Annotated in this window: 48 protein-coding genes (1 of these 48 only partly in view); 23 read left to right on the plus strand and 25 right to left on the minus strand. The window is 71.0% G+C overall.

What is annotated here, in order from left to right; all coding sequences use genetic code 11:
* Positions 1–103 precede the first annotated feature (103 nt).
* Together ACWCQM_RS24065 and ACWCQM_RS24070 are read right to left on the minus strand one after the other, a co-directional pair.
* Positions 104–781 carry a potassium channel family protein gene (locus ACWCQM_RS24065; protein ID WP_073748168.1) on the minus strand — a complete coding sequence of 226 codons (678 nt, stop codon included), beginning with the start codon at positions 779–781 and terminating at the stop codon, positions 104–106.
* The gene (locus ACWCQM_RS24070) at positions 781–1,449 is read right to left on the minus strand and encodes a potassium channel family protein (RefSeq protein WP_073748169.1); all 669 of its coding nucleotides are present in this window, start codon (positions 1,447–1,449) and stop codon (positions 781–783) included. Before ACWCQM_RS24070 ends, ACWCQM_RS24065 begins: the two co-directional genes overlap by 1 nt.
* A 368-nt stretch (positions 1,450–1,817) precedes the next feature.
* Here ACWCQM_RS24070 and ACWCQM_RS24075 point away from each other — a divergent pair, with 368 nt between their 5' ends.
* Both ACWCQM_RS24075 and ACWCQM_RS24080 read left to right on the plus strand, forming a co-directional pair.
* Positions 1,818–3,875 carry an APC family permease gene (locus ACWCQM_RS24075; protein WP_450917215.1) on the plus strand — a complete coding sequence of 686 codons (2,058 nt, stop codon included), beginning with the start codon at positions 1,818–1,820 and terminating at the stop codon, positions 3,873–3,875.
* Positions 3,876–3,981: 106 nt separating this feature from the next.
* Positions 3,982–5,355, plus strand: coding sequence for a class I SAM-dependent RNA methyltransferase (locus tag ACWCQM_RS24080; RefSeq protein WP_450917216.1), 1,374 nt, complete (start codon positions 3,982–3,984; stop codon positions 5,353–5,355).
* A gap of 284 nt (positions 5,356–5,639) precedes the next feature.
* Here ACWCQM_RS24080 and ACWCQM_RS24085 read toward each other — a convergent pair whose 3' ends face one another.
* Entirely contained in the window at positions 5,640–5,810 is a 171-nt protein-coding gene (locus tag ACWCQM_RS24085; protein ID WP_450917217.1) for a hypothetical protein, read from the minus strand.
* Positions 5,811–5,836: 26 nt separating this feature from the next.
* Positions 5,837–6,061 carry a hypothetical protein gene (locus tag ACWCQM_RS24090; protein ID WP_450917218.1) on the minus strand — a complete coding sequence of 75 codons (225 nt, stop codon included), beginning with the start codon at positions 6,059–6,061 and terminating at the stop codon, positions 5,837–5,839.
* A gap of 369 nt (positions 6,062–6,430) precedes the next feature.
* On the opposite strand from ACWCQM_RS24090, the gene ACWCQM_RS24095 reads away from it, so the two are divergent.
* Positions 6,431–6,877, plus strand: coding sequence for an Lrp/AsnC family transcriptional regulator (locus ACWCQM_RS24095; protein ID WP_401750485.1), 447 nt, complete (start codon positions 6,431–6,433; stop codon positions 6,875–6,877).
* Between the two features lie 128 nt (positions 6,878–7,005).
* Here the strand turns inward: ACWCQM_RS24095 and ACWCQM_RS24100 are convergent, their stop codons facing one another.
* Entirely contained in the window at positions 7,006–9,729 is a 2,724-nt protein-coding gene (locus tag ACWCQM_RS24100) for a LuxR C-terminal-related transcriptional regulator (protein WP_450917219.1), read from the minus strand.
* A 178-nt stretch (positions 9,730–9,907) separates the two neighbouring features.
* Between ACWCQM_RS24100 and ACWCQM_RS24105 the strand changes: the two genes are divergently transcribed.
* The gene (locus ACWCQM_RS24105) at positions 9,908–12,055 is read left to right on the plus strand and encodes a M4 family metallopeptidase (RefSeq protein ID WP_450917220.1); all 2,148 of its coding nucleotides are present in this window, start codon (positions 9,908–9,910) and stop codon (positions 12,053–12,055) included.
* Between the two features lie 513 nt (positions 12,056–12,568).
* Here the strand turns inward: ACWCQM_RS24105 and ACWCQM_RS24110 are convergent.
* From ACWCQM_RS24110 to ACWCQM_RS24125, 4 genes are all read right to left on the minus strand, one after another.
* Positions 12,569–14,977 carry a PA14 domain-containing protein gene (locus ACWCQM_RS24110; RefSeq protein ID WP_450917221.1) on the minus strand — a complete coding sequence of 803 codons (2,409 nt, stop codon included), beginning with the start codon at positions 14,975–14,977 and terminating at the stop codon, positions 12,569–12,571.
* Between the two features lie 230 nt (positions 14,978–15,207).
* A complete protein-coding gene (locus tag ACWCQM_RS24115) occupies positions 15,208–15,621 on the minus strand; it encodes a restriction system modified-DNA reader domain-containing protein (RefSeq protein WP_450917222.1) in 414 nt (137 codons plus the stop codon).
* A gap of 81 nt (positions 15,622–15,702) precedes the next feature.
* The gene (locus tag ACWCQM_RS24120) at positions 15,703–15,981 is read right to left on the minus strand and encodes a DUF4357 domain-containing protein (protein WP_450917223.1); all 279 of its coding nucleotides are present in this window, start codon (positions 15,979–15,981) and stop codon (positions 15,703–15,705) included.
* Between the two features lie 58 nt (positions 15,982–16,039).
* Positions 16,040–16,513 carry an ATP-binding protein gene (locus ACWCQM_RS24125; protein WP_450917224.1) on the minus strand — a complete coding sequence of 158 codons (474 nt, stop codon included), beginning with the start codon at positions 16,511–16,513 and terminating at the stop codon, positions 16,040–16,042.
* A 147-nt stretch (positions 16,514–16,660) separates the two neighbouring features.
* On the opposite strand from ACWCQM_RS24125, the gene ACWCQM_RS24130 reads away from it, so the two are divergent.
* The gene (locus ACWCQM_RS24130) at positions 16,661–17,500 is read left to right on the plus strand and encodes a helix-turn-helix domain-containing protein (RefSeq protein ID WP_450917225.1); all 840 of its coding nucleotides are present in this window, start codon (positions 16,661–16,663) and stop codon (positions 17,498–17,500) included.
* Positions 17,497–17,700 carry a DUF397 domain-containing protein gene (locus tag ACWCQM_RS24135; protein WP_450917226.1) on the plus strand — a complete coding sequence of 68 codons (204 nt, stop codon included), beginning with the start codon at positions 17,497–17,499 and terminating at the stop codon, positions 17,698–17,700. Before ACWCQM_RS24130 ends, ACWCQM_RS24135 begins: the two co-directional genes overlap by 4 nt.
* Before the next feature lie 101 nt (positions 17,701–17,801).
* On the opposite strand, the gene ACWCQM_RS24140 is transcribed toward ACWCQM_RS24135, so the two are convergent.
* The gene (locus ACWCQM_RS24140) at positions 17,802–20,558 is read right to left on the minus strand and encodes an AAA family ATPase (protein ID WP_450917227.1); all 2,757 of its coding nucleotides are present in this window, start codon (positions 20,556–20,558) and stop codon (positions 17,802–17,804) included.
* Positions 20,559–21,185: 627 nt separating this feature from the next.
* Positions 21,186–21,494: a hypothetical protein gene (locus ACWCQM_RS24145; RefSeq protein WP_450917228.1), complete on the minus strand. Its 309-nt coding sequence runs from the start codon at positions 21,492–21,494 to the stop codon at positions 21,186–21,188.
* A gap of 491 nt (positions 21,495–21,985) precedes the next feature.
* Between ACWCQM_RS24145 and ACWCQM_RS24150 the strand changes: the two genes are divergently transcribed.
* The 3 genes from ACWCQM_RS24150 to ACWCQM_RS24160 are packed head-to-tail and all read left to right on the plus strand — an operon-like array spanning position 21,986 to position 24,845.
* On the plus strand, positions 21,986–22,900 hold the full coding sequence (locus ACWCQM_RS24150; RefSeq protein ID WP_450917229.1) for an MBL fold metallo-hydrolase: 915 nt from the start codon (positions 21,986–21,988) through the stop codon (positions 22,898–22,900).
* A gap of 21 nt (positions 22,901–22,921) precedes the next feature.
* Complete coding sequence (locus ACWCQM_RS24155; protein WP_450917230.1) at positions 22,922–24,415, plus strand: carboxylesterase/lipase family protein; 1,494 nt, start codon at positions 22,922–22,924, stop codon at positions 24,413–24,415.
* Positions 24,416–24,461: 46 nt separating this feature from the next.
* Positions 24,462–24,845 carry a RidA family protein gene (locus ACWCQM_RS24160; RefSeq protein ID WP_450917231.1) on the plus strand — a complete coding sequence of 128 codons (384 nt, stop codon included), beginning with the start codon at positions 24,462–24,464 and terminating at the stop codon, positions 24,843–24,845.
* 257 nt (positions 24,846–25,102) lie between these two features.
* Here the strand turns inward: ACWCQM_RS24160 and ACWCQM_RS24165 are convergent, their stop codons facing one another.
* The 3 genes from ACWCQM_RS24165 to ACWCQM_RS24175 all read right to left on the minus strand — a co-directional run bounded on the left by ACWCQM_RS24165 (position 25,103) and on the right by ACWCQM_RS24175 (position 29,297).
* Positions 25,103–26,032 (minus strand): NmrA/HSCARG family protein, encoded by a 930-nt coding sequence (locus ACWCQM_RS24165; protein ID WP_450917232.1) that lies wholly within the window; start codon positions 26,030–26,032, stop codon positions 25,103–25,105.
* Between the two features lie 241 nt (positions 26,033–26,273).
* The gene (locus ACWCQM_RS24170; RefSeq protein ID WP_450917233.1) at positions 26,274–27,671 is read right to left on the minus strand and encodes a lipase family protein; all 1,398 of its coding nucleotides are present in this window, start codon (positions 27,669–27,671) and stop codon (positions 26,274–26,276) included.
* A gap of 21 nt (positions 27,672–27,692) precedes the next feature.
* A complete protein-coding gene (locus tag ACWCQM_RS24175; protein ID WP_450917234.1) occupies positions 27,693–29,297 on the minus strand; it encodes a GMC oxidoreductase in 1,605 nt (534 codons plus the stop codon).
* A 279-nt stretch (positions 29,298–29,576) separates the two neighbouring features.
* Here ACWCQM_RS24175 and ACWCQM_RS24180 point away from each other — a divergent pair, with 279 nt between their 5' ends.
* Positions 29,577–30,224, plus strand: coding sequence for a TetR/AcrR family transcriptional regulator (locus ACWCQM_RS24180; RefSeq protein ID WP_450917235.1), 648 nt, complete (start codon positions 29,577–29,579; stop codon positions 30,222–30,224).
* A 21-nt stretch (positions 30,225–30,245) separates the two neighbouring features.
* Here the strand turns inward: ACWCQM_RS24180 and ACWCQM_RS24185 are convergent, their stop codons facing one another.
* Both ACWCQM_RS24185 and ACWCQM_RS24190 read right to left on the minus strand, forming a co-directional pair.
* The gene (locus tag ACWCQM_RS24185) at positions 30,246–30,644 is read right to left on the minus strand and encodes a hypothetical protein (protein ID WP_450917236.1); all 399 of its coding nucleotides are present in this window, start codon (positions 30,642–30,644) and stop codon (positions 30,246–30,248) included.
* A gap of 122 nt (positions 30,645–30,766) precedes the next feature.
* Positions 30,767–31,345: a TetR/AcrR family transcriptional regulator gene (locus ACWCQM_RS24190; protein ID WP_450917237.1), complete on the minus strand. Its 579-nt coding sequence runs from the start codon at positions 31,343–31,345 to the stop codon at positions 30,767–30,769.
* 91 nt (positions 31,346–31,436) lie between these two features.
* Between ACWCQM_RS24190 and ACWCQM_RS24195 the strand changes: the two genes are divergently transcribed.
* A complete protein-coding gene (locus ACWCQM_RS24195; protein ID WP_450917238.1) occupies positions 31,437–31,883 on the plus strand; it encodes an anthrone oxygenase family protein in 447 nt (148 codons plus the stop codon).
* Positions 31,884–31,934: 51 nt separating this feature from the next.
* On the opposite strand, the gene ACWCQM_RS24200 is transcribed toward ACWCQM_RS24195, so the two are convergent.
* Entirely contained in the window at positions 31,935–32,459 is a 525-nt protein-coding gene (locus ACWCQM_RS24200; RefSeq protein ID WP_450917239.1) for a hypothetical protein, read from the minus strand.
* Between the two features lie 452 nt (positions 32,460–32,911).
* Between ACWCQM_RS24200 and ACWCQM_RS24205 the strand changes: the two genes are divergently transcribed.
* The 6 genes from ACWCQM_RS24205 (at position 32,912) to ACWCQM_RS24230 (ending at position 37,925) form a co-directional block, all read left to right on the plus strand.
* The gene (locus ACWCQM_RS24205) at positions 32,912–33,451 is read left to right on the plus strand and encodes a hypothetical protein (RefSeq protein ID WP_450917240.1); all 540 of its coding nucleotides are present in this window, start codon (positions 32,912–32,914) and stop codon (positions 33,449–33,451) included.
* An 81-nt stretch (positions 33,452–33,532) separates the two neighbouring features.
* A complete protein-coding gene (locus ACWCQM_RS24210) occupies positions 33,533–34,378 on the plus strand; it encodes a DUF4097 family beta strand repeat-containing protein (RefSeq protein WP_450917241.1) in 846 nt (281 codons plus the stop codon).
* Between the two features lie 81 nt (positions 34,379–34,459).
* Positions 34,460–35,455, plus strand: a complete 996-nt coding sequence (locus ACWCQM_RS24215; protein WP_450917242.1) for an ATP-binding cassette domain-containing protein — start codon at positions 34,460–34,462, stop codon at positions 35,453–35,455.
* Positions 35,452–36,243 (plus strand): ABC transporter permease, encoded by a 792-nt coding sequence (locus ACWCQM_RS24220; protein WP_450917243.1) that lies wholly within the window; start codon positions 35,452–35,454, stop codon positions 36,241–36,243. The genes ACWCQM_RS24215 and ACWCQM_RS24220 overlap by 4 nt, the downstream gene beginning before the upstream one ends.
* A 50-nt stretch (positions 36,244–36,293) precedes the next feature.
* Positions 36,294–36,677 (plus strand): hypothetical protein, encoded by a 384-nt coding sequence (locus tag ACWCQM_RS24225; RefSeq protein WP_450917244.1) that lies wholly within the window; start codon positions 36,294–36,296, stop codon positions 36,675–36,677.
* 189 nt (positions 36,678–36,866) lie between these two features.
* Positions 36,867–37,925, plus strand: a complete 1,059-nt coding sequence (locus tag ACWCQM_RS24230; RefSeq protein WP_450917245.1) for a phosphotransferase family protein — start codon at positions 36,867–36,869, stop codon at positions 37,923–37,925.
* A 23-nt stretch (positions 37,926–37,948) separates the two neighbouring features.
* Here ACWCQM_RS24230 and ACWCQM_RS24235 read toward each other — a convergent pair whose 3' ends face one another.
* Both ACWCQM_RS24235 and ACWCQM_RS24240 read right to left on the minus strand, forming a co-directional pair.
* On the minus strand, positions 37,949–39,133 hold the full coding sequence (locus tag ACWCQM_RS24235) for a 4-hydroxybenzoate 3-monooxygenase (protein WP_450917246.1): 1,185 nt from the start codon (positions 39,131–39,133) through the stop codon (positions 37,949–37,951).
* A gap of 156 nt (positions 39,134–39,289) precedes the next feature.
* Complete coding sequence (locus ACWCQM_RS24240) at positions 39,290–40,045, minus strand: IclR family transcriptional regulator (protein WP_450917247.1); 756 nt, start codon at positions 40,043–40,045, stop codon at positions 39,290–39,292.
* Between the two features lie 162 nt (positions 40,046–40,207).
* On the opposite strand from ACWCQM_RS24240, the gene ACWCQM_RS24245 reads away from it, so the two are divergent.
* On the plus strand, positions 40,208–40,750 hold the full coding sequence (locus ACWCQM_RS24245) for a class I SAM-dependent DNA methyltransferase (RefSeq protein ID WP_450917248.1): 543 nt from the start codon (positions 40,208–40,210) through the stop codon (positions 40,748–40,750).
* Positions 40,751–40,811: 61 nt separating this feature from the next.
* Here the strand turns inward: ACWCQM_RS24245 and ACWCQM_RS24250 are convergent, their stop codons facing one another.
* Positions 40,812–43,214, minus strand: coding sequence for a glycoside hydrolase family 9 protein (locus tag ACWCQM_RS24250; RefSeq protein WP_450917249.1), 2,403 nt, complete (start codon positions 43,212–43,214; stop codon positions 40,812–40,814).
* A 645-nt stretch (positions 43,215–43,859) separates the two neighbouring features.
* On the opposite strand from ACWCQM_RS24250, the gene ACWCQM_RS24255 reads away from it, so the two are divergent.
* Both ACWCQM_RS24255 and helR read left to right on the plus strand, forming a co-directional pair.
* On the plus strand, positions 43,860–45,107 hold the full coding sequence (locus ACWCQM_RS24255; RefSeq protein ID WP_450917250.1) for a glycosyltransferase: 1,248 nt from the start codon (positions 43,860–43,862) through the stop codon (positions 45,105–45,107).
* A gap of 74 nt (positions 45,108–45,181) precedes the next feature.
* Complete coding sequence (gene helR / locus ACWCQM_RS24260; RefSeq protein WP_450917251.1) at positions 45,182–47,329, plus strand: RNA polymerase recycling motor ATPase HelR; 2,148 nt, start codon at positions 45,182–45,184, stop codon at positions 47,327–47,329.
* On the opposite strand, the gene ACWCQM_RS24265 is transcribed toward helR, so the two are convergent.
* From ACWCQM_RS24265 to ACWCQM_RS24280, 4 genes are all read right to left on the minus strand, one after another.
* Complete coding sequence (locus tag ACWCQM_RS24265) at positions 47,316–48,122, minus strand: HpcH/HpaI aldolase/citrate lyase family protein (protein WP_450917252.1); 807 nt, start codon at positions 48,120–48,122, stop codon at positions 47,316–47,318. The genes helR and ACWCQM_RS24265 overlap by 14 nt on opposite strands.
* The gene (locus ACWCQM_RS24270; RefSeq protein WP_450917253.1) at positions 48,119–48,991 is read right to left on the minus strand and encodes a hypothetical protein; all 873 of its coding nucleotides are present in this window, start codon (positions 48,989–48,991) and stop codon (positions 48,119–48,121) included. The genes ACWCQM_RS24265 and ACWCQM_RS24270 overlap by 4 nt, the downstream gene beginning before the upstream one ends.
* A gap of 20 nt (positions 48,992–49,011) precedes the next feature.
* Entirely contained in the window at positions 49,012–50,385 is a 1,374-nt protein-coding gene (locus ACWCQM_RS24275; RefSeq protein ID WP_450917254.1) for an MFS transporter, read from the minus strand.
* A gap of 349 nt (positions 50,386–50,734) precedes the next feature.
* Positions 50,735–51,688, minus strand: a complete 954-nt coding sequence (locus tag ACWCQM_RS24280; protein ID WP_450917255.1) for a LysR family transcriptional regulator — start codon at positions 51,686–51,688, stop codon at positions 50,735–50,737.
* A gap of 128 nt (positions 51,689–51,816) precedes the next feature.
* Here ACWCQM_RS24280 and ACWCQM_RS24285 point away from each other — a divergent pair, with 128 nt between their 5' ends.
* The 3 genes from ACWCQM_RS24285 (at position 51,817) to ACWCQM_RS24295 (ending at position 56,282) form a co-directional block, all read left to right on the plus strand.
* Positions 51,817–53,025, plus strand: coding sequence for a CaiB/BaiF CoA transferase family protein (locus tag ACWCQM_RS24285; RefSeq protein ID WP_450917256.1), 1,209 nt, complete (start codon positions 51,817–51,819; stop codon positions 53,023–53,025).
* 45 nt (positions 53,026–53,070) lie between these two features.
* The gene (locus ACWCQM_RS24290) at positions 53,071–54,237 is read left to right on the plus strand and encodes an acyl-CoA dehydrogenase family protein (RefSeq protein WP_450917257.1); all 1,167 of its coding nucleotides are present in this window, start codon (positions 53,071–53,073) and stop codon (positions 54,235–54,237) included.
* A 479-nt stretch (positions 54,238–54,716) separates the two neighbouring features.
* Positions 54,717–56,282, plus strand: coding sequence for a pectate lyase family protein (locus tag ACWCQM_RS24295; RefSeq protein ID WP_450917258.1), 1,566 nt, complete (start codon positions 54,717–54,719; stop codon positions 56,280–56,282).
* Positions 56,283–56,434: 152 nt separating this feature from the next.
* Here the strand turns inward: ACWCQM_RS24295 and ACWCQM_RS24300 are convergent, their stop codons facing one another.
* On the minus strand, positions 56,435–56,988 hold the 3' end of the coding sequence (locus tag ACWCQM_RS24300) for a helix-turn-helix domain-containing protein (RefSeq protein ID WP_450917259.1). It continues 970 nt past the right edge of the window; only the last 554 of its 1,524 coding nucleotides appear in the window; its start codon lies off the right edge, out of view — the gene reads right to left on this strand; the stop codon is at positions 56,435–56,437.

Below are 56,988 nucleotides of genomic sequence, written 5' to 3' on the forward strand. Positions count from 1 at the left end.
GGGTGACCACGCCCGGCTCGACCGGCTCCAGGCCGTCGAGGAACGTCGCGATCCTCTCAGGACTCCGCAGGTGGTACCCGGGGCCCCTCTCTCATGCGCCCGCTCAGTCCTCGGCCGGCTCCCGGCGGACCGACAGCAGGTCCTCCAGCTGCTCCTCGCGCGCCTGGGCGGCCACGAACAGCAGCTCGTCACCGGCCTCCAGGGTCTCCTCGGGGCTCGGGGTCAGCACCCGCGTACCGCGGATGATCGTGACGAGTGAGGTGTCCTCGGGCCAGGCGACATCGCTCACCCGGATGCCGGCCATCGCCGACTCCGGGGGCAGCGTCAGCTCGACCAGGTTGGCGTCGCCGTGGCTGAACCGCAGCAGCCGCACGAGATCGCCGACGCTCACGGCCTCCTCGACCAGGGCGGACATCAGACGCGGCGTGGAGACCGCGACGTCGACGCCCCAGGATTCGTTGAACAGCCACTCGTTCTTCGGGTTGTTCACCCGCGCCACGACCCTCGGCACGCCGTACTCGGTCTTCGCGAGCAACGAGACGACCAGGTTGACCTTGTCGTCGCCCGTCGAGGCGATCACGACGTTGCACCGCTGGAGCGCGGCCTCGTCGAGGGACGTGATCTCACAGGCGTCCGCGAGAAGCCACTCGGCCATCGGGACCCGCTCCACCGAGATGGCGGTCGGTGCCTTGTCGATCAGCAGCACCTCGTGCCCGTTCTCCAGGAGCTCGGCCGCGATGGAACGGCCCACCGCGCCGGCCCCGGCAATCGCCACGCGCATCAGTGACCGCCCTCCTCGGGACCTTCGGCAAAGGCCTCCTCGACCTTCGCGATCTCGTCCGTACGCATCATCACGTGGACCAGGTCGCCCTCCTGCAGAACCGTCTGCGACGTGGGCAGTATGGCCTCACCCAGGCGGGTGAGGAAGGCGACCCGTACGCCCGTCTCCTCCTGCAGTGTGCTGATCTTGTGGCCGATCCAGGACGGCGTCGTGTGCACCTCGGCGAGCTGCACACCACCGCTCGGGTCACGCCACAGCGGCTCGGCGCCCGACGGCAGGAGCCGCCGCAGCATCTGGTCCGCCGTCCAGCGGACCGTGGCCACCGTGGGGATGCCCAGACGCTGGTAGACCTCGGCACGCCGGGGGTCGTAGATGCGCGCCGCGACGTTCTCGATGCCGAACATCTCGCGCGCCACCCGGGCGGCGATGATGTTGGAGTTGTCGCCGCTGCTGACGGCGGCGAAGGCCCCGGCCTCCTCGATACCCGCCTCGCGCAGGGTGTCCTGGTCGAAACCGACCCCGCTGACCCGCCGTCCGCCGAACCCCGCACCGAGGCGGCGGAACGCCGTGGGGTCCTGGTCGATCACGGCGACCGTGTGCCCCTGCTGCTCCAGGGTCTGCGCGAGAGCGGCTCCGACACGCCCGCAGCCCATGATGACGATGTGCACCTTGCGCCTACCTCGCCGTCCTGGTCATCCGGATGACCTGCGAAAACACCCTGCTCACACTTCTCTCTCAGCTTGCGGGGCAAACAACGGGGCAAGCGCCGTCGGCGTTGCCCGGGGATGAGCTTATGCGGCGGCATCCGCACCGCCTCATCCGAGTGTGCGTATCCGAGGGCCCCATGAGCAAAAGGGGGACCCGCCCGAGGAGGCGGGAGAAGGCGATCCGGGGGTGTCCACCCACCCGGACCGCAAGGATTTCGTTAAGGATTCCATGGACTTTTCCGGTGAGGGCGGGTAATTATGAAGGTTTTCCGGGCGCGGAGGGGGTGGTGCCTCGGCGGCGTGTCCCGCGAGCGCTTACGATCCTCCCCGTGTCCAAACTGACCGACGTGCCCAAACGGATCCTGATCGGCCGGGCGCTGCGCAGCGACAAGCTGGGGGAAACGCTCCTCCCCAAGCGCATCGCGCTCCCCGTCTTCGCGTCCGACCCACTGTCCTCCGTTGCGTACGCCCCGGGAGAAGTGCTCCTGGTGCTCTCCATCGCGGGCGTGTCGGCGTACCACTTCAGCCCGTGGATCGCGGTCGCCGTCGTGGTCCTGATGTTCACGGTCGTCGCCTCGTACCGGCAGAACGTGCGTGCCTACCCGAGCGGCGGCGGCGACTACGAGGTCGCCAACACCAACCTCGGGCCCAAGGCCGGCCTGACCGTCGCCAGCGCCCTCCTCGTCGACTACGTGCTCACCGTCGCCGTGTCGATCTCCTCCGGTGTGGAGAACCTCGGCTCCGCCATCCCCTTCGTCGTCGAGCACAAGACGTTCTGCGCCATCGGCGCCATCGTGCTGCTGACCCTGATGAACCTCCGGGGCGTCAAGGAGTCCGGCAAGCTCTTCGCGATCCCGACGTACCTCTTCGTGGTCGGCGTCTTCGCCATGATCCTCTGGGGTGCGTTCCGTGGGCTGGTCCTCGGCGACACCATGCACGCCCCGACCTCCGACTACGAGATCAAGCCGGAGCACCAGGGCCTTGCCGGCTTCGCACTCGTGTTCCTGCTGCTGCGCGCCTTCTCCTCCGGCTGTGCAGCGCTCACCGGCGTCGAGGCGATCAGCAACGGCGTCCCCGCCTTCCGCAAGCCGAAGAGCAAGAACGCCGCGACCACCCTCGCGGCGATGGGGCTCCTGGCCGTCACCATGTTCTGCGGCATCATCGGCCTCGCCATGGCCACCGACGTGAAGATGGCGGAGAACCCGGCGAAGGACCTCATCCACAACGGCGCCGCCGTCGGCGCGAGCTTCGTCCAGGACCCCGTGATCTCGCAGGTCGCCGCGGCCGTCTTCGGCGACGGGACCTTCCTCTTCGTCTTCCTGGCGGCGGCCACCGCACTCGTGCTCTTCCTCGCCGCCAACACCGCGTACAACGGCTTCCCGCTCCTCGGCTCGATCCTCGCCCAGGACCGCTACCTGCCCCGCCAGCTGCACACCCGCGGCGACCGGCTGGCCTTCTCCAACGGCATCGTGCTGCTGGCCGGAGCCGCGATCCTGCTCGTATGGATCTACGGGGCCGACTCGACCCGGCTCATCCAGCTGTACATCGTCGGCGTCTTCGTCTCCTTCACGCTGAGCCAGACCGGCATGGTGCGGCACTGGAACCGCCATCTGCGCACCGAGAAGGACCCGGCCGCACGGCGCCACATGATCCGCTCCCGCGCGATCAACACCTTCGGCGCGTTCTTCACCGGCCTGGTGCTGGTCGTGGTCCTGGCCACCAAGTTCACCCACGGTGCCTGGGTCGCGCTGCTCGGCATGGTGATCTTCTTCGGCACGATGACCGCGATCCGCAAGCACTACGACCGGGTCGCCGAGGAGATCGCCGCGGCCGACACCCCGTCCGACGACACGGCCAGGCCCTCCCGGGTCCACTCGATCGTCCTGGTCTCCCGCATCCACCGCCCCACGCTGCGCGCGCTCGCGTACGCGAAGCTGGTGCGCTCGGACCAGCTTGAGGCGCTGTCCATCAGCGTCGACCCGGACGAGACCAAGGCGCTCCGGGAGGACTGGGAGCGGCGCGGCATCGACATCCCGCTCAAGATCCTCGACTCGCCGTACCGCGAGGTCACCCGGCCGGTCATCGAGTACGTGAAGAGCCTCCGCAAGGACCGGCCCCGCGATGTGATCAGCGTCTACATCCCGGAGTACGTGGTCGGCCACTGGTACGAGCACCTGCTGCACAACCAGAGTGCGCTGCGGCTCAAGGGCCGGCTCCTGTTCACTCCGGGCGTGATGGTGACCTCGGTGCCGTACCAGCTGGAGTCCTCCGAGGCCGCGAAGGTGCGCGCCAGGCGCCGCGCGGACTGGAACGCGCCGGGCTCGGTGCGCCGCGGGCCCGTCGAGCGGCGGCACAACAAGGAGTCCGGCACCAAGAGCCAGAGCTGACGCGCTCCACCGCTCGTGGTAAGCGGTCGGCCGGCACCCACGTAGACTCGTAGGTTGTTGTCCGGCCGCTTTCCCGTTTCCCCTTGATCTCTGGAGCCACCCCCTCATGCAGAACGAATCCACCTCGTCGCAGACCGGGGAGCCGCAGACCGGGGAGCCGCAGGGCGGGGAGTCGCTCGTCGGCCGGGAGTACGAGGTCGAGGTCGGCCCCGTCGCCCACGGCGGCCACTGCATCGCCCGCACCTCCGAGGGCCAGGTCCTCTTCGTGCGCCACACCCTGCCCGGCGAGAAGGTCGTCGCCCGGGTCACCGAGGGCGAGGCCAGCTCGCGCTTCCTGCGCGCCGACGCGGTCACGGTGATCGACGCGTCCAAGGACCGTGTCGAGGCCCCCTGTCCCTACGCGGGCCCCGGCAAGTGCGGCGGCTGCGACTGGCAGCACGCCAAGCCCGGCGCGCAGCGCCGCCTCAAGGGTGAGGTGATCGCCGAGCAGCTCCAGCGCCTCGCGGGCCTCACGCCCGAGGAGGCCGGCTGGGACGGCACGGTCATGCCCGCCGAGGGCGACAAGCTCCCGCCCGGCGAGGTGCCCGCCTGGCGCACCCGCGTCCAGTACGCCGTCGACGCGGACGGCCTGGTCGGACTGCGCAAGCACCGCTCGCACGAGGTCCAGCCGGTCGACCACTGCATGATCGCCGCCCCGGGCGTCTCCGAGCTCGGCATCGAGAAGCAGGACTGGCCGCAGATGGCCACGGTGGAGGCCATCTCCGCCACCGGCTCCCACGACCGCCAGGTCATCCTGACCCCGCGCGAGGGCGGCCGGCTCCCGCTGGTCGAGCTGGACAAGCCGGTCTCCGTGATGCGCGTCGACGAGAAGGACGGCGGCGTGCACCGCGTCCACGGCCGCGCCTTCGTGCGCGAGCGCGCCGACGACCGTACGTACCGCGTCGGCTCGGGCGGCTTCTGGCAGGTCCACCCGCAGGCGGCCAACACCCTGGTCCGCGCGGTCATGCAGGGGCTGCTGCCCCGCAAGAACGACACCGCCCTCGACCTCTACTGCGGCGTCGGCCTGTTCGCCGGTGCCATCGGCCAGCGGATCGGCGAGAAGGGCGCGGTGCTGGGCATCGAGTCGGGCAAGCGCGCGGTCGAGGACGCCCGGCACAACCTGAAGGACCTGGACCGGGTCCGCATCGAACACGGCAAGGTCGACCAGGTCCTGCCGCGCACGGGCATCACGGAGTGCGACCTGATCGTCCTGGACCCGCCCCGTGCGGGCGCGGGCAAGGCCACGGTCAAGCAGTTGGTCGCCCTGGGCGCCCGCCGCATCGCGTACGTGGCCTGCGACCCTGCCGCGCTGGCGCGGGACATCGCTTACTTCCGGGACGGGGGGTACCGGGTGCGGACGCTGCGGGCTTTCGATCTGTTTCCGATGACGCACCACGTGGAGTGCGTCGCGATCCTAGAACCCATCGCAAAGGGTGCCTGACCTGCGGGTTTGGGTGATGTGCGTTATGTGCACTGTGGGCGTTACGGGCGATATCTTGACGCATATTCGACGCACGTGACGCACGTTTGACGCACGGATGGCTCGGTTTCTGATGGGCCGTCATATGTGCTTGACGGCCGCCAGGTGGAGTCCTCAGCTGTGCGGTCGGAGACACCTTGAGGTGGCCGGGGCACTGGCTGCCGCGCGATTGGCTGCCCTTGCCCCATCCACATTTCGGTAGTGACGTTCCGTGAGGCTAGGTGAGGTGGCCGTTCCGTGTTGCGTCAGCGGCCGTACGGGCTCCAGTGCTCGAGAAAGGGCCTGAGGTCGTCGGCTCGTGGCTCGGGATTGTCGGGCAGCAGGGGCGGCGTGTTCAGCGGGGCGAGGTGCTCCACGCGTGCTGCTGCCCAGTTGATCCATGTGTCGGCTTCGGTCCTGGTCTGGCCTGGGGGCATGGCCTCGACCCGGGTGCGTACGGCGCTTACGTACTCCGCGAGTCGGGTGGTTTGAGGGCCGCGAGGCGCCAGGCGGGGATGTCGACGAGCTTGATCTCGTACCCGCCACGGCACCAGCCTTCGTACAGTTCCTTCGTCTCCGGGATCCTCCCGAACCTGCGTGCCGCGGCGACGCGGTAGGGCCACTTCTCCAACTCCGGGCCGCTGCCGGTCTTCACGATCCGACCGCCCGCCTCCGCGAGCTCTTGCAACAGCTGTTCCGAGAACGCGCCTGTGGGAAAGGGCGCGGCTTTTTCGCCTGGCGGCCGGGATTTCCTGCGCTCGGGTGGGCGGGGGTTGCGGAGGGAGGGGGCCGGCCCCAGGATGTGGGGCCGGCCGCGGGATGCTGGGGATACCCGTGCACCTGTCACCTGGTCTGAGTCCGCGCCGTAGGGGTTGGCCGGTGCGGGCCTCCTGCCGGGGATCACCCGGCCACCACGACGATGACAGGGCGACGGTGCGCAAGCGACAGGCCGGGCATCATCACGCACATGTCGAGCGTGGTTCACTCGACCTGCAAGGAGCAACGGAGCTTTCGGCGCTTGACTCGTGCGTGGCACGCATGATTTGGAGAGTTGACCGTGGACGCGATCGACCGTCACATACTGAACATCCTCCGCAAGGACGGGCGAGCGCCCGTGTCTGAGATCGCGCGTGCTGTGGGACTCTCGGCGGCTCCGTGCGCCCGCCGCATCGAGCGCATGGAGAGGGAGGGCGTGATTCGCGGCTACACGGCGGTCATCGAGGACAGCCGGGCGGGCATGCTTCAGGCGTTCATCGAGATCCGTCTGCTCGGCGCGACCGACAGCGACGAGATCCAGGGCATCGCCGAGAGCATCCCGGAGATCGAGGAGAGCCACAGCATCGCCGGTACCTCCGACGCCCTGCTCAGGCTCCGGGTCCGGGACGTGAAGCATCTTCAGCAGGTGATCAATGCCGTACGCCGGACCGGCAAGGTGGAGGGCACCAGGACCTTCATCATCATGAACACCTGGACACGCGCGACCGAACAGGCCGGTACCCCGTAATCCCGAAACGACGTCGTGCCGTGGCCCGGGTCGTCCGCCTGCCGACCGCGGACTCTATCGGTGGTGTGGGCCCGACGTCGTCGCCCGGTACACGACTGAACCCGGTGGATTCCGGGCTGTCGGGCGGGTTACTCACGTGCTGGTGTGACGGTGTGCGCGAGTTGGAAGCGTGAGTGCAGGCCGAGTTTCCGGTAGACGCGGGTGAGGGTCGCCTCGACCGTCTTGACGCTGACGGTGAGGGTGGTGGCGATGTCGCGGTTGCTCGCTCCGGCGGCGGCGAGTTCGGCGCAGCGCTGCTCGGCGGAGGTGAGGCGGGGGTGGGCGTCTCCACCCGTGGGGACGGCTTCCAGCCGGCGGAGGGTGTGCGCGGCGGTTTCGGCCCACGGGTGTGCTTGGTGGGCGGTGAAGAGGTCGGCGGCGCTTTGCGCGGCGGCGCGGGCGCTGGCGCGGCGGCGCCCGCGTCGTTCGGTGTGGCTGAGCGCCAGGAGGGTCCTGCCGCGTTCGAGGGGGAGGTGGCGGAGCCGGTCGGCCGCATCGTTGAGGCGTCGGGCCGCGGTGTCGTAGTGGCCGCGGGCGGCGTCCAGAAGTGCCTGGGAGCGTTCGAGGGGGGGAAGGACGGTGTCCCTACCGAGGTCGGTCGCGGTGCGGCGGGTGTCGTCCAGGAGGCTCTGTGCCTGGTCGAGGCGCCCGAGGGCGATGAGGGTCTCGGCGAGTTCGGGGTGCCAGCGCAGGATGGACGGGTCGCGGACCTGCTGGAACCGCTCCAGGGCGCGGACCTCCTCCAGGGCCTCCAGGGCTTCTTTGGGGTGACCGGTGGCCAGGAGGAGGTGGCCGAGGGCGAAGAGGTTGCGGGAGAGGAAGACCTTGTTGTCCTCTCGCCGGGCGGTATCGACTCCGCGGCGTGCGTGGGCGAGGGCGAGATCGGTGCGGCGGGCGGCGCCCTCGACGAGAGCGGAGGTGTAACAGGCCGGTGCGGCCGACAGTGCGGTCCCGTCGGTTAGTGCCTGGGCGCGGTGGGCGTGGTCGAGTGCTCTGGTGCACCGTCCGGCGCGGAGTTCGGCCTCGGCGAGGCTGCGCAGGATGTCCACGGTCGCCTCGGCGTCTCCCGTCCGCTCGGCTTCGACGAGCAGGGGAAGCAGCGTGGTGCGGGCCTCGTCCGGCTGGTCGTCGAAGAGGGCGTGCCGGGCCGCGAGGTGCTGAGGTGTGCCGTTGACCGGGATGGAGGCGGCGCGTGGCAGGGACAGGGCACGGCTGAGGGTGGTCCCGGCGTCGAGGTGACCGAGGACGCGTTGAAAGCGAGCCTGCATCGTGAGGGCCATGGCGGTGGTGGCCATGTCACCGGCGGTCTCGGCGAGGGCGGTGGCCCGGCCGGCCAGGGCGCACGCCCGGTGGGGGTCGCCTTCGTTGACGTTGGCCCAGACGGACTGGCGGATGAGGAGCTGGGCCGTGAGGTCGGGTCGTCCGGCCGCCGCGCGGAGTGCGCCGGCGAACAGTTCGTCCGCGCTGTACAGGTGCTGGCCGCTTGCGTCGATCAGGGCGATGAGGGCGTCGACGCGCTGATCGGGGGTGGTGTCGTGGCCCAGGACGAGGCGGGCAGCGGCCCGAGCGCGGGGGAGGTCGCCGTAGTGGGCGGCGTCGCGTACGGCGGTCAGGGCCCGTTCGGTGAGCAGTTCGCCGTGGTCGTGCGAGGTGCGCTGGGCAGCGAGGAGGGAGAGTTCGGCGGCCAGCGCGTGGTCGCCGCGCTGCCGGGCCCGTACGGCGGCGCGGGCGGCGCGGTGGGCCGAGCGCGGGTCGGCGCCGTCGGCCGCCAGCACGGTGTGCCGGTCGCGGCGGACGCTGTCGGGGCTGGCCTCGGCCAGGCGGGCGTGCAGAAGTCTGCGCGCGTCGCCCGGCAGCCGCGTCGCGAGCTCCGTGCCGATCGCGGAGGCGGTGAACCGCACGCTCCCGTCCGCCCGTCCGATGTCGAGCAGTCCCGCTGCCTCGGCCTGGGCGAGGAGGGCCTCGGCTGCCGGGCCGGCGAGGCGGCCGAGCAGTTCGAGGTCGGGCCGGTCGTCCAGCGCGGCGAACGTCAGCAGTTCCCGCACCTGGGCCGGTACTTCGCCCAGCCACTCGCCCACCAGCCGGCGGGCCGTCGGCGGCAGAGCCGGCTCGCTCTCATCCTCCCGGTCCACGAGCGGCCACGGGGCGTCGGCCAGCGCCAGAGCCAGGGCCGGGTTCCCACCGCTGTGGGCGTGGACGCGCGTGACCTCGCGGGGGGCGAGCCCGTACGGGGACAGCAGGGCCACAAGCTGAGGTGCCGTCAGAGGCGGGACGGGCACCGCGTACGTGTCCTCACCGCACCAGTGGCCCGCGGCTCCCGGGCGCCAGGCGCGCTCGGCCGCGATGACGAGAAGGTCCGGGGTCAGGCGTAGCGCCCAGCCCAGGACGGCCGCACTGGCGTGGTCCAGCCACTGGGCGTTGTCCACCACCAGCGTCATGGGCGGCGCCTCCCTCAGCAGGGCAGCGGTCAGGCGGCGCAGCCGCAGCGCCCGACCGGCATCGTCCGGAGAACCGGACCGGCCGGCGGTCTCGGCGAGTGCCGCCGTCAGCTCCCGCGCGGCGGGCAGGGCCGGTAGCGCCAGCGCGAGTTCGAGCAGACCGGCACAGGCGACCCGGGCGTCCTGCGGGCCCGGGGCCAGCCGCAGGACCGGCAGGCCCGACTGCCGTCCCAGGACACCGGCCGCGGTGGTCTTGCCGCTTCCGGGCGGCCCGAACAGAACCACCCGGCGGGTGCCGTGTCCGCTTTCGGACACCTCCGGCAGCAGCAGGCCGGTCTCGTGGGACGCGTTCGTCCACATCGCAGTGTCTGGCATCGGGCCATGGTGCGCCCACCGGGGCTCCCCGTCCAGGTCAAGGGGTTTCCCCGATGTCCGCAGCCCCCCTCGTCTCTAGCCTCATGGCCACAGCCGGGCCAACTGCCGCCGAACACCCCCCGCACTCCAGGTGCCGTCCTGCGGCAACTCCCCGACGAGGCCCGGCGGAAGGATTGTCATGTACCGCAAAAATGCCCTGGCGGCCGGTGTCGCGGCAGCCCTCGCATTGGGCTCAGTGACCACGGTGGCCACCCAGTCCACCGCCGTCCCCCAGTCCGCCGCCGTCGGCACCTCCGCCGCCCAGCCCGGCGCCGGCTTCCGGGCTATGACGGCCGACACGCGCGGCGAGGCGATACGCGAGGCCGGCCGGAACGCGTCCGCGACCGCCCGCGCGCTCGGCCTGGGCCCCGAAGAGCACCTGGTGGCCAAGGACGTGCTGATCGACACCGACGGCGCCCGGCACGTGCGCTACGACCGCACCTACGACGGCCTGGCCGTGATCGGCGGCGACCTGGTCGTCCATCTGGCCAAGAACGGCGCGATCACCGGCTCGGACCTGGCGCACCAGGGCGCCATCGAGGCCGTCGGCATCACGCCGAAGCTGACGGCTGCCGACGCCTCGGCCAAGGCCGTGAAGCACGCCAAGCACGTGAGGAAGGCGAAGGCCGGCAGCAAGGACAGCACCCTGGTGGTGTACGCGGCGGGCAAGATCCCCGTCCTCGCCTACCGCTCGACCGTCACCGGCGCGGGCAAGACCGGCCCGGCCTCGCGCGAGGCGGTGATCTTGGACGCCGCGAGCGGTGCGCTGCTGGACCAGTTCGAACTGCACCAGAGCGTCACGGGCACCGGCAACGGCGTCACCGTCGGCCAGGTCTCCATCGAGACCACTCAGACCGGCAGCGGCTACACCCTCACCGACCCGGCGCACGGCGGTACGATCGTCTACGACTCCTACAACAGCCCCCAGTCGAACCCGAGACAGAACGCCAGGGCCTTCTCCAAGACCTCCAACTCCTGGGGCAACGGCACCGCGTCCAGCCGCGAGAGCGCCGCCGTGGACGCCTCCTACGGCCTGGCGAAGACCTGGGACTACTACAAGGGCTCCTTCAACCGCTCCGGCATCCGCAACGACGGCCGCGGAGCCCCCGCCTACGTCCACGTCGACAACAGCCTGGTCAACGCCTTCTACGACGACACCTGCTTCTGCATGTACTTCGGTGACGGCTCCTCGCAGAACGGCAACACGCCCGTGACCGCGGTCGACGTGGCCGGCCACGAGATGAGCCACGGCGTCACCGCCTCCACCGCCAACCTCAACTACTCCGGCGAGTCCGGCGGCCTCAACGAGGCCACCAGCGACATCTTCGGCACCATGGTCGAGTTCTACGCCAACAACGCCGCCGATCCGGGCGACTACTACATCGGCGAGAAGCTCAACATGTCCGGCGGCTACCTGCGCCGGATGGACAACCCCTCCGCCGACGGGAACTCGCTCTCCTGCTGGAACTCGGGCGCGGGCTCGGTGGACGTCCACTACTCCTCCGGCATCGCCAACCACTTCTTCTACCTGGCCGGCGAAGGCACCGGTGCGAAGACCATCGGTGGACGCTCGCACAGCGGAACCACCTGCAACAACGACACCTTCGCAGGTATCGGCAAGGACAAGGCCGCCGCAGTCTGGTACCGGGCACTGACCGCCTACATGACTTCCACCACCAATTACGCCGGTGCCCGCACCGCCACCCTGCAGGCCGCCGCCGACCTGTACGGCACCAACTCCCAGGAGAGGTACCTCGTCTCCAAGGCGTGGGCGGCCGTCAGCGTCGGCGCCGCCCTGCCCGACCCCGGCAACGGCACCCCCACCCCCGATCCGACCGATCCCCCCAGCGGAAACGCGCTGGCCAACGGCAGCTTCGAGCAGGGCACCAGCGGCTGGACCCAGAGCGACAACATCATCACCAACTCGTCCCTGCAGCCGGCCCGTGACGGGTCCTGGTACGCCTGGATGATGGGTTATGGCGCCGACGCCGTCGAGTCCGTGTCCCAGTCGAATATCGCGGTGCCCGCCACCGGTGCCCCGAAGCTCACGTTCTGGCTGAAGGTCTCCACCCAGGAGTCCGGCTACGCCGCCTACGACACCCTCAAGGTCAAGATCAACGGCACCACGCTCGCCACTTACTCCAACGCCAACGCGAGCTCCGGATACGTCCAGAAGACCGTCGACCTGTCCGCCTACAAGGGCCAGTCGGTGAAGCTGGAGTTCGCCGGCACCGAAGACACCTACCTGGCGACCGTCTTCCTGCTCGACGGCATCGCCATCGGCTGACCGGCTCCCCTCACCCCGCGCACTCCCGCGGCCGGATCCCCTTCCCGGGCGCTCCGGCCGCAGGAGCTGCGCATGCACGGGGCGGACCGGTTCCCACTCCGCGGGTCGTCCAGTGTGTTCAACACCATCTACCTATCTGCCCCGTGCATGACAGTTTAGATGTGAATGTCTCCCCGGCAGGCCAAATCGCCTCGTAAAGGGAGGAAATTCCGTTCACTCATCCCGAACCGCCCGTCAGTCACCGCTGGTGAGAGGCGGTTCGGAGATTCCCGCCCCCGGCGCACGCCTCGGGCGAGCACCCACGCTCGCCTCCCCGGCATGCGTGGAAATCGATGAGGAGAGTCCGTGCCACTCCTGCCGCGAAGAACGTCGCGCAACCGGCGAGCCGCCCTCGCCGCCATGCTCACCACCGGCCGAACGTCTCCTCTCTGGCAGTGATTGCTGCTGGACACCCGTCGACATGGCCCTGACTGAAGCGACCTTCGGTCCCCTCCCCATGTCTCCCACGTCCGGTCAGAGCCAGGAGTCCCAGATGCCGTACGCCGTCGATCGGGTCTCCGCCTCGGCGCCCGAGGCGTCGAGCCGTACGACGCGGTAGTAGTACAGGCCGAGCAGGTCCTCGTGCACCGTGGTGTCCATGTAGAACGACGTGTCACCCATGGTGCCCTCCGCCAGGGCGACGTAGGCGGCGGTGGCAGGGTCCCAGCGCTCCACGCGGTAGCTCGCGAACCGGGAACAGTCCCCGAGCCCGGAGCTCTCGGAGCAGCCTACGTACAGCTCCGGGTACTGACCCTCACGGACCTCGGACTCCGTCCAGCCCGGCGGGCGGGTGTCAGGCAGGGTGACCGAGACCTCTGCGGGGTGGAGTACGTCGAGCGCCTCGTCGTCGTGCATGAGCCGGTCGTCCGTGGCCGCCACCTTGTAGACGTGGGTGGCACCGTCGGCAACCGTCGGGCAGAGGATCTCGGTCCCGGCCAGGGAGCTGCCGGACCAGCAGTTCTCCTTCCAGACCGTCTCACCGCTCTCCGCGTCGATGACGCCCTGCCATACGTGGTAACCGGTGACGTCCGCATCGGCGGGCGGCGTCCACGTCAGCCGGACGCCGAGCGGGACACGCTCCGCAGTCAGGTCCTGGACCGGGGCAGGACGCCGCGTGTCCGGGGTGGTCTCCGTGGCGGACGGGCCCGCCTTCGACACATGTCCGTACCGGTCGGTCGTCACGACTCGGTACTCGTACGTCGTCTCCGACTTGCCCTGGACATCCCAGCAGGTGCCGTTGACCTGCTTGCGGGCGGACAGAGGAGCGTCGGCGTCCGCCCAGGTCCAGTACGTGTCCGGGTCATCCAGCGGCTGGTCCACCGAGCTGTTCGGCTTGCACCGGTCCACGATGTCGGTCTCGCCGGTCGCGGTGTCGGTCCGGATGATCTTGTACGTGGGAAGGGGCTGCTCGTCGACGGTCCACGGGTCGACGCTGCTCCACGCGACCATCACGCCCTCGTCGAACCTGTCGGCAGTGGTCTTGAACGCGGGGATCGCCTCCGGCCGGTCGGCCATCCTCAGAGTGATCTCCACCGGCGCGGCAGGGTTGCCCTTGGCGTCCAGTGAGCGCACCGCGTACCGGTAGCTGTCGGCGACGGCGGCCGACTGGAGCGGCACCACGTCGGTCAGGGTGGTGGTGCCCTTCTCGGGAAGAGCGTCGGTGTAGCCGCCGGTCGCCGGGTCGTACTGGAGGACCTGGTAGGAGGCGGCCCCGGTGACGGGCGACCACACGAGATGCGGAACGCCCGACCGGTACTCGGTGCGGAGCCCCGTGACGGCGGCGGGCGGGGTCAGGTCGGGGGTGGTGAAGGTCGTGGCGGCCGAGTACGCCGACCAGTTCCCGGCGGCGTCCTGGGCCCGCCCCCGGTAGGTGACCTTGCTGCCGTCGGCCGGGTAGCCGGTGTCGCAGATCGCCCCCTTGGTGCCGGAGTAAACGGTGATCCAGCGGTTCGTGGTGGCGTCGAGCCGCTGCATCTCGTACCGGGCGATGTCGGCGGCGTTCTGCGCGGTGGTGACCAGCTGCGGCGCCGCGTAGGGCTGGTCGGCCGGGCAGGCGTCCCATTCGACGAAGGGCGCGGCGGGCGGCGTCCTGTCGACGGTGGTGACGAGCTTGTCGGGGGTGCCGCCGGAGACATTGCCCGCCTTGTCGACGGCCCGAACCTCGTAGTAGTAGGCCGCTCCGCTCCTGGGCAACGCGCTGTCGGTGTACGACGTCGCGGTGGTCGTCGCGAGCTGCTTGCCGTACGGCGCGCCCTTCAGCCGGCGGTAGACCCTGTAACTCGCCAGGTCCATCTCCTTGCTCCTGGTCCAGGTGAGCTTGGCGGCGCCGGTGGCGGAGTTGTACGAGACGGTCATGCCCGTCGGGATGAGGGGCTTGACCTTGTCGTAGGCGGCGGAGGTACGCGGCGTATAGGCGAACCTGACACTCGCGGAACCCGTCCAGTTGACGAAGTCGAAGCGGATCGTGTGCTTGCCCGCGGGAATCGTCACGTTGACCGTCTTCTTGACGGTGGCGGAGACGTTCCTCCATACGTCGATCTTGCGGACACCGTCGACGTAGACGCGCATTCCGTCCAGGGCGGATGCCGTGAACGTGAAGGGGCCACCGGAGCCGAAGTCGCGCGTCACCGACCAGCGCACCCCGAAGTTGTTGGAGGGCACGCCGGAAACGGGGGCCCCACTGCCCCAGTTCTGGTCGATCGTGGAATCGCAGTCCGTCTTCTTCGGCGTGCCCGAGAACGTTGTGTTCGCGAAGAACTGCCGTGTGAAGACGGGGGAAGTGCAGTTCACCGCCGCAGAAGCAGGCACGGCGGTGGTGTAGAGCACTCCGCCTGCCGTGGCCAGAGCCAAGGCGGTGGCGGTCGTGCGTCTGGCTGGGTTCATCAAGTCATTCATTCCTGTTCGGCGCCGAGGTGGTCAGACGTCGCCGAACAAGACAGACAAGAGGGCCGGTTGGTTGTACGAGCAGCCGTAACGGCTCAGCCGCTGGTACCCGTCCACGGCGGGTACGCATTCACCAGGGGCTGGTTGACGCGGTTTCCTGACGGCCTGGTGACGAGAGAGTCCCCCGCCCAGCCCACCGTGCCGGCGAAATCGCCGAGAGCGAATCGTGCCTAGCTCCGGAGCGTGGAGAGGGCGGTTCCGTCCTCGGTTTCCCAGACCGTCCATCCGTTGACCGGGTAACCGGCGACACCGGCGGCGGCGGCGGACGGCGTCCCGTGGCGCGAACCGTCGTGGTCCAGCTCCAGCCGGCCGTCGGCCAGAACGGTCGCGTGGAAGGCGTCGCCGTGGTTGCGGCGCTTCCACACGAGGGACTGGCCCGCGGCGAGCTTGCCTTCCTCGATCAGTGGACGGAGAGCTCCGCGCTTCACGCGGACGACGCGTTTGCCCTTGGAGGCGCTGGCGCCGCCCTTGTCGGACAAGCCGAGCAGTCGCCGCAGAACCGTGTTCGGCGAGTCCACGAACGGCTCGGCCCTCTCCTGGAGCTGGGCGTACACCTCTTCGTCGACCTGGATCTCCCTGTCCATCGAGAAGGACCTCTTTCCACTATTTTCTCTCTGGAGAGTCTACCTCGACCTTGCCGGAGAGGGGGAGCCGAGGTGGGCGGGTTACACGGTCAGCCCGTATCGGAGCGTGGAAATGGCCTTCCCGTTCGCTGTCTTCCATGCGTCCCAGCCGTTCTCGGGGCGTCCGACGACGTGACTGGCGGCCCCTGAGGGTGTGGTGTGGCGCGTCCCGTCGATGAGGGCGAGGGTGCCGTCCGCGAGCAGGAAGGCGGTGTGCGTCTCGCCGGACTGCGGGCGCGTCCAGTGGAGGGTGGCACCGGGGCGCAGGAGCCCGCGCGAGATGAGGGTGTGGAGGCTGACGCCGGAAGGGGGGAGGTTCACGGTTTCTCCTCTGTCTATTTTCTCTCTGGAGTGAGAGTAATACAGAGTGAAACCGCGGTCAAGGGAGAAGAGCTCGGACGTCCACCTCGGCCCAGACGGTCTTGCCGGGGGCGGCGGTGCGGGGCGTGGTGCCCCAGCGGGTCGCGAGGGCCGCCACGAGGAGAAGGCCACGGCCGGCCTCGGCGTCCGGTGCGGGGGAGGAGAGGACAGGAATCCGCTCGGTACGGGTGTCGGTGACCTCGATGCGGAGGGTCGTGGCGTCGGACCCCGTGACGGCGGTGAGCCGGAGGCGGAAGTCCCGGCCGGGGACGTGGCCGTGGCGTACGGCGTTCGCGGCGAGCTCGGCGGCGATGAGGGTGACGGTGTCGTTGGCGGTCGTGTCGTACGGGTGGCCCCATTCGTGGAGCCGGTGCGAGACGAGGCGCCGGGCGAGCCGGGCACCGCGGGGGGTGGAGGTGAAGCGCATGTCGAACTCCTGGCCGGGGGAGCGGAGTTCGTGGGCGGGCTTGGTGGGGTGAGTTGTGGACTTCATGCCGCCAACGGTGGCGTTGCGTGAGTACCGTTGACCAGGAGTGACGCGCGGACGCGTGTGGGCTGTATGCGTTGGTGCGGAGGGTGTCGGCGATGAGGAGCGTGACCGGCGGGACGGCCGGGGCGTTGGGTGCGGGAGGCGCGGATCATGGACGATCGGGAAGTGGAAGCCGGATACGAGGCCGAGCAGGGGGCGACGGGCATCCTTCAGGTGTTCGGGCGACAGCTGAAGCGGTTCCGGGAGTGGGCGGGCCTGGACCGGGCGGAGTTCGGGGCGAGGACGGGGTACTCGGCGGCGACCATCGCGGCGTACGAGCAGGGGCGGCGAATCCCGCCGCCGAAGTTCATCGACCAGGCGGATGAGCTGCTGGGTGCGCGCGGCATCTTGAAGGAGATGAAGGAGGAGGTCGCGAGGGCTCAGTACCCGGCGTTCTTCCGGGGTGCGGCGAAGCTGGAGAAGGAGGCGGTGGAGCTGCATGTGTACGCGGTGCAGGCGGTGCCGGGGCTGTTGCAGACGGAGGAGTACGCGCGGGCGGTGTTCGCGATGCGGCGGCCCCTGCTGGATGAGGCGATCGTTGAGGAACGCGTCGCGGCCCGACTGGCCAGGCATGAGATCTTCTCGCGCACGCCGATGCCAACCATCAGCTTCGTGATTGAGGAGTCTGTGCTGCGTCGCCCCCTGGGCGGGCGGGACGTGATGCGAGGGCAGTTGGAGCACCTGCTGCTCGTGGGACATCGCCGCAACGTGGCGATCCAGGTGATGCCAACAGAGCGTGAGGACCACGCTGGCTTGGCGGGTCCGTTCACCTTGATCGAGACGAGGGAAGGACGGAGGATCGCCTACGTGGAGGTGCTCAAGGACAGCCGCCTTCATACGGATCGGAACTCGGTGCGGGAGATCGAGGAGCAGTACGGGCTTCTCAGGGCGCAGGCCCTCACTCCGCGCGAATCGCTGGCCGTCATCGAGAAGCTGCTGGGAGAGACATGAACGTCGAAGAGTCTGTGCGGATCGTGCCGGAATCGGCTTGGTTCAAGAGCAGCTACAGCAGCGGCGAGGGAGGCGAGTGCGTGGAGGTGGCGAGCGCCGTCGGTTCGGTCCACGTCCGCGACTCGAAGAACAAAGCTCGGGCCATGCTGAGCTTCGACGCGGAGCAGTGGGCGACGTTCCTCGCCTTCGCGTCGCACTGAACCTGTACGACAACGCGGGCTGCGCCAGCCTCGGTTGGCGCAGCCCGACCGTCTTCGGCCCCCGGCTCCGAAACCCCGGCATTCGCCTCGCCGAGACCCGCTCAGCCGGCCACGTCGCGGAGCTGTGAGCGGGCGGTGATGCCCAGTTTGGGGAACACCCGGTAGAGGTGGGAGCCGACCGTGCGCGGGGAGAGGAACAGTTTCTCCCCGATCTCACGGTTCGTCAGGCCGCGGGCCGCGAGCTGGACGATCTGTTGCTGTTGAGGGCTGAGTTCGGTGAAGGCACCGGGCACCACGCTGTCGGCGGCCTCGATGCCGGCGGCTCGCAGTTCTGCCTTCGCCCGCTCGACCCATGGCCGTGCGCCAAGCCGCTGGAAGGTGTCGAGTGCCGTGGTCAGCAGCGGGCGGGCCTCGGCGATGCGCCGCCGCCTCCGGAGCCACTCACCGTAGTCCAGCCGTGTCTGCGCCCGCTCGAACGGCCACTGCTCACCTGCATCGTCCGCCAGCGCCGCCCGGAAGTACGGTTCCGCGTGCTCCGGTTCGGCGACCAGGGCGCGGCCTCGGCCGAGCAGCGCGGTGAGCCGCGCCGACATGCCCGTACCCAGGCGCCGCGCCGATCGTTCCAGTAGTTCGGCGGCGTCCTCCCGCCGGCCTCGGCGGACGGCCGCCGCAGCGAGTTCGGCCAGGAGGGTGTAGGAGACGTGGTAGTGGACCGGGTCGCCCTCGTCGGTGAACGCGGAGCGGAACTGCGTGTAGGCAGTGTCGTAGTCGCCCTCGGCCACCGCCGCCAGGCCCAGGGCCCGACGCGCGAATACCGCGACGGACTTGCTTTCCAGTGGGTCGACGAGTGTCAGCGCCTGCTCGGCTCTCCGCCGCGCGTCGGCCGGCTCGCCGAGCAGCGCGAGCACCGTGGCGTCGAGTGTGTGAGCACACGCCTCGGCGTGGTCGAGTCCGGCCGACGACGCCATGGCCGCGATGTCGGCCGCCACCGAGCGGGCCTGGGCCCATCTGCCCTGCTCCAGGCGGGTCCAGCCGGCCGCGCTTCCCAGTCCGTCCGGGAGAGGTCCACGAGCCTGCCACTGGTCGAATGCCTCGTCGAAGGTCCTGGCGGCGAGCGTGGTCTGGTCGAGCAGCCAGGCGACGATGGCCAGCGCGGTCAGGCGACCGGCGTCGCCCTTGGCCTCGGCGATGAGCCCAGGAAGCGCCGGAGCGAGGAAGGCTCCTGCGCTGCTGGGGTCGGAGACGGCCAGTACCCAGGCGTGCAGGGCCGCTCCGGCGGCATGGTCGGGCACGCGTGGGAGCAGGCCCTGGATCTGTCGATGCTGGGACTCGTCGCCCGAGTAGTAACGCACCACCGCAGCCGCGGCCAGCGCGTCGAGCAGGAGGGGCGACCGGGCGTCCGCCGCCTCGTCGGCGACACGGATGAGAAGGGCGAAGGCCGCTGTGTGACGGGGGCCCAGGGACATGAGCTGTCCGGTGGCCAGAGCGGCCCTGTCCAGCAGCGCCTGGTCGCCGGTGCACTCCAGGACCGCGGCGGCCAGGTGCTCCACCCAGCCGAGTTGACCGGTGAAAACGGCGGTGGCAGCGGCTTCGGTCAGGAGACGCGCCCGGTCCTCGCGGCGCGGGCTGAGTTCCGCGGCGCGCTCCTGGGCCGCGGCAGCGGCCGCGAAGCCACCCCGGCGCCGGGCCCGGTCGGCCGTCTGCTGCAGGGCGGCCGACACGTCCTGGTCGGGGCGTATGGTCGCGGCGGCGAGGTGCCAGGCTCGGCGGTCAGGCTCCTCGCGCAGCAACTCCGCGAGGGCGAGGTGAGCCCGGCGGCGTTCCTCGAACGACGCGGCCTGGTAGACGGCGGAGCGGACGAGCGGGTGACGGAAGGAGATCCCGGACCCGTCCTGGCGTACGAGACCGGCCCGGTCCGCGGGTACCCATGCCTCGTCGTCCGCCTCCGGGAGTCCCACGGCAGCCGCCCGGGCGTCCGCCGCGTCGGCGGCCGCGAGCAGCAGCAGGATGCGGCGGGTCGGCTCCGGCAGGTCCGCCGCCTGCCCCGCGAAGATCCGCTCCAGCCGGTCGGTGACCGGCAGCGGGCCTTCCACGCCACTGCCCTCGGGGTGCCGGATCGCGGTGGCGTGGGCGAGTTCCACCAGGGCCAGCGGATTGCCGGCCGCCTCCTCGAGAATCCGCACCCGGGTTCTGCCGGTGGGGGGAGTGGGCTGCTGGTCCAGCAGCCGGTTGGCCGCCCCCGCGTCCAGCGGGCCGAGTTCGATCCGTTCGTATCCCTTGTCGAAGCCGGGCAGCGCGTCCGTGGCGCGGACTCCGATCAGCAGCGTGACGGGCTCACTGTCCATGCGTCGCGCCACGAAGGCGAGAACGTCCAGTGATCCGCGGTCGATCCACTGGGCGTCGTCGACCACCACCAGCAGCGGGGCCGTTTCCGCCAGGTCCGACAACAAGGTCAGAACCGCAAGACCGACGAGCATCGCGTCGGGAGTCTCCCCACACTCTTCGATTCCCAGGACGGCACGGAGTGCGGAGCGCTGCCGCGACGGCAGGCCCTCGGCTTCACTGAGTACCGGGCGCAGCATCTGATGAAGACCGGCGAATCCGAGGTGCGTCTCGGATTCGCTCCCCACCGTCCGCAGCACCCGGCCACCCGAGCCCCGTGCGCGATCGGCCGCTAGGCCGAGCAGGGTGCTCTTTCCGGCACCGGGATCACCCGTGACGATCAGGACGTCGCTGTGGGACCGGCCGGCGCCCGCACGCCGGACGATGTCCGCGGTCTCGGTTTCTCTGCCCACCACCGCCGGACCGGAATTCCGCGTCGAGCGCTGGTCCCCACGAGCCCTTTCATCGTTTTCCACGGATGCTCCAAGAAATCGAGATCACCCCCAGACAGTAGCGCGCGGGGGAATCGCGGCAATGTCCGCAGGAGTGGTCCCGGACCCGTCCGAGAGCAGTCACCTGACGGATACCGGACGGAGCCCTCGCGCACTGAGACTGGCGCGGCGGGCGGTGGCCGGCCAGAGCACCGAGAACCTCTCGCGGCCGTGCCCCCGCGAAAGGACCTACGGAGATCACCATGGTGGCAAGGGCAACGGCATCGTTGTGGGACCGCTTCGCCGCCTCTGACCCCGGGCTCATGCGCCTGACCTCCGCGATGCACGCCGTGCTCGGCTCAGCCGGGGCCCTGGCCGTGCTGGCAGCGCTGCGCGCACCCGAGACGGCGCTGGTGGTTGCCGGTTTCACCGCGATGTCGACGTCACTGGCGATCAGCGACCTGCATCCGCGCAACCAGCTCATCACCCTCGGGCTCGGCGCTCCGCTCTCTCTCGCGTCCCTGGCCGCCGGAGCTTGGCTGACGCCGTACCCGACGGCAGCCAAGCTGATCTCCCTGGTGGTGATCCACCTCGCCGTTCAGGCCCGTCGGTTCGGTCCACGAGGGCTTGGCCTGGGGATCTTCGGTTTCATGGCGTTCCTGCTGTCCCAGTTCACCCAGGCCCGCGCAGACCAGCTTCCGCAGCTGGGTCCGCGCGGCACACGACCTCGACCAGGCACTGGAGTCCCTCCGCGAGGCATGTCTGCCGCTCACCCATCCGCTCAATCCGCAGCGCGCCCGACGTCATCACGCCCGCCACCTGCTGGAACTTCTTGAGGCCGGTGCGTACCACGCACGGAGCCTGGCTGCCGTGGCTGAGCGTCTCCCAGCGGGCCATGTCCCGGAGTGCGCCCCCCGTTTCGCTGCCGCGGCCGACCGTGCGCGCGAGACCGTGGCCCACCTGATCCGTGTCACCGGTCACCGACCGGTGATCTCCTCTCGCACGGCACGTCCCGGAGTCGTCGGGGCGCTGTCCCTGCTCTCGGAGGAATGGCGTGGCAGCCGCGGCCAGCTGTCGCCGGAGCATCGCCTGCTGTTGCACATCGATCGCCTCGACGCGACGTTGACCGCGCTTGTGTGCGCCCTGGACCCGCTCGTCCCGGACCTCGGGCGCACCACCGTGGTTCCTTCCGAGAGTGTTGGTACCCCGTGTGAGAGGCCGTGACGGCCACCGCACACGGTACGGCCGAAAAGCGGGAGTACGAATCCGGCTGCCGTCTCCTGAACGCGGCGAGGCAGGTATCCGGGAGTCGAACTCGCGACGGCGAGCCGCCTTTCCTTTCCCCGCGCTCGCAAGAGGAAGAGCCTTGGCCGGAGCCGTACGGCACACGGGTGCAGTCACCTGACGGATACCGCGCCCGCCGGGGCCCTCCTACCGTTCTGGTCATGCCTCCGAATCCTCAGGGAAGCCCCATGGAACAGATCACGCTCGGCAATGTCTCCATCACTCGAATCCGGGAATATTACGGTTCCGTCGAAATGGAGCCTCACGCTTTCATCCCGGAAAGCTCACAGGAGGTGTGGAAGGACGGCGTTCACTGGCTGGCCCCGCATTTCCTTGATGCCGAGACGAACGTCGTGAATTCCGCGATCCAGACCTGGCTGTTGCGCAGCGGCGGCAGGACCATCCTTGTCGACACCGGTGTGGGCAACCACAAGGAGCGCCCGTACTCGCCGGTCTGGAGCCACCTGGAGACGGACTTCCTGGCCAACCTCGCCCGGGCCGGTGTCCAGCCCGAAGACGTGGACATCGTGATCAACACGCATCTCCACGTCGACCACGTCGGCTGGAACACATACCTGGACGGGCGGCAGTGGGTTCCCACCTTCCCCAACGCCACATACCTGATGCCGAAGGACGACTTCGACTTCTGGAACCCGGCGAACGGCCATCAGCCGCTGCTCGGCCGCGGCAACCAGAACGTCTTCGAGGACAGCGTGGCCCCGGTGCACCAGGCCGGCCAGACACTGCTGTGGGAGAACAGCCACCGGATCGACGCCGACCTGCGCCTGGACGCGGCTCCCGGACACACCCCCGGCTCCTCCGTGCTGACCCTCAGCTCCGGGACCGACCGCGCGGTGTTCGTCGGTGACATGCTGCACAACCCGGTGCAGATCGTCGAACCGGACGCCAACAGCTGTTTCTGCGAGGACCCCGCGGGCGCCCGCGCCACCCGTCGCAAGGTGCTGGGCTGGGCGGCCGACAACAACGCGCTTCTGATCCCCGCACACCTGGGTGGTCACGGTGCCGCCGAGATCGCGCGTAACGGCACCACCTTCGACATCAAGGGCTGGGCGCCCTTCGCCCCGTACACCGAGCAGGGCTGACAACCCCCGAAAGGCACAGCTGTGAGCAACCGACCCGACCCCGTCGTCACCACCGCACAGGGAGCAGTCCGCGGGCTCCGTCAGGACGACGGCACCGCCACCTTTCTCAACATCCCCTACGCCGCTCCTCCCCTGGGCGCCGGCCGGTTCGCCCCGCCGCGGCCGCACGAGCCCTGGGACGGCGTACGGGACGCCACCGCGCCCGGCCCCAACGCCCCGCAGTCCGAGCGCAAGCTCGGCAGCATCGACATGGCCCCCTACTTCGGAGCCGGCTGGAGCCGCGGCGAGGACTTCCTCACCGTCAACGTCTTCCAGCCCGCGGCCGGTGAGGGTGACCTGCCGGTGATGGTGTTCGTCCACGGCGGCGGTTTCGTCGCCGGTTCGACGCGGTCCGCGCTGTACGACGGCTCCGCGTTCGCCCGGGACGGTGTCGTCCTGGTCACGCTCAACTACCGGCTGGGGATAGCCGGGTTCCTCGACGTCCCCGGGGCGCCCGCCAACCGCGGCCTGCTCGATGTCGTCGCCGCGCTGCGCTGGGTGCGGGAGAACATCGCCGCCTTCGGCGGTGACCCGGGCAATGTCACCCTGTTCGGCCAGTCTGCCGGGGCGACGGTCGTCGGCGGCGTCCTCGCCACCCCCGAGGCGGCGGGCCTGTTCCGTCGGGCGATCGTGCAGAGCGGCAGCGGGCTGGGCGCGTTCACCTCCGAGCAGGCCGCCCGTGTCACCAGGGCCACCGCCGAGGAGCTGGGCATCGAGCCGCACGTCGACGCCTTCGCAGCCATCTCCGACGAGCGCCTGGTGGCGGCAGCCTCCGAGCTCGCGGGCATCGACCTGCACACCCCCACCCACCACGACCCGCTGATCGGCCTCAGCCCCTTCAGCCTGGTGCTCGACACGCAGCCCGCCGTATCCGTCGCCGCCGGCCTGAGCGCCGGTGTCGACCTGCTCGTCGGCACCAACACCGAGGAGGGAAATCTCTACCTGGTCCCCGTGGACAAGTACGCCACCTCGACCGCGAGGGACGTCGACGACACCGCGGCGCGCGCGCACCCGAAGCCCGCGCAGCTCGTGGAGACGTACCGCGACACCCGCCCGGAGGCGTCCTTCGGTGAACTGCGGTCGGCCATCATGGGCGACGCGCTGTTCGGCGCGGGCAGCTGGGCCCTGGCCGACGCACACGCCGCGCACCCCCGGTCCGCCACGTACAGCTACGAGTTCGCCTGGCGCTCCCATGCCCTGGGCGGAGACCTCGGTGCCACCCACGCGATGGAGCTCCCCTTCGTCTTCGACCTCGCGGACCTGCCGCAGCTGGAGGGTGAGAGTGCCCTGCTCGGCCCCGACAAGCCTCCCGCGGACCTCGCCGCCCGCACGCACGAGGCCTGGGTCCGCTTCGCCAGGACCGGCAGCCCCGGCTGGGACCAGTACGACACCACACGCCGGACCACTCTGCGCATCGACGCCGAGTGGACCCAGGTCGACGATCCCCGCGGCCAGGAACGACAGGCCTGGGCCTGACCCCTTGCACAGATTGCCCCGTGCACCCTTCCGTCAAGGACACACCATGACAAGAACCGTCGTCACCACCGAGAACGCACCCGCCCTGCCGGCCCCGCTGTCCCAGGGCATCCGCAAGGGCCCGATCGTGCAGGTCTCCGGGCAGCTCCCGTTCGACCCGGCCACCGGCGCGGTCGTCGGCACCACGGTCGCCGAGCAGACCGCGCAGACCCTGCGCAACGTCACCGCCGTACTCGAAGCGGCCGGCGCCGGGCCGGAGGACGTCGTGATGCTCCGCGTCCACCTCACCGACCCCGCCCACCTGCCCGAGCTGAACGAGGCGTACGCGGAGGCTGTCGGCGAACCCTTCCCCGCCCGCACCACCGTCTACATGCAGCTCCCGCCGGGACTGCTCGTGGAGATCGATGCCCTGGCAGTCCTGGACGCCTGACTCGACCGTGGAGCGAAGCCGGTCCGGCGCGGTCCCCGGGACCGCGCCGGACCGGCGCTCCTGGCCCGGAGCACCGACGACGAGGTGAGGCGCGCCTCAGCCGTGATCGACGGAGAGGGTCACGACGTACTGGTCCGGAATGCGGAGGTCGGTCGACCACCGCGGCGGGAATGCCGGGGAAGCCACTCCCCGCTTTCGTTCCTGTCCGACCTGTCCGACCTGTCCGACCTGTCCGACCTGGCCGGCGCTGCCGAAGGTCACGGCGCCGGATGCCCCTGGCCGGACACCGGTGTCAACTCCTCATCCGCCCATTCGGCGAAGGTGGTGAGCGGGAGGCCCAGCTCCCGGGCGAATGCGGGTCGGGCGGGCTGGAGGACCGCGTTGTTCCACTCATGTCCCGCTCCCCATGCGGGCATCCCCGCGCCAAGAGCCTCTTCCACGGTCATGGAGGGCGCGGTCACGGGCACTCCCCAGGCGGCGGACAAGGTCCGCGCGATCTCCTTCATCGTGCGCAGGTCACCTGCCAGTTCAAGTTCCACCTGGTGGAACCGGGCGGGGTCCAGGACGGTGTGCGCGGCGGCCGTGCCGATGTCCCGCACGGCCACCAGGGCGAGTTCGGTGTCCGGCTTCAGTACTGTCAGCAGTCCGCCGTGGGGCCCCTTGGGTGCCAGCTGGGGCAGGTTCTCCATGAAGAAGGCGGGCTTGATCACCGTCCAGCGGGCGAAACCCGCACGACGCACCTTCTCCAGGATCGCCTCCTTGGTGTGGAAGTAGTCCGCCAGCGCCGCCCACCGGCCCTCGGCCCAGCCGGCGGCCCTGGTGTGTGCGCCGACTCCACTGGTCGAGGACTGTATGAACTGCTGTACCCCCGCCGCCTTCGCCGCGTCCACCAGGTGGGTGGCCTGGGCGAGTTCGCCCGCGAAGTCCACGCTGGTCCCGGTCATCGGCGGCGTCTGTACCGAGAACACCGCGCGGACTCCCTCGACCGCCGGTTCGAGGGAAGCCCGGTCGGAAAGATCTGCCCGCACCAGTTCGGCGCCCAGTGCCTCGATAGCCCGGGCGGGCTTCGATCCCGGATCGCGTACGAGCGCACGTACGGGCACCTCGGCGGCCAGTAGTGCGCGAGCCGTGGCTCCACCTTGCTGGCCGGTGGCGCCGGTGACCAGGACGATATTGCTGCTGGGCATGGTTGCTGCTCCTCGCGGATCGGACACGCAAAACGGCGGGGCCCGCCGTTTCGCACTCCGTACGATATGGCGGGGCCCGCCGTTTAGCAAGATCATGGCTGGTCACCGCACTCGACCCGGGTCCGTTCCGTATCGCTGCGACTCCGCCGTATCCGCCCCGGCCGGCCCTGCCCTCACGATCACGCCGCGCCCGCCGGGACGGCCCAGCGGGCGCGGGGTGATCCGCGTGGGACAGGTGGGGTCAGGGCTGGAGGGGCATCGTCCAGCAGTTGGAGTCGGCGGCCTTGCCTGCGAGGCGGTCGGTCAGCCAGGAGACGGCGTCTCCCTGGTCGGTGATGAGCGGCACGAGGTGGTTGGTGAGGATCTTGTCGCCGAGGTTCGGCAGCACGATGGCGTCGTAGGTGACGTTCGCGCCCTTCTTGCACCAGTCGACGGCGAGCTTTCGGGCCTGGGAGTGGGGAACGATGTCGTCCTGGACGCCCGTTGCCAGCCGCACGGGTCCGGCCGGCTTCAGTGTGCCGATGAGCTGCTTGTCCAGGGCGGCCTTCGCCCGGGGGTCGGCGGCGATGATGTCGCCGATGGACTTTCCGCTGGTGGTCCACTTGTTGCTCTTGGTGAAGCCGTAGCCGAAGAGCGCGTCGCCGACGCACATGGTCGACGCGTCCGCCAGCGCGGCCTTTCCGGTCGCGCTGATGTTCGCGTCGACGACCGCGCGCAGGTCGGGGTCGGCCTGGGCGAATCCGCTGATGGACCAGGCGAGCGCGCCGGCGAGAGCACTGCCGTCGATGCCCTTCATGACCGAGGTCAGATCGGCCGGGGGTGCGCCCGCGTAGGTGCCGGCGAGCGGGACGTCGGGGGCGTAGGAGGGCTGGAGTTCGGCGGCGGCGGCGCTGGCTCCGCCGCCCTGGCTGTACCCGTACAGGCCGGTGCGGGAGGCCGCGGTGATCGACGCTCCGGGTACGGAGCGGGCGGCGCGGGCGGCGTCGAGCAGGGCGTGGGCCTGGTCGAGGCGGTTGACGTAGGTGTGCAGGCGGTCCGTGGCGCCGAGGCCGACGTAGTCGGTGACGACGACGGCCGCCCCGGTGGACAGGAGGCGGTAGATCGCCAGTGCCTCGTACCCCACGGACACCGTGTCGCCGCTGAGGGTGAGCGGGTGCTGAAGGGCGAAGGACGGGGCGCACTGGTCGCCCTGGCCCATGGTTCCCGACGCCAGCGCGACCAGGGGGCGCGGCCCGGTGCCCTTCCAGGCGGCCGTGGGCTCGATGTACGCGCCGGTGACGGCGACCGGCAGGCCGGCCGAGTCGGTCGACCTGTACATCAGACGGGTCGCGGTGCCGGGCATCGGGCGGCCGTCCAGGCCGGGGATACTCAGTCCGAGCGGCAGGGCCTCGGTGCGTATCAGCGCGCCGTTCGTCGCCGGAAGCTGGGTCGGCGGGGTGTAGAACGCGGGGATGGTGACCCCACGGGAGACGACGGGCTCCGGCGTGGCGGCGGACGCCGGTACGGCCGACAGGCCGGCACAGACGGTGCCGGCGGCCACGACGCCGGCCAGCAGACGCCGACCGATCCTCTCGCCACGGCCCGTGGTCCCGGCGGGTGCCGGGAGAGTAGAACGGGAACGGGCTCTCTTGCGGCTCATGGTGTGCTCCTCGTTCGTCGCTCAGATGATGGTGTCGATGTCGGTGGCGGTGATGTGGTCCATGGCCCGTTCGGCCACGGCGGCGATGGTCATCGAGGGGTTGCAGGCGCCGGTGGTGCCGGGGATCAGGGCGCCGTCGAGGACGTAGAGACCGCGCTGGCCCCGGACACGTCCCTCCAGGTCGCAGACGGTGCCCATCGGGGCGCCGCCCAGCGGGTGCCAGGTGCTGTTGACCAGCGCGTTGGTGTCGGTGAGTACGCCGATCCCCTTCGCGACCCTGGTGACGCGGCCCCGGATGGCGCGGTGGCTGGTGGCGTCTCCGCCGAGGGGCCAGTGCAGCGACACGGAGTCGGTCGCGGCGTCGTAGCGGAACCGGCCGCGGTCGGCGCTCACCCCGAAGCCGACCAGCATGGTCGTACGGGAGTTGAGGCCGAGCGGGGGAAGCGACGCCTGGATGACGGTGTTCGCGGTGCGAGGGTCGTCCCACGCCTTGCTGCCGTAGACGACCGGGCCGCCCTGCTCGGCCCCGAAGTCCTCCTGGAGGTTGGTCCAGGCGTATATGCGGTCGCCGTTGGTTCCCCAGCCCTCTCCGAGTCCGTCGGGCAGGTCGGGGATGGCGCCGGTCGCTCCCGCGCGGACGAGGAGCTTGCTGGTGTTGATGCTGCCCGCGGCCATGATCAGGGCGCGGGTGGTGAGGATCTTCTGCTCCAGGACCCGGCCCGTGTCGTCGGTCCGGTCGACGTGCACCTCCCAGCGGCCGTCCGCTGCCCGTGCCACGGAGGTGACGTTGTGGTGGGTCTCGACCGTCACTCTCCCGGTCGCCTCGGCCTCGCGGATGTAGGTCACGTCGACGGAGTGCTTGCCGCCGTTGTTGACGCCGAGTGCGCAGTCCCCGTTCGTGTAGGACGCCTTCATCTCACCGCGCAGCTCGGCCAGGGCGTAGTCCCAGTCGATGGGCATCGGGATCTTCTCCAGGCCGTACGCGGCCCGGCGCACCCGCTCGGCGAAGACCCGGGCGGCGTAGTACGTGCGGGAGCCGACCAGTTCGTCCGGCGCCGGAGCCGTGCGGAGCATGGCGGCGACGCGCGGGTAGTGGATCTCGTTCATGCGCCGGTAGCCGAGATCCTGGGGCAGCCAGGTGTCGAAGACCGCTTCGGACGGTTGCAGCGTCATGCCCTGGTAGACGAGGGAGCCGCCGCCGACTCCGGCCGCGCAGACGCCCAGGATGTTCTCCCCGAGCACCGGCTCCAGCAGTCCCGCGTACGGCCCGAAGTTCAGCGGGGTACCGATGAGCTGGGCGAGCGGGCGGACGGCCGCGGGGAGGGTTCCGTACCAGAGTGCCCGTTTGTCGAGGCCGGAGACGCGGGGGAAGGTCTCCGCGTTCGGACCGGTCGGCCAGCGTCGGCCCCGTTCCAGCACGGTGACCGGCACGCCGGCCTGTGCCAGCCGCAGTGCGGCCACGCCGCCGCCGAAGCCCGAGCCGATGATGACGGCCCGGTGTTCCTCCCGGGCCAGTCCCACCCGGGAGGATGCGGATGCCGCCGGCGCGGCGGCCGTGGGGAGAACGCTCGCGGCTGCGAGCCCGGCCGTGCCGGTGAGCAGGGCGCGCCTGCTGGGAGTGGGCATGTGCGTCTCCTCGGGTGGGGGCGGGGTGCCGTCCGGTCGGCCGACCATGCGAGTGGCACGGGCGGGGCGGATTGCGTTGGTGTTGACCGGACTTGATGCGATGACGGGTGCAGCGTGATGACGCGCGCATGCCAAAAGAGGAGTGAAGCAGCGCGGTTACTCGCTGGTCACTTACGGCAGCGTAGGTCTGTGTGTCACTGAGAGACAAGACGTCTGCGTACGTCATTTCCACGGGGCTCGCTATGCTGCGACGACAGACGGAGGCCGGAGGGGGCGAAGGTGCGCGAAGCGCCAACGGCGGTATACGCGGGAGTAGTTCGACCGGAAGCCAGGCCGTCGCTCGCCGAACGGCGCAAAGAGGCGCTCCGCTTCGAGATCGCCGCCGAAGCCGTCCGCCTGTTCGCCGCACAGGGTGTCACCGGCACCACGGGCGAACAGATCGCCGCCGCCGTCGGCATCTCCTCGCGCACCCTGTGGCGCCACTTCCCCACCAAGGAGAGCTGCGTCCTGCCGCTGCTCTCCGCCGGGCTCGATTTCGCCGTCGCCCAACTGCGCCACTGGCCGGCGGACATGGGCCTGCTGGACTTCATCACGCGATCACTGCGGGCCGGTGAACTTCCCGCCGTGGCCCCGGTCATCCTCGACCTGATCCGCATGACCACCACCGACCCGGCGCTGCGCGCCGTCTGGCTCCAGGCCCACGACGAGGCCCTCCCCGTCCTCGCCCAGCTCCTCGCCGAGCGGTCCGACGGCAGCGCCGACGACCTGCGGACCAGGGTGCACGCGGCCACCCTCAACGGGGCCCTGCGAGCGGCGTCGGAGGACTTCGCCCGCCGGTACGCGGAAGAGCCCGAGGCGGCGGGCAGCGAGATCGCCACCTGCATCCTGGTCGCTCTGCGCGCGGCCTCCGAGGGTCTGCCCTACTGAGTCCGGGTGGTGTGGGCGGGGTCACCCGTCCCGGCCGGACGCTGCTGACGCGCTCTGCGAACTGGCTGCCCGGTCGTGAGAACGGCCCCGGGCGCCGCGTTTCGGCGCCCGGGGCGGGTGTCGCAGCGTCGGCGCCTGCTCGATGAACGTGTCCAGGACCCCGTCGGCCACCTTGATCGTTCCCTGCGGCCGGGTCGTCCCCGGGATGGTGGTGATCGCGGCGGCCCGCTTCGCCAGGTCGGCCGCCTCGGCGAACTCCGCCTGGCCGTCGCCCTCGTGCAGCCGGTCCCGCAGTCCGGCCAGGGTGGCGTTCAGCGAGCTGCCCCACAGGTCGAGGGCGTCCAGCCACGGCTTGGTCTGCGCCAGGAAGGCCGGGTCCTTCACACCGGCGCGAATCCGCTCGGGAGCTCCGGCCGGCACATCGGCGTAGGCGTCGAGCTTCCGGAGCGCGGCCTGCCTGCGGGCGGGGGATCCGCTGTTCCACTCCTCGGTGAAGCCGGCCAGCCTGGCGCCCAGTTCCGCGCGCCGGCCCGGGCGGTGTGTCAGACCACGGTGAGCCGGTTCACCAGCAGTTCCACCCTCGGCCCGGTGTCCCCCGGGGGCAGCCGTCCCGCTCGGGTCAGCGTCGCCAGCCCGTGCAGGGACGCCCAGAACGTCTCGGTGAAGAGCCCCGGGTGGACGCCGTCCCCGGCGACCTCGCCGAGGCACTCCAGCAGCGCGGCGAAAGCGTCCTTGAGCGGTTCCGGGGTGTCCTCCTGTGCGTACGCGAGACCGCCGTCGAGCTGGAAGATGGCGTCGTAGACCGCCGGATGGCGTTCGGCGAAGTCGAGGTAGGCGCGGGCCAGGGCGGCGACCCGCTCGCGTGGACCGTTCGCGTCGGAGGCCGCGGCCCGCACCGCCGCGGCCAGTTCGGTGGCGCCCTGGAGGGCCACGGCGCCGATGATCTCGCGCTTGCCGCGGAAGTGGCTGTAGAGAACGGGCTGGCTGTACTCGATGGACTCGGCGAGCCGGCGGGTGGTGACCGCCTCCCAGCCCTGCTGCTCGGCGAGTTCGCGGGCCCTCGCCACGATGAGGCGCTCGCGTTCCGCCCGTTCGCGCTGCTTGCGTTCCTGTACCGACATGGCTCGATTCTAGCACCGCTAGACAAGTGAGCGGTGATAGCTCTAGCGTTGCCTCATCTTCTAGCGCCGCTAGATTTGTGGAGGAGTCATCATGCTCAACGCACTCGAGGTGTTCACCACCGTGGTCGTCGGCCTGATGGTGGGGGTGGAGTTCTCCGTGGCCTTCGTCATCAACCGGATCTTCGACGCCCTGCCCGAGGACAGTGGTCAACTCGGCCGCGCCCACGGCGGCCGGATGCTCGGCGCCGTGATGCCGTTCTGGTACATCGGTTCTCTCGTCCTTGTCGTGATCTGGTCCATCGCCGGCCGGAACCAGGGCGGCGCCGGCCTCACGGTCACCGCCGGCGGACTGCTGCTGCTCAGCGTGATCATGTCGCTGCTGGTGCTCGTCCCGATCAACAACCGGGGCAAGACGTGGACCCCGGAGAACCGGCCCGCCGACTGGAAGGAGCAGGCGAACCGCTGGGACCGCTACCACTACGTCCGCGTCGCCGTCATCGTCGCCGCCTTCACCCTGCTGGTCGCGGCCCTCGTCTGACTGCGGGGCCGGCGCCGGGCGGGGCGCCCGGCGCCCCGCCCGGCCGGACGGTCAAGCGGCGTGGCAGAGCGCCGTCGGCTCGGCGGCGGCCGAGGTCCGGGGCAGGGGCCTGGGGGCGGGTGTGGTGGTGACCGAGGCGGTGGTGGGCTGTGTGCGGGTGCGCGCGAAGACGACGAGGCGCAGCACCGCGAACCGCGCGGCACCCGCGAGCGCGGAGGCCGACAGGTAGACGGTCTGTTCGAGCACCGCGCCGGGCGCCGCCGCCAGCTGGTGCAGCATGAACATCGCCGCGCAGGTCACCACGTATGCGGCAGCCGCCGAGCCGGCCGACTGCACATGCTGGCGCCAGGTCGCACGGGCTCCCGCGCCGAAGGTGAAGCGGGCGTGCAGCTCGGTGGCGAGAAGGGTGGAAGCCGCGGTGATCAGTGCGTTGGCGACGATCCAGGGAACCCAGGCCGCGAGGCCCGCCACGGCGAAGCTGGAGGCGACTCCCATCCCGCCGCCGCAGAGCACGAAGCGCGCGAAGGCGGAGAAGGCTCCGGGTGCGGTCTGCCCCTGGCTCTGCGGTGACTCCATGATCCGCCCCCCTGTGGTGTCTCGCTCCGTGATGCGCACGCCTCGGCTGCGTGTGAGCCCGACGGCTTGGCGTCGTTGATGGTGCCATGGTGGCACATGTTTGGCGCTATGGGGAGTGGATTAGGTGCCATCCTTGATGTCGACGGCGCCTTGGTGGTGAAGAGGGCCGTGAACGTGCTGGCTGGGGCGCGGGCCCGGAGTGGGCGTGCGGGGATTTCCCGGGCGTGCGGTGCTTCTGCGGCTTCGGTGCACCCGCCCCGTCGGTGGTGCGCCCGTGGTGCCATGTGAGCCATTCCGTGTGCCGGAGGGGCTCGGTGGGCTGTGTGGCGCCGAGGTGCTGCGCCTGTGTGTCGGCATGTTTCGGCAGGTCATGGGTGTGGGGTGGAGGTCGGTTCGTCAGTGACCCCCTGATGGGCTTGCGTGTGGCGCCATCGTGGTGCCATCATGGCGTCATGGACCTCACGCCGTATGTCGACAACCTCCGCCGCGAACTCTCGGTGGCCGCCGAAGCCGGCGGTGAAGAAGCCCGCGAGCTGGCCGAGCGGCTCACCGCACCTCTGGAGTCGGCGACCCGCCTGACCATGCTCAACGTGCTCTCCGCGGCGATGGACGAGATCACCCGTGAACTCGCCCCGGGCTCGGTCGACGTACGGCTGCGCGGGCTCGACCCCGACTTCGTGGTGACACGGCCGACGGGTGGCGAGGCGTACGAGGCGTACGAGGACAGGAGCGGGCCCGCCGAGCCGCTCAAGGCCCCGGCCCCCGCGCCGGCCGACGGCGACGAGGGCGGCACCGCTCGCGTCAATCTGCGTCTGCCCGCCCATCTCAAGGCCCGCGCCGAGGAGGCCGCGAGCCGCGAGGGGCTGTCGGTCAACGCGTGGCTGGTGCGCGCCGTGTCGGCCGCGGTCGACGGCGGTACCCAGTCGCGTACGACGGAGATGCCCCGCGCCTCCCGCGCCGTCGGACAGAGCTTCACGGGCTGGGTGCGCTAGCCGCGCCTCGCCCGCCCAGTTCCACCCACATCACGCCCCACCAGCAGGGACGCCACGAAGACCCAAGAGGACGGGACAGCCATGCCTTCTTTCGACACCCCCGCAACGATCTCGGCCACCGCTCACGTGGAGGCCGGATCCATCAGGTTCAGCGCCGCGGACCGGACCGACACACTCGTCGATGTGCAGCCCCGCGATCCGAAGAAGGACCTGGACGTACGGGCCGCCGAGCAGACCGAAGTGCGGTACGCGAGCGGCCTGCTGACGATCAGGACGCCCAAGCAGCGTTATCTCATCGGGCGCACCGGCACCGTCGACGTGGCCGTCGAGCTGCCCACCGGCTCTCAGGTGGAGGTGACCGGCGCCTGGGCCCAGGTGTACGGCGAGGGCCGGCTCGGGGAGGTCCGTGTGAAGACCTCGTCGGGTGATGTGCGCCTCGAGACGACCGGGCCCCTGCATCTGACGGCGTCCCACGGCAGCATCACCGTGGACCGTGTCGAGGGGTCCGCCGAGGTCACCACCAGCTCCGGCAGCATGCGCGTCGGCTCGGTCGACGGCCCGGCCGTCCTGAAGAACTCAAGCGGCTCCACCACCGTCGGCCAGGTGACGGGCGATCTCCGGGTGAGCGGCTCCCACGGTGACATCAGCATCGAGCGGGCCGAGGGCTCGGTCGTCGCCACCACCGCTCACGGCACCCTCCGTCTCGCCGAAGTCGCCCGGGGTGTAGCCCAGTTGGAAACCTCGTACGGTGCCATCGAGATCGGCATCCGCCCCGGCACGGCCGCCTGGCTCGACGTCAACTCCGGCTCCGGGCAGGTCAGCAACGCGCTGGGCGCCTCCGAGACCCCGGACATGTCGGAGGACACCGTCGAGGTCCGCGCCCGGACCAAGTTCGGCAACATCGACATCCGCCGCGCCCGGGTCTGACCCGCACCGCTTCCCGGCACGCAACGCCACTTCTCCGCCCACCACTTCCTCGAACGGGAGGACACCATGGCTTCTTCTGTCATGCCCATGTCTAATCAGGGTGCAGGTCACCCTTCGGCGGCGGCCGTCTCCGCCATCGGCCTGCGCAAGTCCTACGGTGACAAGACCGTGCTCGACGGCATCGATCTGATCGTCCCGGCCGGGTCCGTGTTCGCGCTGCTCGGCCCGAACGGGGCGGGCAAGACCACCGCCGTCAAGATCCTCTCCACCCTCATCGGTGCGGACGGCGGCCAGGCGCAGGTCGCGGGCCACGATCTCGCCGCCGATCCCCAGGCCGTACGTGCCTCGATCGGCGTCACCGGGCAGTTCTCCGCCGTGGACGGTCTGATCACCGGCGAGGAGAACATGCTCCTCATGGCCGATCTGCACCACCTCTCCAAGGCCGAGGGGCGGCGGGTCGCCACCGAACTCCTCGAACGCTTCGACCTGGTGGGGGCCGCGAAGAAGCCCGCGTCCACCTACTCCGGCGGGATGAAGCGCCGCCTCGACATCGCCATGACCCTGGTCGGCAGCCCGCGGATCATCTTCCTCGACGAACCGACCACCGGCCTCGACCCCCGCGCCCGCCACACCATGTGGGGCATCATCCGCGAGCTCGTCTCCGACGGCGTCACCGTCTTCCTCACCACCCAGTACCTGGAGGAGGCCGACGAACTCGCCGACCGTATCGCGGTGTTGAACGGTGGCAGGATCGCCGCCGAGGGAAGCGCCGACGAGCTCAAGCGGCTGATCCCCGGCGGACACGTGCGCCTCCGCTTCACCGGCCCCGACGCCTACCGCTCCGCCGCGGACGCCCTGGCCGACGCCACCCGCGACGACGAGACGCTGGCGCTTCAGATCCCGAGTGACGGGAGTCAGCGCGAGCTGCGCGCCATCCTCGACCGGCTCGACACCGCGGGCATCGAGGCCGACGAACTCACCGTGCACACCCCCGACCTCGACGACGTGTTCTTCGCCCTCACCGGCACCGGCGTCCCCGCCCAGAGCACCACCCAGTCCAAGGAGACCGTCCGATGAGCACCCTCTCTCTCACCGTGCGCGACTCGTCCACCATGCTGCGCCGCAACCTCCTGCACGCCCGGCGCTACCCGTCCCTCACCCTGAACCTGCTGCTCACCCCGGTGATGATGCTGCTGCTCTTCGTCTACATCTTCGGCGACGTGATGAGCGCGGGCATCGGAGGCGGCGGAGCCGACCGCGCCGAGTACATCGCCTACCTCGTGCCCGGCGTCGTGCTGATGACCATCGGCTCCACCGTCATTGGCACCGCGGTGTCCGTCTCCAACGACATGTCGGAGGGGATCATCGCCCGCTTCCGCACCATGGCGATCCACCGGGGCTCCGTGCTCGTCGGGCATGTCGTCGGCAGCGTCCTGCAAGCCGTCGCCAGTGTGGTCGTCGTCGGTGCGGTCGGCGTGGCCATCGGCTTCCGGTCCGTCGACGCCTCGGCCCTGGAGTGGATCGCGGCCTTCGGACTGCTGGTGCTCTTCGCCTTGGCGCTCACCTGGATCGCGGTCGGCATGGGCCTGATCAGCCCCAACGCGGAGGCGGCCAGCAACAACGCACTGCCGCTGATCTTCCTGCCGCTCATCTCCAGCACCTTCGTCCCGGTCGACGCGATGCCGGGCTGGTTCCAGCCGATCGCCGAGTACCAGCCCTTCACCCCGGCCATCGAGACCCTGCGCGGGCTGCTGCTCGGCACCGAGATCGGCCACAACGGATGGCTCGCCGTGGTCTGGTGCGTGGCCCTGGCCGCGCTGGGCTACGTCTGGTCCAAGTCGGTCTTCGACCGCGACCCGAGCTGAGTCTCCACGCCGGATCGGGCCGGGCTCGCGGTGTCGGGCAGACTGCGCACATGCAGCTCCCCGCCGACGCCCTGACCACCGCCGTACTGCTCGAGGTCGTCAGGATCTCCGCACTCCCGACGGAACGGGGCGCCCCGTATCCCGGCAGGGTGGGCGCCCACTGGACCGGGAACGAGGCGGCAGGCGCCCTGGCCCTGATCGGGAGCCTGCCCGCCGGCGAGCAGCACCGCTGCGGCTTCTCGCCGGGCTGGAGCATCCGGGCGTACGCGGACACGCTCGACCTGACGCTGTTCGAGGCGGCGTTCTGCTTTAGCTGCCATGAAGTCCGCATACAGGGAACCGCCGTGCCACCCGCACTGGCCACGCAGTTCTTCGACGCGGAAGCCCCGCAGGCGCATGCCCTCCTGGCCCTCTTCCGTGAAGCCGCCCCGTGAACCGGTGGAAGGGCGTCTCCAGGGCCCGGTGCGGTTGCCGGAGGTACGTCCTCCGGCAACCGCACCGGGCCCGCAGTGCGTTCAGCCACCCCGGCGGCACCCTGCCTCGGGGCGCGGCGGGCGGTTCGCCGGGAGCCCTGACGGACTGTGCCGCCCCACCGTGAGCGAGGGCGCCCTACGCTGACCGTCATGGCGACCCGTGTGCCGATGAGCGACGAGCTGCGTTCCGTGCTGGGTTCCCCCACGGAGGCCACGCTCCTGGAGAGCAGTCCGCGCTCCCGGGTGTGGCGGGTCCGCCTGCGCGGCGGTGAGCGGGTGATCGTCAAGCAGATCGCCGAGGGCGGCGGGGCCGGGGCCGGCGGGGACGAGCGCTATGCGCGGGAGGTCGCCGCGCTGCGGCTCGCCGCGCGGGCGACGCGGCCGGTGGTCGCGCCGGCGCTGCTCGGCACGGACCCGGAGTCGCGTGTGATGGTCCTGGAGCATCTGGACGATCTCGGCGCGGCCGACGACTGGATGCCGGGCCACGCGGAGTCCCTCGCCCGGCTGCACGCGCTCACCGGGCCCGCCGATACGGGCACGCTCCCCGCCTGGTCAGGACCGACGGCCGCCGACGCCGAGTCCTTCCTCGCCCTCGCGCAGGCGCTCGGCGTCCCCGTGCCACCCACGGCGCCGGACGAACTCGCGGGCCTGATCGACCGGCTCGACCCCGCGCCCCACCACGCCCTGCTGCACGGGGACCCCTGCCCCGGCAACGACCTGCGCACCGCCACGGGTGTCCGGTTCATCGACTTCGAGCAGGCGTCGCTCGGCAACGGCCTGGTCGAACTCGCCTACTTCCGTATCGGGTTCCCGACCTGCTGGTGCGCGATGTCGGTGACGGCCGCTCCTCTGGCGGAGGTCGAGGACGTCTACCGCTCCACCTGGCGGAGTCTCACCGGCAGCGACGTCCCCGGCGACCTTGCAGACGCCTGCGCGGGCTGGCTGATCCGTGGCGACGCACTCGTCGAACGCGCCCACCGCGAATCCGTCGACCACCTCGCGCGGGTGCCGGTGGAGGACTTCGCGTGGGGTTACGTCTCGGCCCAGGAGCGGCTCGTCCACCGGCTCGGCGCGGTGGCCGGCCTGACCCGCGACCACGACCGTCTGCACGCGCTCGGCCGTCTCTGCTCGGCCCTGGCCTCCCGCCTGCTGGAGCGCCGGCCTGCACTGCGCCCCCTGCCCGCGCACGACACACGGCCCCGGTTCTGACCGCCACCCGCCCGGCGCGCCCGTCAGGCCGGCACGGCCCCCGGGAGCGGCCAGCCGGTGTACGCCTCGGCGAGGTAGGTGCGGCCGGCGCGTGACTCGACGACCGAGCGCAGTTCGCCGATCTGGCGCATACGGTCGAAGTCGCTCGCCCCGGGCTGGAGGTGCAGCATGCTCGTCATCCACCAGGAGAAGTGCTGCGCCTTCCAGATGCGCTTCCGCGCGGTCTCGGGGAAGGCGTCGAACAGGGTCTCGTCGTGGTCCAGCAACAGCGCCCGCAGCGCCTCGGTGAGCAGCGCGACATCGGCGACCGCCAGGTTCATGCCCTTCGCGCCGGTGGGCGGCACGGTGTGCGCCGCGTCGCCCACGAGGACGACCCGCCCGCGGCGCATCTCGTGCGCGACGAAGCTGCGGAAGCGCAGCACGTCCCGCTGGAAGACGGTGCCCTCGTGGAGCGTGGTGCCGGGGACCCGCGCCTGGAGCATCTCCCACAGCTGTTCCTCGGTGTACGCCTCGGTGTCGGTGTCCGGGTCGCACTGGAAGTACATGCGCTGCACGTCGGGGCTGCGCTGGCTGATCAGGGCGAATCCGTCGGGGGAGTTGCTGTAGATGAGTTCCTCGGAGCTGGGCGGGGCCTCGCAGAGGATGCCGAACCAGGCGAACGGGTACTCCCGGAAGTAGCCTCCGTACGCGCCCGTCACGGCCTCGCGTGCGACGCTGCGCGAGCCGTCGGCGCCGACCACGACATCGGCCTCGATCTCGACCGTGTTGCCCTCGGCGTCCTTCCCGACGATCCGCGGCCGGGCCGTCTCCGCGTCCTCCACGCGCGTGGCGGTCACACCGAAGCGGAGGTCCTGCCCGGCGGCCAGACGCGCGGCCACGAGGTCCTTCAGCACTTCGTGCTGCGGGTACAGCCACACGGCCCGGCCTACCGTGTCGGCGAAGTCGATCCGGTGGCCCTCGCCGGCGAAGCGCAGCTCGATGCCCTCGTGCTTCTGCCCGACCGTGAGGACACGCTGCGACGCGCCCGTCCCGGTGAGGATCTCCACGGTGCCCTGTTCGAGGATGCCGGCCCGGATGGTGGTCTCGATCTGCTCGCGGGTGCGGGAGTCGATGACGACCGTCTCGATGCCGTGCCGGCCGAGCAGGTGGGACAGCAGCAGGCCGGCGGGGCCTGCGCCGATGATGGCGACGCGGGTGCGTTCGGGCATGACGTCTCCTTTGACGCGGGGTGGGACGCAACAAGCGGGGAGTACAGGGAGTTTGGTGCCGTAAGCCCCCGCTGGCGACGCCGATTGCCATTGAACGGGAAGCGACTTTCGGGAGAGCGCGCGGCGGAGGGGTGCGGTGGGTGCCCCCGAAAGTCGCTACGGGCGCTGTGCGCCGTACGCCGCGGTGATGCCCGCCGCCGCGGCGCGGAGCTCCTCGATCGCGGTGCCAGTAGGCGCGTCGCGGGGCAGTACGACCGACAGCGCGGCCATCACGTGGTCGGGCCGCTCCCGTACCGGCACGGCGACCCCCGTCGACACGCCCTCGACCGAGCCCGGGGCCACGACGACCCCTTCGCGGCGGATGCGGACCAGGTCGCGGCGCAATCGCGCGGGGTCGGTCACCGTCTCGGGCGACACGGCTTCGAGCGGTCCGGCCAGTACGCGTTCCCTGAGGTCCTCGGGGCCGTACGCGAGCAGTACGAGCCCCGACGAGGAGGCGTGCAGCGGCAGGCGGCCGGCGACCCGGGTGATGTTCGCGCCGGCCTTCGGGTGCGACAGGCGCTCCACGAAGAGCGTTTCGCCGTTCTCCACCACCGCGAGCTGGGTGTGCTCCCGGACGCGGGCCTGGACGCGCTCCATGAAGGGCAGGGCCGCCTGCCGCAGCCGGAGCGCGCGTGAGCCACGCAGGGCCAGCTCCCACAGCCGCATGCCCAGACGCACCCGTTGGTCCTCGTCGCGCTCCAGCAGCCCGCACTCCACGAGCTCGGCCACCATCCGGTGGGCGGTGGACGAGGGGAGCCGCGCGCGCCGCCCGATCTCCGATGCCGTCTGCACCGTACGGTCCGTGTCGAACGTCTCCAGGACGCGCACGATCCGCTCGGTGAGGGTCTCCCCGGAGGGTGAGTTGGCCATGGACGTTCTCCGCTTCGGCTTGCTGCGGCGTGTGCAGGTGATTCTGTGTGATGTGCGATGTGTGCAGGTGAAAGTGGAACATGCGGCCTCCGGACCGCTCCGCCACCGGGCCCGTCAGGACGCCCCGGGTGACCCGGCCGCCGGTTGTGGCACCGTGGCCCCATGAAGTGGAACGGCGAGGAGTACCAGCGGCGGTTCGACCGTATCGAGGGCGAGGGAGGGGACGTGCGCGGGGAAGCGGATCTCGTGCGCTCCCTCGGTCCCGCGACGGTCCTCGACGCGGGATGCGGCACCGGGCGGGTGGCCGTCGAGCTGGCCCGGCACGGACTCGCCGTGACCGGGGTGGACGTCGACGAGTCGATGCTGGCCGTCGCCCGGCGTCTCGCCCCGGAGATCCCGTGGCACCGGTGCGATCTCGTGCGGCTGGATCTGGGGGAGACCTTCGACGTGGTGGTGATGGCCGGGAACGTGCCCCTGTTCACCCCGCCCGGTACGGAAGCGGACCTGGTGGCCGGAGTGGCGCGCCACGTCCGCCCCGGCGGACACCTCGTCGCCGGGTTCTCGCTGGACCGCGGCTACAGCGTCGACGCCTACGACGAGCACTGCCGAGCGGCCGGACTCCTCCTGGAGGCACGCTACGCGACCTGGGAGCGGAGCCCCTTCTCGGGCGGGGACTACGCGGTCTCGGTGCACCGCATGCCCTGAGACCGCGAGCGTGCGGGGCGGAGGCCGTCCCGTCGGCCTCCGCCCCGCACGGTTCGGGCCGTCAGGAGCAGCTGACGCCGTTCAGGGTGAACCCGGTGGGCGCGGAACCGGGTGTCCCCGATCCCTGGAAGCCGAACGAGGCCGAACCGCCGGGCGGGATCTTTCCGTTGTGACCGGCGTTGGTGGCGGTCACGACGGCTCCGGACTGGGTGGCGGTGGCGTTCCAGGCACTGGCCACCTTCTCGGAACCGCTGAAGGTCCAGGCGAGTCGCCAGCCGTCCACGGATGTGCTGCCGGTGTTCTTGACGGTCACATCGGCGGTGAACCCGCTGCCCCACGACGAGCCGACCTTGTAGGCCACCGAGCAGGCGGCACCGGCGGACGGAGTCGGCGTGGGCGTGGGCGTGGGTGTCGGAGTCGGCGTGGGAGTCGGGGTCGGGGTCGGGGAGGGGGACTCACCGGGGTCGCCGTCGGGCAGCTCACCCCACTGCTGTGACGTTCCGTCCAGCAGCACCACCCTCGGCGCGTCGACCGGGGTGGAGCCCGGTGTCGTCGGCAGGCCCGCGTACGACCAGTCGTTCGACGGGTCCCAGGCGCCCGAGGAGGCGACCCGGAACTGCACCTCCTTGCGGTAGGCCGACTGCCCGGCCGGGGCGATCACGGTGTTCGAGCAGTCCACGCTGATGTAGTAGACATCCCCCTCGTACCGCTGGGCGCCGGAGGCCGTGCCGCACTGGTTGTAGTTGGTGGTCACTGTGATGTCCGCCGGCTGGACCCCGGGCTCCAGGGTGAAGTAGTAGCGCAGTGAGGCCCTGGTCAGCGGCCTGGCCGGCCAGGCCGACTTGTTGACCAGGTACGCCTTGATCTCGGTGAAGTTCGCCCCGGACGCGTTCACCGACGCCTGGGCCAGCACCTCGGGCCCGTCCGGTGACTCGGCCTGGGGGAACGAGGCGAGCGGGGCACCGCCGTACTCGGCGTACAGCCTGGCGAGCGCGCCGGTGAAGGCGGCGTTGTAGTCGGTGGCGACCTCGTTGTTGACGAAGTTCTGCCGGTCGTCGGTGTAGGAGTCGTCCGCCGCGCCCGGTCCGCCGACGAGCGCGCCGTACAGGACATGGCGGGTCTCGACGGGGTTCGTCATCTGGTCGGTCCACGACCCGTGCGCGGTCCGGTGGTGCGGCTTGGTGGGCGGGGTGGCGCCGAAGCCGACGACATAGCTGGCCTTGCGCGGGTTGTCCCCGAGGGCGTAGTTGATCTGGCGCACCGCGAAGTCGTGGTAGCGGGCCTTGCGGGTCGCGTCACCGGTGAGCCAGTCGCTGTAGGAGAGCGCGGCGAAGGCCGTGTTGGCCGCGTAACGCAGCGATCCCCAGGAGTCCAGCACGGCCTGGCCGCCGGGGGAGTACGCCACCTTGGCGCCGTTCACCCCGGTCGTCCACCAGTCGAGCCAGCGGTTGGAGTCGTCGATGTACCTCTGCTTCCCGGTGAGCTTGGCGAGCATCACGTACGAGCCGTACGAGGTGTCGTCCCAGGAGAGCGTCCACCGGTAGGAGCGGGTGGAGGTCTGCGGCTCCGTCGACAGGCCGTCGTAGTACGTCTCGGCCTTGGCCAGGTAGGACGCGTCACCGGTGGCCTTGTGGAGCCAGATCGCGCCCCACACCAGCTCGTCCTGGTAGCCGCTCCAGGAGTTGTAGTACGACTTCGCGTCGGTGATGCAGTCGCTGTACTTGCCGCGGTAGGTGTCGGCGAACGAGTAGAGCTGCTTCGCATGGGTGAGAAGCTTCGCCGCGTACGCCGGATCGTCGTCGGTGAAGAGCATCGAGGAGGATGCCATCGCGGCGGCCGTCTGCCCGGCCAGGTCGGTGCCGGGGCAGGAGGCGTCGATCTTGTAGGCGGGCCGGGCCATGGACATCACTTCGGCGGGGCCCCACCACTTGTGGTCGTCGCCGCCGTTGCCGACCTGCCCGTAGAGCACGTTGGCGGAGGGGTGGGCCTTGATGAAGTAGTCGTTGACGAAGCGCAGGTTGTCCTTCAGGCGAGCCAGCTGCCCGGACGCGGCGTAGGCGTCCTTCTGCTCGATACCTCCCCAGGCGAGGACCGTGGCGCTGTAGGCCATCGGCAGGCCGAACTTCACGTGGTCGCCGGCGTCGTACCAGCCGCCGGTCAGATCGAGCCCGACATCCTTGCCGTCGTCCATGCCGGAGTCGCCGCGCCAGGAGACACGGTTGTCCTCGGGAAGCTCGCCCGAGCGCTGGGCCTCGTAGAAGAAGAGCGACTTCTGCAGGGCCTCGCCGTAGGCGAACGCCGGGGCCGCCTGGGCAGGGCCGGCGGCCAGTGGCGTGAGTCCGGCGGCGAGCAGCGCGGCCACGCCGGCGAGGGTGACTCCCAGGCGGGAGCGGGCGGTGGTGCCCGGCGGGGAGTGGCGGGATGTCGATCTGTGGAACGCGCGGGGGAGGGAGGGCAGTCGCAACGGATCGTCCTTCGGTGCGGCGGGCGGCGTGTGGAGCCCGTCGTCGTACCGGACCGGCGGAAGACATGCCGGACCGGGCCGACGGGGCGGTGGTGCGGCTCGTGCGGGAGTGCGGCGTGCGCGGGTGCTGAACGGTGCGGTGTGCGGCTCGTGCGACGGGGCCGGTGCGGGGTGGCACCGGCCCACACGGAAGCGTCGGCAGCCCGGAGCGACGTCCGGCGCGACGGGCGTGGGAGCGCTTCCACGGACGTGCTCATGAAGCCAGCGCGGGCCCGCCCTGTCAACGGTGCGCGTAGGGAGAAGGGGGATTTCGCGGGGGCGGGGCACCCTTGGCCGGAGCTCGGCGGGCGTGGTTCGAGCGGGCCCCAGGGCGGCGGGCCAGGGGGTGAACGGGCCTTCGGGCGAAGGCGGTCGGCCGCCGGGCGTCCGGGAGGCAGGCGGGTTCCGGCGCACGCGGCAGCGGCCGGGAGCTTCGTGGATTCGTGGGGAGGAGGCCCGTCCGGGAGGGACGAGGAGAGGGGGAAGGAGGAGTACCCACTCCTTTCCACTCCCAAGGTATAGCGCAACGGGGGGCTTGCGGCAAGGCCCCCGTGGTGCCGCAGAATCGGCGGCCGAACCGTCGTCCAGGGGAATCGAGAATCACGAGTGCGTGTGTTGCTGATGGCCTACGGGTCACGCGGGGACGTCGAACCGATGGTGGGATTCGCGCTGCGTCTGCGGGAGTCCGGGTGGGACGTGCGGGTGTGCGCACCGCCGGACTTCGAGGGACTGCTGGACGCGGTCGGTCTCCCGCTGGTGCCGGTATGGCGGCCGTTGCGGCCGATGGTCCAGGGGGAGGTGAGCGGGACGGCCCCGCTGCCGCCCGAGGACCTGCCCCGGCGGGCGGCGGCGCTGACCGCCTCGGCCTACGAAGCGGTCGCCTCGGCGGCCGACGGGTGCGACGCGATCGTGGCGACCGGCCTGATCCCGGCCGGAGCGGGAGCGCGTTCGGTCGCCGAGAAGCTGGGCATCCCCTACGTCTGGGCGGCCTTCTTCCCGACGTACCTGCCGTCCCCGCACCACCCGCCGCTCGCCTTCGCGGGCCGGCCCTTCCCGCCCGGCGCCACCGGCAACCAGGACCTGTGGGACCTGGACGCCGAGAACATGAACGCGATGTTCGGCGAGGGCGTCAACAGCCACCGGGCATCGGTCGGCCAGCCCCCGGTGGACGACGTCCGCGCCCATGTCCTCACCGACAGGCCGTGGCTGGCGGCCGATCCGGTCCTGGCCCCGTGGAAGGAGCCCGCCGGCCTCGACGTCGTACAGACCGGCGCGTGGTTCCGGCCGGAGCCGCTGCCGCTGCCGGACGACGTGGAGGCGTTCCTCGACGCCGGGACACCGCCCGTGTACGTGGGCTTCGGCAGCATGCCCGTGCGCGATCCGGAGGAGGTCGCCAGGGTGGCCGTCGAGGCCGTCCGCGCCCAGGGCCGCCGGGTCATCCTCTCCGGCGGCTGGGCGGACCTGGCCCTGGCCGACGGGCAGGAGGACTGCTTCGTCGTCGGCGAGGCCGACCAGGCCTCGCTCTTCCCCCGGCTGGCCGCGGTCGTGCACCACGGCGGCGCGGGTACGACGACGGCGGCGGCCCGCGCCGGAACGCCCCAGGTGGTGATCCCTCAGATCGCCGACCAGCCCTACTGGGCGGACCGGGTCGTCGCACTGGGCATCGGCGCCGCCCACGACGGTCAGGCGCCGACCTTCGCATCCCTGTCCGCCGCACTCGCGACCGCCCTCGACCCAGGGGCCCGTGAGCGAGCCGCCGCCGTGGCGAAGACGGTCCTCAGGGACGGCACGTCCACGGCCGCGCGCCTGCTGGCCGGGGCGATCGTCCCGGAACGGCCGGCGGCGTCCGCCTGAACCGCGGCCACGTCCGCCCCCACGCCGCGCCGCACCCCATGGCCGTACGGCGATCCCGACCCGGAGCTGATGCTGTGACCCCCCTGACCACCCGTGTGTTCGACCTCCCCGACCGTCTCGCCTCCAAAGCCGCACCGGAACTGATCGCCGGCGACGAGCAGCACTTCGCGGCCGTCGCCCAGTGCCTCGACCAGCTGATCGCCGAACTGTCCGACCGCCTCGACGCCGAGCGCAGGGCGCCCGGGGTCGTCGGCCGGCAGGCCATGGACCGGGACGCGGAGATCTACCGGCTGACCGCCAGGCTGCGCACCCTGCGGCGCTTCGGCCTGGACCTCTGCCTCGGGCACATGGCCGGCGCGGACGGCTCCGAGCCCCTGTACGTCGGCCGCCTCGGCCTCACGGACAGCACGGGCCGCAGGCTGCTGCTCGACTGGCGCTCCCCGGCGGCCGAGCCGTTCTTCGGGGCCACCCACGCCAACCCGATGGGCCTGGCGAGCCGCCGGAGATACCGGTGGAACGGGGGCCGGATCAGCGACTACTGGGACGAGGTGTTCACCCCCGAGGGCGTCGCCGGCCACGCCGCCCTCGACGACCAGTCCGCTTTCATCGCCAGCCTGGGCAGCAACCGCTCCGCGAAGATGCGCGACGTGCTCGGCACCATCCAGGCCGACCAGGACGCCATCATCCGCGCGGGAGCCAAGGGCGCGCTCGTCGTCGACGGCGGTCCCGGCACGGGGAAGACCGTCGTCGCCCTGCACCGCTCCGCCTATCTCCTGCACTCCGACCCGCAGCTCGGACACCGCAGGGGCGGTGTGCTGTTCGTCGGTCCGCACCAGCCCTATCTGGGTTACGTCGCCGATGTCCTGCCCAGCCTCGGGGAGGACGGCGTACAGACCTGCACGCTGCGGGATCTCGTCGCCGAGGGGGCGGCGGCGACGGCCGAGACCGATCCGGAGGTGGCCCGGCTGAAGTCGTCCGCGCGTCTGGTGAAGGCGGTCGAGAAGGCCGTCAGGTTCTACGAGGAGCCGCCGGCCCGGGGGACGAGGGTCGAGACCCACTGGTCCGACATCTGGCTGAGCGCGGCCGACTGGGCCGTGGCGTTCGAGGCCGCGGACCCCGGCACCCCGCACAACGAGGCGCGCGACCAGGTCTGGGAGGAACTGCTCACGATCCTGACCGAGAAGCACGAAGGCGACGTGTCCGAGGACCAGCTCCGCGGGTCCCTGCGGCGGAACAGGGACCTTCTGACCGCCTTCGACCGGGCGTGGCCGCTGATCGAGGCCGCCGACCTCGTCGGTGACCTGTGGTCCGTGCCCGCCTACCTGCGCACCTGCGCTCCCTGGCTCGACCGCGACGAGGTGGCGCTGCTGCAACGCGAGGAGCCCCAGGCCTGGACGGTGTCCGACCTGCCGATCCTGGACGCGGCACGGCAGCGGCTCGGAGATCCGGAGGCGTCACGGCGCAGGCGCCGGCACGAGGCGTCCCTCGCCGCCGAACGCGCGCACATGGCCGAGGTCATCGACGTCCTGCTCGAAGCCGACGCCGACGGGGAGGGCGCTGTGACGATGCTGCGCGGCAAGGACCTCCAGGACACCCTGGCCGAGGGGTCCGTGCCGCTCGGCACCGAACCGGACCTGCTCGCGGGACCGTTCGCCCATGTCGTCGTGGACGAGGCACAGGAGCTGAGCGACGCGGAATGGCAGATGCTGCTGCTCAGATGCCCCTCCCGGAGCTTCACGATCGTCGGGGACCGTGCCCAGGCGCGGCACGGCTTCACCGAGTCGTGGCAAGAGCGTCTCGAACGGGTCGGGCTCGACCGGATCAGCCTGGCGTCGCTCGGCATCAACTACCGCACGCCACAGGAGATCATGGCGGAGGCCGAGCCGGTCATCAGGGCCGTGCTCCCGGACGCCAACGTGCCGGCCTCCGTCCGCAGCAGCGGCCTCCCCGTCGTCCGCGGGGCGGCCTCGGACCTCGCGGCGGTCCTCGAAAGCCGGCTCGCGGCGCACCCCGACGGGATCGCGTGCGTCATCGGCGATCCCGCCTTCGAGGAGACGTCCCGTGTCCGGTCGCTGGCCCCGGAGCTGTCGAAGGGGCTCGAATTCGACCTGGTCGTCCTCGTCGACCCGCAGACGTTCGGCGAGGGCGTCGAAGGGGCGGTCGACCGCTATGTCGCGATGACCAGGGCGACCCAGGAGCTCGTCATCCTCACGAGCTCCTGACCGGGGCCCCCGAAAGGACCCTGCGGGCACGCTCCAGGACCGGCTTGTCGACCATGTGACCGTCCACCGTCGTGACCGAGTCCCCGGCCTCCAGGACGGCCCGTGCCCAGCGCAGTTCCTCCTCGGTGGGGGCGAAGCCGGACGCGACCGGGGCGATCTGCGCGGGGTGGACGCACAGCTTGGCCGAGAATCCCAGCCGCCGGGCGTGGGCGGTGTCCGCGGCCAGGGCCTCCAGGTCGCGTACGGCGGTGGTGACACCGTCCACCGGGGGGCTGATACCGGCCGCCGCCGAGGCGAGGACGACCCGGGAGCGGGCGTGGGCCAGGGCGAGCGTGTCGTCGTGGGCCACGCCGAGCTGCGCGGAGAGGTCCACATTGCCGAACGCGGCGCGCACGACGCCCGGTGCGGAGCACACCTCGTACGCCCGCTCGGCGCCCAGCGCCGTCTCGATCAGTGCGATCAGCGCGCAGTCGGCGGCGATCCGGCCGAGGACCGCCGGGTCCTCGGCCTTCGGCACCATCACCGGGCAGCCGTGGCGGGCGGCCATCCGCAGGTCGGCCTCGAACCACGGGGTGCCCGGCGCGTTGACGCGTACGACGGTACGGGTGCCGAGCCCCGCCCAGCCGGCGGCGGACCGGCGCGCCCGCTCCTTGTCCTCGGCGGCGACAGCGTCCTCCAGGTCGATGACGACCAGGTCGGCGCCGGAACCGGCGGCCTTGCCGAAGCGGTCGGGGCGGTCGCCCGGGACGAAGAGCAGGGTGCGGGCCGCCGCGATCTCGTCGTGCGTGGTCATGCGAAGGTCACCTCGGCGGTGGCGTGGAGGGCGTCGCGGTGGGTGGCGGTGCGCAGGCGCGCGCCCGCGCCGTCGGGGGCGCCCTCGGCGAGGAGGTGCTCGCCGGAGAACGCGGGCTTCCGCAGCCGGAAGGAGAGCTCGCCGACCTGCCGGCCCGGCGCCTCGCGGCGGACCACGTCCAGCATCAGCAGGGCGAGCAGCGGGCCGTGGACGACGAGCCCCGGATATCCCTCCGTGCCGCGGCAGTACGGGGCGTCGTAGTGGATGCGGTGCGCGTTGGCGGTGAGGGCGCTCAGCCGGAACAGCAGCGTGGGGTCCGGCCGGAGGCGCAGCCGCCAGGGCTCCCGGGTGTCCGGGGCGGTGGCGTCGTCGATGGTGTCCGGGTGCCGCGCGCCGCCGCCGCGGCCGGACCGGTAGACGATGTCCTGCTCCTCCACCACGCGGGTCCGCCCCGCCTGGCGGAACTCCAGACGCTCCGTCACGAACAGCAGCTCCCCGCTGCGGCCGTGCTTCGGCGTCACCGCCGCCAGGCTGCTGACGCGCTCGGCGGGCTCGCCCAGGCGCAGCGGCTCGACGATCCGGCAGCGGCCTCCGGCGAACATGCGCTGACGGTCGGGGAGCGGCGGCAGGAAGCGCGCGTCGCGCAGATGCCCGTCGGGGCCCAGCTCCCGCTGCGCCGGCCAGTGCAGGAAGTGGAACCACTGCCAGAGCGGGGGCAGCGGATCGCCTTCGCGCGCGGCGGGCGCGGGAAGGTCCAGCAGGGCCGACACCGCGGCGGCGGGGCCCGGGTCCATCGGATCGACGGCGGTGACGGGCTCGGGGTGCCAGTCCTCGACGTAGGAGCTCAGGGGTGGGGTGGCGGGCTGCATGACGGATCGGGCCTCCTGGTTCAGACGAGCGGTGCGGTCTTCGGCCGCTGCGGGGCGAGGGGCGCGTCCGCGGTGTCCAGCTGGGAGTCACGGGACGGTTCGCGCACGAGCAGGGTGGCCAGGAAGGTGAGGCCGACACATCCGGTGACGTACCAGAAGAAGAGGTTCTCCTGGCCGGCGTCCTTCAGGGCGAGCGCGATCGGCTCGGTGAGGCCGCCGAAGGTGGCGGTGACCAGGGCGTGCGGCAGGCCGACACCCAGGGCCCGGACCTTGGTGGGGAACATCTCGGCCTTGATGATGGCGGCCAGCGCCGAGTAGCCCGTGACGAAGGTCAGGGCCACCACCATCAGGAGGAAGGCGATCCAGGGGCTGCTGGTGCGGCCGAGCAGGGTCATGAGCGGCACGGTGAGGAGCATGCAGCCGCCGGAGAAGGCGAACATGACGGGCCGACGGCCGATGCGGTCGGACAGCGCACCCACGGCCGGCTGCATCAGCATGTAGACGAACAGCGCCGCGAAGCCGATCAGGGTGACCGTCGCCTTCGGGATACCGGCGGTGTTCACCAGGTACTTCTGGAGGTACGTCGTGTACGTGTAGAAGGCGACCGTGCCGCCGATGGCGAGGCCGAAGACCGCCAGGAGCTGGCGCGGGTACTCGGCGAACAGCGCGACGAGGCCCTTGCGTTCGCGCTCCTCGGGCCGCTGGGCCGCGGTGCGCGCCCGCTCCTGCTCGAAGTGCTCCGACTCCTCCATCGTGCGGCGCAGATACATCACGACCAGCCCGGCCACGGCGCCGATCACGAAGGGGATGCGCCATCCCCAGCCGTGCAGCTGGTCCTCGGTGAGGACGTTCTGCAGGACGATCGCCACGAGCAGGGCGGCGAGCTGGCCCAGCACGATCGAGACGTACTGGAAGCTGGAGTAGAAGCCGCGCCGTCCCGCTGGGGCGACCTCGGAGAGGTAGGAGGCGCTGGAGCCGAACTCGCCGCCCACGGAGAGGCCCTGGGCGAGCCGGGCCAGGACCAGCAGGGCCGGGGCCCAGAGGCCGATGGCGTCGTGGCCCGGGGCGAACGCGATGGTCAGGGAGCCGGCGCTCATCAGCGTGACCGAGAGGGTCAGAGCGCTGCGCCGGCCGAAGCGGTCGGCGTACGCGCCGAGCAGCCAGCCGCCGAGGGGACGCATGAAGAAGCCGACGGCGAAGACGACGGCGGTGGAGAGCAGCTGGGCCGTCTGGTCGCCCTCGGGGAAGAACACGGACGCGAAGTAGATGCTGAACGTGGCGTAGGCGAACCAGTCGTACCACTCGACGAGGTTGCCCAGACAGCCGCGTACGACGTTGGCGGTGACACGGGAACGGCCGGGCGAGGGCGGGGCAGGGGTGCGGCTCTGCGGCATGGGGAAGCTCCGTTGCTTTCGTCGCCCAGGGATGCTGCGGCTCGGGCGGTCCCTCCGGAACGGGACGGCGGGGGCGGCCGGGTGGGGGTACGGCCCCGCGCCGGGGGGTCCTGGCGGGAGGGGTGGTGCGATTGCCCGGTGCCGCGCCGCCCTCGGCGGCTCCGTGGGCGCGGCGGCTCAAGTGCCACACATCATGAGTGGTGATGGAGTCGAATGAACAATAGAAATCCGTGATGCCCGCATGATGGGTCCGCATGACCGGCGCCGGACCCCGCCCCGGCGCGCGGGACGGCTCCGCCTCAGTCGAGGAACGCCCTGAGTGCCGTGTGCGGCGTCCGTGTGCCGGGCCTCAGGCGTCCGGGGCCCGCTCGCTCGGCGCGTGCAGCTCCGCCGAGGGCCACCGCCCCTGCGCGACGGCCATGCCGACCGCCCGGACCAGCTCACGGGCGACGACCTCGACGGCCGGGGGCACGCGCCCGTAGCGCGGGGTGCCCAGGACGATCGACCGCCATACGTCGGGTTCGCAGAGCGGCGCCGCGCTCAGCGTGCCGTTCGCGACGTCCTCGGCGATGCCGACGCCGGGCAGGACCGTCCAGCCGTGCCCGGCCAGCACGAGCTGCTTCTGCACGGGCATCGAGTTGGTCTGCGCCGCGATGTCCATCGCGCTTCCGGCCCGCGCCGCCGCCGCGTCGATCAGCGTGCGCAGGGCGTGGCCGGCGGCGGGCATCACCAGGGGGTGCGCCGCCACCTCCGCGAAGGGGACCGGGCGGTCGGCGCACAGCCCGGCCGCCGCCGGGGCCACCGCCCACAGGCGCTCCCGCACCAGCGGCCGGGCGTTGAGGGAGGGGCCGCTGTCCAGGTTGTACAGCAGGGTGAGGTCCAGGTCGCCGTCGTCCAGCCACTGCTGGAGATGGCCGGAATACCCCGTCATCAGGCGCAGTTCCACGCCCGGATGAGCCGCGCCGACGGCCGACACCAGGGGCTCGGCGAGCAGTTCGCTCGTGCTCTCCAGCAGGCCCACCGTGACGATGCCCGTGACCTCACCCGGGCGGGGCTGCACCTCGGCGCGCGCCCGCTCCAGCTCGTTCAGGGCCCGGCGCGCCCGGTCGACCATGATCTCGCCGGCCTCGGTGGGCCGCATGCCCTGCCGGGTGCGCTGGAAGAGGGCGACGCCGAGCTCCTCCTCCAGGGTGCGGATCTGCCGCGTCACGGCGGGCTGCACCAGGTGCAGCAGCTCGGCGGCGCGCGTCACGCTGCCCACCTCGGCGACGGTGATGAGCGCCTTGAGCTGCTTCACGTCCATGGCGCGTCCCCTTCCCGGCATCCACGGCCCGCATGGAGCCATCATGGATTGTTATTTCCCTTGCCTTCATATGAGTGCCCATGATGGTACTCCCGCTCGGGACACCCACACCTTCCGGAGGACCACGCATGGCCGAGAACTCAGCGTCCGCCGACGCCCTGCCGCTTTCCGGCATCACGGTCGTGAGCATCGAGCAGGCGGTGGCCGCCCCCTTCGCCACCCGCCAGCTCGCCGATCTCGGGGCCCGTGTGATCAAGGTGGAGCGCCCGGGCGGCGGTGACTTCGCCCGCCGTTACGACACCACCGTGCAGGGCGAGTCCAGCTACTTCGTCTGGCTGAACCGCTCCAAGGAATCGGTGACCCTCGACCTGAAGTCCGAGCAGGGCCGGGCGATCCTGGAGGAACTCCTGGCCCAGGCCGACGTGTTCGTGCAGAACCTCGCACCCGGCGCCGCCGCGCGCATGGGCCTGGGCGCCGACGACCTGGCCGAGCGGTTCCCCACGCTGATCCCCTGCTCGGTCACCGGCTACGGCTCGACCGGGCCGTGGGCCGACCGCAAGGCGTACGACCTGCTGGTGCAGTGCCAGACCGGCCTGGTCTCGCTGACCGGCAGCGCGCAGGAGGCGGCGCGGGTCGGGGTCTCCGTCGCCGACATCGCCGCCGGGATGTACGCCTACAGCGGCATCCTCACCGCGCTGTTCACCCGGGCGACCCGCGGCACCGTACGCGCGGTGGAGGTCTCGCTCTTCGAGGCCCTGGCCGAATGGATGAGCCAGCCCGCCTACTACACGGCGTACAGCGGCTCCCAGCCGCCCAGGGTCGGCACCCGGCACGCCACCATCGCCCCGTACGGCACCTACACCGCGGCCGACGGCAAGGACGTCCTGCTCTCCGTGCAGAACGAACGCGAATGGGCGGCCCTGTGCGAGCGGTTCCTCGGCGCCCCCGGCCTCACCGGTGACCCGCGCTTCGCCAGTGGATCGGCTCGGGTGAGCCACCGGCAGGAACTCGACGCGGTGCTGGCCGAGCGGATCGGGGCGTCGGACAGCGACGCGGTGATGAAGGCGCTCGACGCGATCGGCATCGCCAACGCCCCGGTCAACGACGTGAAGCAGTTCCTGGAGCACCCCGTGCTGGCAGGCCGCGACCGCTGGCGCGAGGTGCCGCTCCCCGGCGGCGGGACCATGACGGCCCTGCTGCCGCCGGTCGACCTGGCCGGGACCGCCCCGCGCATGGGCGCCGTACCGGCCCTCGGCGAACACACCGCAACGGTTCTGGAGCAGCTCGGTCACCCGTCCGACCGGATCGACGCCCTGCGGGCCGACGGCGCGATCTGACCCCCCCGACACCCGAGCAGGACCGCGCCAAGGAGGCCGCCCCACATGAGCACCCTCGACATCCTGTCCGAGGACGAGCAGTTCATCGTCAGCACGGTGCACGACTTCGTCGACAAGGACATCAAGCCGGTCGCGCAGGAACTCGACCACACCAACACCTATCCCGAGGCCCTCATCGAGAAGATGAAGGAACTCGGCATCTTCGGCCTCGCGGTCCCCGAGGAGTACGGGGGCACACCGGTGTCGACCCCCTGCTACGTCCTCATCACCGAGGAGCTGGCCCGGGGCTGGATGAGCCTGGCCGGCGCCATGGGCGGCCACACCGTCGTCGCCAAGCTGCTGCTGCGCTTCGGCACCGAGGAGCAGAAGCGGCGCTACCTGCCGAGGGTGGCCACCGGGGAGGTCAGGGCGACCATGGCCCTGACCGAGCCGGGCGGCGGCTCGGACCTCCAGGCCATGCGCACCGTCGCCCGCAGGGACGGGGACGCGTACGTCGTCGACGGAGCCAAGACCTGGATCACCAACTCGCGCCGGTCGCAGCTGATCGCGCTGCTGTGCAAGACGGACCCGCAGGCGTCCCCCGCGCACCGGGGGATCTCCATCCTGCTCGTCGAGCACGGACCCGGACTGACCGTCTCCCGCGATCTGCCCAAGCTGGGCTACAAGGGGGTGGAGAGCTGCGAGCTGTCCTTCGAGGGCTACAGGGCGCCGGCCGACGCCGTGCTCGGCGGGGTCGAGGGGCATGGTTTCGGCCAGATGATGAAGGGCCTGGAGACCGGCCGCCTTCAGGTCGCCGCCCGCGCGCTCGGCGTCGGCCGGGCCGCGCTGGAGGACTCCCTCGCCTACGCCCAGGAGCGGGAGTCGTTCGGCAAGCCGATCTGGAAGCACCAGTCCGTCGGCAACTACCTCGCCGACATGGCCACCTCGCTCACGGCGGCCCGCCAGCTCACCCTGTACGCCGCCCGCGAGGCGGACGCCGGACGCCGGGTGGACATGGAGGCCGGCATGGCCAAGCTGTTCGCCTCCGAGACGGCCATGCAGATCGCCCTCAACGCCGTACGCATCCACGGCGGTTACGGCTACTCGACCGAGTTCGACGTGGAGCGCTACTTCCGTGACGCCCCGCTGATGATCGTCGGCGAGGGCACCAACGAGATCCAGCGCAACGTCATCGCGAGCCAGCTGGTCAAGCGAGGAGGGCTCGACGCGTGAGCGTCGCCGGTGTCGTCCCGCAGCGTGCCGAGGAGTTCATGACCCGAAAGGGCTGACCCCCGAGCCGCCCCCCATTCCGGGACGCCTCTCCGCAAAACCACCCGTCAGAAAGGGTCAACTGCCCTTTTCCGGCGGGTGGTTGCTCGTGCTTCCCGAATCTTTCTTACGTGTCATGAACCTTGTCAGCTCGCCCGGGGCCGATCTATTGTCGCGGACAGAAAGCGCTTTCCCCCTTCCTGAACGCCGTTCCGGTGGAAGCGTCCGACGCGGTGGCTCCCGTGGCGGTCGCGCATGAGCCGCCACCGGTCCGGCACAGGGCTTCACCAGGGAAGCCGGCTCGCCGCACCACGCATGGCACACGTCATCGCGCGGCCGACGCCGGCGGCCTCGCACGTCCGGGCAGCGGTGCGTTCGTTGCCCGATCGCATTCAGCGGCACCACCCAGCATGCGAAGACGAATGACGAATGGGGACACGAACATGAGACGACCAGTCGCACGGCGGCTTCTCGCGGCCACGGCCACCCTGGCCATGGCGGGAGCCACCGCAGTCGTTCTGACGATGCCCGAGGCATCGGCGGCGGTGAGCGGAAGCGCCACCGGTTACGCGACGCAGAACGGCGGGACCACCGGAGGTGCGGGCGGCCAGACCGTGCGGGCCACCACCGGGACCGCGATCCACACGGCCCTGTGCACCCGGGCCAGCAGCAGCACTCCGATCACCATCGAGGTCGAGGGCACGATCAACCACGCCAACACCGCCAAGGTGTCGGGCGACAGCTGCAACACCGCGGCCGGGGTGATCGAGCTCAAGCAGGTCAGCAACATCACGATCGTCGGCGTCGGCAGCGGCGCCGTCTTCGACCAGCTGGGCATCCACATCCGTGAGTCCAGCAACATCATCATCCAGAACGTGACCGTCAAGAACGTCAAGAAGTCGGGCTCGCCCACCTCCAACGGCGGTGACGCCATCGGCATGGAGAGCGACGTCCGCAACGTCTGGGTCGACCACACGACCCTGGAGGCGTCCGGCGGTGAGTCGGAGGGCTACGACGGCCTCTTCGACATGAAGGACAACACGCAGTACGTGACCCTGTCCTACAGCACCCTGCGCAACTCCGGGCGTGGCGGCCTCGTCGGGTCCAGCGAGACGGAGCTCTCCAACGGCTTCATCACGTACCACCACAACCTGTACGAGAACATCGACTCCCGTGCGCCCCTGCTGCGCGGCGGGATCGCCCACATGTACAACAACTACTACGTGAAGCTCAACGAGTCCGGCATCAACTCCCGGGCCGGGGCGAAGGCCAAGGTCGACAACAACTACTTCAAGGACTCCAAGGACGTCCTGGGTACGTTCTACACGGACGCGGCCGGATACTGGCAGGTCAGCGGCAACACGTTCGACAACGTGACCTGGTCGGCCCGCGGCACCGACAACAACCCCGCCGGCCCGAACCCCACGTCCAACACCAGCGTCAGCATCCCCTACCCCTTCGCGCTCGACGCCACGAACTGCGTGCCCTCCGTCGTGGCCGCGACCGCCGGCGCCAACAAGGGGCTGAAGGTCTCGGACGGCAGCTGCTCGCCGCAGACGCCGAGCCCGACGCCGACCACGCCCAACCCCACCACCCCCACGCCCGACCCCACCACGCCGACGCCGGACCCGACCACGCCGAGCGGGACCAACCTCAGCATCGGTGCGGGCGCCGACGGCACCAGCAAGGCCGACGGGACGAGCTACGGCAACGTGCGCGACGGTGACCTGAGCACCTTCTGGTCCCCGGCGGGCTCGACCGGGTCCGTCTCCGTCAAGTGGGGCACCGCCACCTCCGTATCGAAGATCAACATCCGGGAGGCCTCGGGTTCCACCGGCGCCATCGGCTCCTGGCGGGTCCTCAACGGTGACACCGGTGCCGTCCTGAAGTCCGGCAGCGGCGCGGGCACCATCTCGTTCACCGCGACGTCGCTCAAGAAGATCACTTTCGAGATCACCGGATCGACGGGGACCCCGAAGGTCGCCGAGTTCGAGACGTACGCCGGATAACGGCGTGGTCCCGGCGTCCGTCCGGGACCGTTGATCCCCGGAGTTCCGGGGACCGGAAAGCGGGAGGCAGCGGCCGGGACCGCGGCCCGCTGCCCATCGCCCGCAACGGGGGCCGTCCGCCGACGGCCCCCGTTCCCGTGCCACGGCCCGCTTCAGAGCGCCCGGCAGGCCATCTGCAGGGCCAGGCGGCGGCTCGGATCGTCGAGGTCGACGCCCAGCCGCTCCCTGACCTGGCGCAGCCGCGCCGACACGGTGTTGCGGTGCAGACCCAGGGCCCGCGCGGTGCCCGTCGCGGAACCGCCGTTCTCCAGGAACACCCGCAAGGTGGTCAGCAGATGGGCCTGGTCGGGGGAGCGCAGCGGCGCGAGGGCCGTCTCCGCGAAGGCACGGGTGACATCGGACTGTTGCCAGGTCGCCAGCAGACGGCTCACGCCGAGCTCGTCCGTGTGCTCGACGGCCGGGCGGAACTCCCTGGCCCGGGCCAGCTGGGCCGCGTTGTTCGCCTCGTCGAGCGTGTCCGCCAGACCGCCGGGTCCCTGGTGGGGCCAGCCGATGCCCGCCACCAGCCGTCCGCGCGAGGGGAGTTCGGCGAGCGCGCGGCGCACGAGGCGCAGCAGACGGCGCGGGTCGTCCGGGGCGGGCCGCCGCACGCTGCTCGTCCAGGCCGCCCAGGCGCCCTCGTGCTCGGCGACGGTCTGCGCGTCGA

The organism is Streptomyces sp. NPDC002125 (assembly GCF_053593715.1).

Coding starts and splice junctions, on each gene's coding strand:
- ACWCQM_RS24240 (WP_450917247.1), bottom strand. CDS start 40,045: ATGGCCAACTCACCCTCCGGGGAGACCCTCACCGAGCGGATCGTGCGC.
- ACWCQM_RS24295 (WP_450917258.1), top strand. CDS start 54,717: ATGAGACGACCAGTCGCACGGCGGCTTCTCGCGGCCACGGCCACCCTG.
- ACWCQM_RS24165 (WP_450917232.1), bottom strand. CDS start 26,032: ATGCCCAGCAGCAATATCGTCCTGGTCACCGGCGCCACCGGCCAGCAA.
- ACWCQM_RS24205 (WP_450917240.1), top strand. CDS start 32,912: ATGGACCTCACGCCGTATGTCGACAACCTCCGCCGCGAACTCTCGGTG.
- ACWCQM_RS24215 (WP_450917242.1), top strand. CDS start 34,460: ATGCCCATGTCTAATCAGGGTGCAGGTCACCCTTCGGCGGCGGCCGTC.
- ACWCQM_RS24270 (WP_450917253.1), bottom strand. CDS start 48,991: ATGCAGCCCGCCACCCCACCCCTGAGCTCCTACGTCGAGGACTGGCAC.
- ACWCQM_RS24085 (WP_450917217.1), bottom strand. CDS start 5,810: ATGCCCCCAGGCCAGACCAGGACCGAAGCCGACACATGGATCAACTGG.
- ACWCQM_RS24220 (WP_450917243.1), top strand. CDS start 35,452: ATGAGCACCCTCTCTCTCACCGTGCGCGACTCGTCCACCATGCTGCGC.
- ACWCQM_RS24160 (WP_450917231.1), top strand. CDS start 24,462: ATGACAAGAACCGTCGTCACCACCGAGAACGCACCCGCCCTGCCGGCC.
- ACWCQM_RS24080 (WP_450917216.1), top strand. CDS start 3,982: ATGCAGAACGAATCCACCTCGTCGCAGACCGGGGAGCCGCAGACCGGG.
- ACWCQM_RS24175 (WP_450917234.1), bottom strand. CDS start 29,297: ATGCCCACTCCCAGCAGGCGCGCCCTGCTCACCGGCACGGCCGGGCTC.
- ACWCQM_RS24135 (WP_450917226.1), top strand. CDS start 17,497: ATGAACGTCGAAGAGTCTGTGCGGATCGTGCCGGAATCGGCTTGGTTC.
- ACWCQM_RS24190 (WP_450917237.1), bottom strand. CDS start 31,345: ATGTCGGTACAGGAACGCAAGCAGCGCGAACGGGCGGAACGCGAGCGC.
- ACWCQM_RS24290 (WP_450917257.1), top strand. CDS start 53,071: ATGAGCACCCTCGACATCCTGTCCGAGGACGAGCAGTTCATCGTCAGC.
- ACWCQM_RS24130 (WP_450917225.1), top strand. CDS start 16,661: ATGGACGATCGGGAAGTGGAAGCCGGATACGAGGCCGAGCAGGGGGCG.
- ACWCQM_RS24225 (WP_450917244.1), top strand. CDS start 36,294: ATGCAGCTCCCCGCCGACGCCCTGACCACCGCCGTACTGCTCGAGGTC.
- ACWCQM_RS24100 (WP_450917219.1), bottom strand. CDS start 9,729: ATGCCAGACACTGCGATGTGGACGAACGCGTCCCACGAGACCGGCCTG.
- ACWCQM_RS24245 (WP_450917248.1), top strand. CDS start 40,208: ATGAAGTGGAACGGCGAGGAGTACCAGCGGCGGTTCGACCGTATCGAG.
- ACWCQM_RS24200 (WP_450917239.1), bottom strand. CDS start 32,459: ATGGAGTCACCGCAGAGCCAGGGGCAGACCGCACCCGGAGCCTTCTCC.
- ACWCQM_RS24110 (WP_450917221.1), bottom strand. CDS start 14,977: ATGAACCCAGCCAGACGCACGACCGCCACCGCCTTGGCTCTGGCCACG.
- ACWCQM_RS24150 (WP_450917229.1), top strand. CDS start 21,986: ATGGAACAGATCACGCTCGGCAATGTCTCCATCACTCGAATCCGGGAA.
- ACWCQM_RS24195 (WP_450917238.1), top strand. CDS start 31,437: ATGCTCAACGCACTCGAGGTGTTCACCACCGTGGTCGTCGGCCTGATG.
- ACWCQM_RS24235 (WP_450917246.1), bottom strand. CDS start 39,133: ATGCCCGAACGCACCCGCGTCGCCATCATCGGCGCAGGCCCCGCCGGC.
- ACWCQM_RS24210 (WP_450917241.1), top strand. CDS start 33,533: ATGCCTTCTTTCGACACCCCCGCAACGATCTCGGCCACCGCTCACGTG.
- ACWCQM_RS24065 (WP_073748168.1), bottom strand. CDS start 781: ATGCGCGTGGCGATTGCCGGGGCCGGCGCGGTGGGCCGTTCCATCGCG.
- ACWCQM_RS24285 (WP_450917256.1), top strand. CDS start 51,817: ATGGCCGAGAACTCAGCGTCCGCCGACGCCCTGCCGCTTTCCGGCATC.
- ACWCQM_RS24115 (WP_450917222.1), bottom strand. CDS start 15,621: ATGGACAGGGAGATCCAGGTCGACGAAGAGGTGTACGCCCAGCTCCAG.
- ACWCQM_RS24125 (WP_450917224.1), bottom strand. CDS start 16,513: ATGAAGTCCACAACTCACCCCACCAAGCCCGCCCACGAACTCCGCTCC.
- ACWCQM_RS24275 (WP_450917254.1), bottom strand. CDS start 50,385: ATGCCGCAGAGCCGCACCCCTGCCCCGCCCTCGCCCGGCCGTTCCCGT.
- ACWCQM_RS24265 (WP_450917252.1), bottom strand. CDS start 48,122: ATGACCACGCACGACGAGATCGCGGCGGCCCGCACCCTGCTCTTCGTC.
- ACWCQM_RS24170 (WP_450917233.1), bottom strand. CDS start 27,671: ATGAGCCGCAAGAGAGCCCGTTCCCGTTCTACTCTCCCGGCACCCGCC.
- ACWCQM_RS24230 (WP_450917245.1), top strand. CDS start 36,867: ATGGCGACCCGTGTGCCGATGAGCGACGAGCTGCGTTCCGTGCTGGGT.
- ACWCQM_RS24105 (WP_450917220.1), top strand. CDS start 9,908: ATGTACCGCAAAAATGCCCTGGCGGCCGGTGTCGCGGCAGCCCTCGCA.
- ACWCQM_RS24280 (WP_450917255.1), bottom strand. CDS start 51,688: ATGGACGTGAAGCAGCTCAAGGCGCTCATCACCGTCGCCGAGGTGGGC.